The organism is Arthrobacter jiangjiafuii, assembly GCF_018622995.1.
Taxonomy (GTDB): Bacteria; Actinomycetota; Actinomycetes; order Actinomycetales; family Micrococcaceae; genus Arthrobacter_B; species Arthrobacter_B jiangjiafuii.
Genome location: NZ_CP076022.1, coordinates 2,441,703 through 2,499,373, shown reverse-complemented (window position 1 = coordinate 2,499,373; position 57,671 = coordinate 2,441,703). Strand labels below are relative to the sequence as shown.

The 57,671-nt window shown below is 65.0% G+C and carries 44 protein-coding genes, 5 tRNA genes and 3 rRNA genes (1 of these 52 only partly in view); 26 read left to right on the top strand and 26 right to left on the bottom strand.

Annotation, left to right across the window (positions count from 1 at the left end; all coding sequences use genetic code 11):
• Both KKR91_RS11710 and KKR91_RS11705 read left to right on the top strand, forming a co-directional pair.
• Positions 1 to 944 carry the 3' portion of a M20/M25/M40 family metallo-hydrolase gene (locus tag KKR91_RS11710; protein WP_210231604.1) on the top strand. It extends 442 nt beyond the left edge of the window, so only the last 944 of its 1,386 coding nucleotides appear in the window; its start codon lies beyond the left edge, outside the window; its stop codon occupies positions 942 to 944.
• A complete protein-coding gene (locus KKR91_RS11705; protein ID WP_237687361.1) occupies positions 941 to 2,431 on the top strand; it encodes an MFS transporter in 1,491 nt (496 codons plus the stop codon). The genes KKR91_RS11710 and KKR91_RS11705 overlap by 4 nt, the downstream gene beginning before the upstream one ends.
• Positions 2,432 to 2,455: 24 nt before the next feature.
• Here the strand turns inward: KKR91_RS11705 and KKR91_RS11700 are convergent, their stop codons facing one another.
• From KKR91_RS11700 to KKR91_RS11675, 6 genes are all read right to left on the bottom strand, one after another.
• A complete protein-coding gene (locus tag KKR91_RS11700; RefSeq protein ID WP_210231605.1) occupies positions 2,456 to 3,364 on the bottom strand; it encodes an oxidoreductase in 909 nt (302 codons plus the stop codon).
• A 31-nt stretch (positions 3,365 to 3,395) separates the two neighbouring features.
• Positions 3,396 to 3,863 (bottom strand): MarR family winged helix-turn-helix transcriptional regulator, encoded by a 468-nt coding sequence (locus tag KKR91_RS11695; protein ID WP_210231606.1) that lies wholly within the window; start codon positions 3,861 to 3,863, stop codon positions 3,396 to 3,398.
• Between the two features lie 9 nt (positions 3,864 to 3,872).
• On the bottom strand, positions 3,873 to 4,982 hold the full coding sequence (locus tag KKR91_RS11690) for an LLM class flavin-dependent oxidoreductase (protein ID WP_210231635.1): 1,110 nt from the start codon (positions 4,980 to 4,982) through the stop codon (positions 3,873 to 3,875).
• Between the two features lie 66 nt (positions 4,983 to 5,048).
• Positions 5,049 to 8,213 (bottom strand): efflux RND transporter permease subunit, encoded by a 3,165-nt coding sequence (locus tag KKR91_RS11685; protein ID WP_210231607.1) that lies wholly within the window; start codon positions 8,211 to 8,213, stop codon positions 5,049 to 5,051.
• Positions 8,214 to 8,355: 142 nt separating this feature from the next.
• Positions 8,356 to 9,849: a malate:quinone oxidoreductase gene (locus KKR91_RS11680; protein WP_210231608.1), complete on the bottom strand. Its 1,494-nt coding sequence runs from the start codon at positions 9,847 to 9,849 to the stop codon at positions 8,356 to 8,358.
• 97 nt (positions 9,850 to 9,946) lie between these two features.
• On the bottom strand, positions 9,947 to 11,620 hold the full coding sequence (locus tag KKR91_RS11675; protein ID WP_237687360.1) for an ABC transporter substrate-binding protein: 1,674 nt from the start codon (positions 11,618 to 11,620) through the stop codon (positions 9,947 to 9,949).
• A gap of 174 nt (positions 11,621 to 11,794) precedes the next feature.
• On the opposite strand from KKR91_RS11675, the gene KKR91_RS11670 reads away from it, so the two are divergent.
• Positions 11,795 to 13,546, top strand: coding sequence for a dipeptide ABC transporter ATP-binding protein (locus KKR91_RS11670; RefSeq protein ID WP_210231610.1), 1,752 nt, complete (start codon positions 11,795 to 11,797; stop codon positions 13,544 to 13,546).
• Between the two features lie 133 nt (positions 13,547 to 13,679).
• Here the strand turns inward: KKR91_RS11670 and KKR91_RS11665 are convergent, their stop codons facing one another.
• The 6 genes from KKR91_RS11665 to bcp form a co-directional block, all read right to left on the bottom strand.
• Positions 13,680 to 14,624, bottom strand: a complete 945-nt coding sequence (locus KKR91_RS11665) for an ABC transporter permease (RefSeq protein WP_210231611.1) — start codon at positions 14,622 to 14,624, stop codon at positions 13,680 to 13,682.
• Positions 14,621 to 15,625, bottom strand: a complete 1,005-nt coding sequence (locus tag KKR91_RS11660) for an ABC transporter permease (protein ID WP_210231612.1) — start codon at positions 15,623 to 15,625, stop codon at positions 14,621 to 14,623. The genes KKR91_RS11665 and KKR91_RS11660 overlap by 4 nt, the downstream gene beginning before the upstream one ends.
• 97 nt (positions 15,626 to 15,722) lie before the next feature.
• Positions 15,723 to 17,420, bottom strand: coding sequence for an ABC transporter substrate-binding protein (locus tag KKR91_RS11655; protein ID WP_420481393.1), 1,698 nt, complete (start codon positions 17,418 to 17,420; stop codon positions 15,723 to 15,725).
• Positions 17,421 to 17,668: 248 nt separating this feature from the next.
• On the bottom strand, positions 17,669 to 18,367 hold the full coding sequence (locus tag KKR91_RS11650; protein WP_210231613.1) for a fasciclin domain-containing protein: 699 nt from the start codon (positions 18,365 to 18,367) through the stop codon (positions 17,669 to 17,671).
• A gap of 269 nt (positions 18,368 to 18,636) precedes the next feature.
• Positions 18,637 to 18,718 (bottom strand) — tRNA-Leu (locus tag KKR91_RS11645).
• Between the two features lie 66 nt (positions 18,719 to 18,784).
• Positions 18,785 to 19,252 (bottom strand): thioredoxin-dependent thiol peroxidase, encoded by a 468-nt coding sequence (bcp, locus tag KKR91_RS11640; RefSeq protein WP_210231614.1) that lies wholly within the window; start codon positions 19,250 to 19,252, stop codon positions 18,785 to 18,787.
• A gap of 146 nt (positions 19,253 to 19,398) precedes the next feature.
• Between bcp and KKR91_RS11635 the strand changes: the two genes are divergently transcribed.
• Positions 19,399 to 19,944 (top strand): MarR family winged helix-turn-helix transcriptional regulator, encoded by a 546-nt coding sequence (locus tag KKR91_RS11635; protein ID WP_237688539.1) that lies wholly within the window; start codon positions 19,399 to 19,401, stop codon positions 19,942 to 19,944.
• Positions 19,945 to 20,132: 188 nt separating this feature from the next.
• Here the strand turns inward: KKR91_RS11635 and KKR91_RS11630 are convergent.
• The 3 genes from KKR91_RS11630 to KKR91_RS11620 form a co-directional block, all read right to left on the bottom strand.
• A tRNA-Lys gene (locus KKR91_RS11630) sits at positions 20,133 to 20,205 on the bottom strand.
• A gap of 283 nt (positions 20,206 to 20,488) precedes the next feature.
• A tRNA-Lys gene (locus KKR91_RS11625) sits at positions 20,489 to 20,561 on the bottom strand.
• Between the two features lie 137 nt (positions 20,562 to 20,698).
• The gene (locus tag KKR91_RS11620; RefSeq protein WP_210231615.1) at positions 20,699 to 21,049 is read right to left on the bottom strand and encodes a hypothetical protein; all 351 of its coding nucleotides are present in this window, start codon (positions 21,047 to 21,049) and stop codon (positions 20,699 to 20,701) included.
• A gap of 151 nt (positions 21,050 to 21,200) precedes the next feature.
• Here KKR91_RS11620 and KKR91_RS11615 point away from each other — a divergent pair, with 151 nt between their 5' ends.
• Positions 21,201 to 22,157 (top strand): 2-hydroxyacid dehydrogenase, encoded by a 957-nt coding sequence (locus tag KKR91_RS11615; protein WP_237687359.1) that lies wholly within the window; start codon positions 21,201 to 21,203, stop codon positions 22,155 to 22,157.
• Positions 22,158 to 22,209: 52 nt separating this feature from the next.
• Here KKR91_RS11615 and KKR91_RS11610 read toward each other — a convergent pair whose 3' ends face one another.
• A complete protein-coding gene (locus KKR91_RS11610; protein WP_210231616.1) occupies positions 22,210 to 22,644 on the bottom strand; it encodes a hypothetical protein in 435 nt (144 codons plus the stop codon).
• A gap of 161 nt (positions 22,645 to 22,805) precedes the next feature.
• Between KKR91_RS11610 and ilvD the strand changes: the two genes are divergently transcribed.
• The 5 genes from ilvD (at position 22,806) to serA (ending at position 30,241) form a co-directional block, all read left to right on the top strand.
• Positions 22,806 to 24,509: a dihydroxy-acid dehydratase gene (gene ilvD, locus KKR91_RS11605; protein ID WP_210231617.1), complete on the top strand. Its 1,704-nt coding sequence runs from the start codon at positions 22,806 to 22,808 to the stop codon at positions 24,507 to 24,509.
• A gap of 432 nt (positions 24,510 to 24,941) precedes the next feature.
• Entirely contained in the window at positions 24,942 to 26,849 is a 1,908-nt protein-coding gene (locus tag KKR91_RS11600) for an acetolactate synthase large subunit (RefSeq protein ID WP_210231618.1), read from the top strand.
• Between the two features lie 2 nt (positions 26,850 to 26,851).
• On the top strand, positions 26,852 to 27,364 hold the full coding sequence (ilvN, locus tag KKR91_RS11595; protein ID WP_210231619.1) for an acetolactate synthase small subunit: 513 nt from the start codon (positions 26,852 to 26,854) through the stop codon (positions 27,362 to 27,364).
• Between the two features lie 53 nt (positions 27,365 to 27,417).
• On the top strand, positions 27,418 to 28,443 hold the full coding sequence (gene ilvC / locus KKR91_RS11590; RefSeq protein ID WP_210231620.1) for a ketol-acid reductoisomerase: 1,026 nt from the start codon (positions 27,418 to 27,420) through the stop codon (positions 28,441 to 28,443).
• 202 nt (positions 28,444 to 28,645) lie between these two features.
• Complete coding sequence (gene serA, locus KKR91_RS11585) at positions 28,646 to 30,241, top strand: phosphoglycerate dehydrogenase (protein ID WP_210231621.1); 1,596 nt, start codon at positions 28,646 to 28,648, stop codon at positions 30,239 to 30,241.
• A 646-nt stretch (positions 30,242 to 30,887) separates the two neighbouring features.
• Here the strand turns inward: serA and KKR91_RS17050 are convergent.
• The gene (locus KKR91_RS17050; RefSeq protein ID WP_337925336.1) at positions 30,888 to 31,013 is read right to left on the bottom strand and encodes a hypothetical protein; all 126 of its coding nucleotides are present in this window, start codon (positions 31,011 to 31,013) and stop codon (positions 30,888 to 30,890) included.
• 116 nt (positions 31,014 to 31,129) lie between these two features.
• Between KKR91_RS17050 and metG the strand changes: the two genes are divergently transcribed.
• Entirely contained in the window at positions 31,130 to 32,689 is a 1,560-nt protein-coding gene (gene metG / locus KKR91_RS11580) for a methionine--tRNA ligase (RefSeq protein WP_210231622.1), read from the top strand.
• Positions 32,690 to 32,778: 89 nt separating this feature from the next.
• On the opposite strand, the gene KKR91_RS11575 is transcribed toward metG, so the two are convergent.
• The 6 genes from KKR91_RS11575 to KKR91_RS11550 all read right to left on the bottom strand — a co-directional run bounded on the left by KKR91_RS11575 (position 32,779) and on the right by KKR91_RS11550 (position 39,125).
• Entirely contained in the window at positions 32,779 to 33,300 is a 522-nt protein-coding gene (locus KKR91_RS11575; RefSeq protein WP_210231623.1) for a hypothetical protein, read from the bottom strand.
• 110 nt (positions 33,301 to 33,410) lie between these two features.
• Positions 33,411 to 35,921, bottom strand: coding sequence for an ABC transporter permease (locus tag KKR91_RS11570; protein WP_210231624.1), 2,511 nt, complete (start codon positions 35,919 to 35,921; stop codon positions 33,411 to 33,413).
• 2 nt (positions 35,922 to 35,923) lie between these two features.
• On the bottom strand, positions 35,924 to 36,688 hold the full coding sequence (locus KKR91_RS11565; protein WP_210231625.1) for an ABC transporter ATP-binding protein: 765 nt from the start codon (positions 36,686 to 36,688) through the stop codon (positions 35,924 to 35,926).
• A gap of 98 nt (positions 36,689 to 36,786) precedes the next feature.
• A complete protein-coding gene (locus KKR91_RS11560; protein WP_210231626.1) occupies positions 36,787 to 37,101 on the bottom strand; it encodes an MmcQ/YjbR family DNA-binding protein in 315 nt (104 codons plus the stop codon).
• A gap of 30 nt (positions 37,102 to 37,131) precedes the next feature.
• A complete protein-coding gene (locus KKR91_RS11555) occupies positions 37,132 to 37,866 on the bottom strand; it encodes a response regulator (protein ID WP_210231627.1) in 735 nt (244 codons plus the stop codon).
• A 2-nt stretch (positions 37,867 to 37,868) separates the two neighbouring features.
• On the bottom strand, positions 37,869 to 39,125 hold the full coding sequence (locus KKR91_RS11550; protein WP_210231628.1) for a sensor histidine kinase: 1,257 nt from the start codon (positions 39,123 to 39,125) through the stop codon (positions 37,869 to 37,871).
• A gap of 131 nt (positions 39,126 to 39,256) precedes the next feature.
• On the opposite strand from KKR91_RS11550, the gene KKR91_RS11545 reads away from it, so the two are divergent.
• The 6 genes from KKR91_RS11545 (at position 39,257) to rrf (ending at position 48,419) form a co-directional block, all read left to right on the top strand.
• Positions 39,257 to 40,318, top strand: a complete 1,062-nt coding sequence (locus KKR91_RS11545) for a 3-isopropylmalate dehydrogenase (protein ID WP_210231629.1) — start codon at positions 39,257 to 39,259, stop codon at positions 40,316 to 40,318.
• 62 nt (positions 40,319 to 40,380) lie between these two features.
• Positions 40,381 to 41,487, top strand: coding sequence for a branched-chain amino acid aminotransferase (locus KKR91_RS11540; protein ID WP_210231630.1), 1,107 nt, complete (start codon positions 40,381 to 40,383; stop codon positions 41,485 to 41,487).
• A 19-nt stretch (positions 41,488 to 41,506) separates the two neighbouring features.
• Entirely contained in the window at positions 41,507 to 42,310 is an 804-nt protein-coding gene (locus tag KKR91_RS11535) for an MBL fold metallo-hydrolase (protein ID WP_210231631.1), read from the top strand.
• A 534-nt stretch (positions 42,311 to 42,844) separates the two neighbouring features.
• Positions 42,845 to 44,372 (top strand): 16S ribosomal RNA (locus KKR91_RS11530).
• Positions 44,373 to 44,867: 495 nt separating this feature from the next.
• A 23S ribosomal RNA gene (locus tag KKR91_RS11525) occupies positions 44,868 to 48,033 on the top strand.
• A gap of 269 nt (positions 48,034 to 48,302) precedes the next feature.
• Positions 48,303 to 48,419: ribosomal RNA gene (rrf, locus tag KKR91_RS11520) — 5S ribosomal RNA — on the top strand.
• Together the 16S, 23S and 5S rRNA genes form the textbook arrangement of a ribosomal RNA operon.
• Positions 48,420 to 48,489: 70 nt before the next feature.
• Here the strand turns inward: rrf and KKR91_RS11515 are convergent.
• The gene (locus KKR91_RS11515; protein ID WP_210229680.1) at positions 48,490 to 48,885 is read right to left on the bottom strand and encodes a hypothetical protein; all 396 of its coding nucleotides are present in this window, start codon (positions 48,883 to 48,885) and stop codon (positions 48,490 to 48,492) included.
• 71 nt (positions 48,886 to 48,956) lie between these two features.
• Between KKR91_RS11515 and KKR91_RS11510 the strand changes: the two genes are divergently transcribed.
• The 7 genes from KKR91_RS11510 to KKR91_RS11480 all read left to right on the top strand — a co-directional run bounded on the left by KKR91_RS11510 (position 48,957) and on the right by KKR91_RS11480 (position 54,203).
• Positions 48,957 to 49,730: a fumarylacetoacetate hydrolase family protein gene (locus tag KKR91_RS11510; protein WP_210229678.1), complete on the top strand. Its 774-nt coding sequence runs from the start codon at positions 48,957 to 48,959 to the stop codon at positions 49,728 to 49,730.
• Between the two features lie 2 nt (positions 49,731 to 49,732).
• Entirely contained in the window at positions 49,733 to 50,350 is a 618-nt protein-coding gene (locus tag KKR91_RS11505; protein ID WP_210229676.1) for a hypothetical protein, read from the top strand.
• A 42-nt stretch (positions 50,351 to 50,392) separates the two neighbouring features.
• Entirely contained in the window at positions 50,393 to 51,907 is a 1,515-nt protein-coding gene (gene gltX, locus KKR91_RS11500; RefSeq protein WP_210229675.1) for a glutamate--tRNA ligase, read from the top strand.
• Between the two features lie 4 nt (positions 51,908 to 51,911).
• Positions 51,912 to 52,652 carry an HAD family hydrolase gene (locus tag KKR91_RS11495; RefSeq protein WP_210229674.1) on the top strand — a complete coding sequence of 247 codons (741 nt, stop codon included), beginning with the start codon at positions 51,912 to 51,914 and terminating at the stop codon, positions 52,650 to 52,652.
• Between the two features lie 121 nt (positions 52,653 to 52,773).
• Positions 52,774 to 52,845: transfer RNA gene (locus KKR91_RS11490), tRNA-Gln, on the top strand.
• A 127-nt stretch (positions 52,846 to 52,972) separates the two neighbouring features.
• Positions 52,973 to 53,048 (top strand) — tRNA-Glu (locus KKR91_RS11485).
• Between the two features lie 138 nt (positions 53,049 to 53,186).
• A complete protein-coding gene (locus KKR91_RS11480; protein ID WP_210229673.1) occupies positions 53,187 to 54,203 on the top strand; it encodes a thiamine-phosphate kinase in 1,017 nt (338 codons plus the stop codon).
• A 34-nt stretch (positions 54,204 to 54,237) separates the two neighbouring features.
• Here the strand turns inward: KKR91_RS11480 and KKR91_RS11475 are convergent, their stop codons facing one another.
• A complete protein-coding gene (locus KKR91_RS11475; RefSeq protein WP_210229672.1) occupies positions 54,238 to 54,660 on the bottom strand; it encodes a potassium channel family protein in 423 nt (140 codons plus the stop codon).
• Between the two features lie 29 nt (positions 54,661 to 54,689).
• Positions 54,690 to 55,427 (bottom strand): IclR family transcriptional regulator, encoded by a 738-nt coding sequence (locus KKR91_RS11470; protein ID WP_210229671.1) that lies wholly within the window; start codon positions 55,425 to 55,427, stop codon positions 54,690 to 54,692.
• Between the two features lie 140 nt (positions 55,428 to 55,567).
• Here KKR91_RS11470 and leuC point away from each other — a divergent pair, with 140 nt between their 5' ends.
• Both leuC and leuD read left to right on the top strand, forming a co-directional pair.
• Positions 55,568 to 57,043, top strand: a complete 1,476-nt coding sequence (gene leuC, locus KKR91_RS11465; RefSeq protein ID WP_210229670.1) for a 3-isopropylmalate dehydratase large subunit — start codon at positions 55,568 to 55,570, stop codon at positions 57,041 to 57,043.
• 11 nt (positions 57,044 to 57,054) lie between these two features.
• A complete protein-coding gene (gene leuD, locus KKR91_RS11460) occupies positions 57,055 to 57,654 on the top strand; it encodes a 3-isopropylmalate dehydratase small subunit (protein ID WP_210229668.1) in 600 nt (199 codons plus the stop codon).
• Positions 57,655 to 57,671: the final 17 nt, after the last annotated feature.

Below are 57,671 nucleotides of genomic sequence, written 5' to 3'. Positions count from 1 at the left end.
TTGTGCCGGCCCGCGATGTCTACCTGTCCTTCGGTAACAACGAGGAAACCGCGGGGGACACCGCGCAGGCGGCCGCCGACCTGCTGGCCTCCCGCGGAATCCGCCCCTGGCTGGTGCTGGATGAAGGCGGAGCCGTGGCAGCGCAGGCCTTCCCCTTCGTGGACCGGCCGGTGGCAGTGGTTGGCGTGGCTGAAAAGGGCATCCTCGACGTGGAGCTCTCCACCGAGGACCCGGGCGGCCACGCCTCCACCCCGCACCGCCGCGGGGCCACTGCCCGCCTCGCCCGGGCCATCACCCGGCTGGACAACCATCCGCTGCCCGCCGTCCTGCCCGAACCAACGGTGGAGATGATCGGGCGGCTGGCCCCCTCCGCCCGGTTCCCGGCCCGGCTGGTCTTCGGCAACCTGCGGCTCTTCCGTGTTCCCCTTACCCGTGTGCTGGCCCGGATGGGCGGGGAGCCCGGCGCCCTGACCCGCACCACGGTGGCAGTGACCCAGCTGCAGGGCAGCAGGGCTTCCAATGTGCTGGCCTCCCGGGCCACCGCCACCGCGAACATCAGGGTGGCCGTAGGGGAGTCCGTGCAGGGAACCGTGGCCCGGCTCGACCGGATCATCGCCGATTCCTCCGTGACCCTGCGCGTACTCGAGGGCAACGAACCGTCCCCGGTCTCCGCCACAGACAACGTCCAGTTTGCCCTGCTGGAGCAAGCCATCACCGCACTCTTCCCCGACGCCGTGCCTGCCCCCTACATCATGCTCGCCGGCACCGACTCCCGCCGCTTCACCGGCATCTGCGACGCGGTATACCGTTTCGCACCGTTCCGGATGGACCGCCGGGACCGGGGCAGCATTCACGGGGACAACGAGTATCTGGGCGTGCAGGCCTTCGGCGAAGGCATCCTGTTCTATGCCTTTCTGCTGCGCAGCCTCAAGGCCGGACAGTGAAGCCGGGCGCCGACGTCGGCCGCCGCAGCCTGCGCACGCTGGGACCGGTTGTCCTGTTCCTGGCCCTGGTGGAAATCACCAGCGGCATCCTGCAGGGCTACTACACGCCGATCCTCTCGGACATTGCCCGCAACCTGGGCATCAACGACGGCGACGTCAACTGGTTCGAGGCCGCCCAGCTGATGCTCAGCGCGCTGGCCGTGCCCGTGCTGGCGAAGCTGGGTGACATCTACGGGCACAAACGGATCCTGCTGGTCTCCACCGTGCTGACCGCCGCCGCCTCCTGGGGCGTGGCCTTCGCCCCGGACTTCTGGACCTTCCTGGCCGCCTGGTCGCTGCAGGGCTTCTACGTGGTCTGGCTGCCGCTGGAGATCGCCCTGATCTTCGGCCGGGCTGCCGGACCGGGCCGGGCGGCGCTGACCCGCAAGGCGGCCGGACTGCTGGTGGGCGCCCTGCAGTTCGGGGTGATCGCCGGGGCGCTGGCGGCCGGGGTGCTGGTCGAGGTGTTTGCCGGCTCGCTGACGCTGACCCTGATGGTCCCGGCCGTGGCGGTAACCGCGTGCATCGCCGCGGTCCACTTCGGGGTTCCGGAAACCACCGAACGGGCCGGCGGCATCCTGGACGGCCGGGGCTTCCTGCTGCTGGCCATCGGCCTGTTGATGATCACCTCCGGCCTGAGTTTCCTGCGGATCAACGGGCCCGGCACCTGGTGGGTCTGGCTGGTCCTGGCTGCCGGGCTCGCGGCCTTCGTGCCGTTTGTCCGCTACGAGCTGGGCCTGAAGGACCCGCTGGTGGACTTTGCCATGCTGCGGGACAAGGCCATGTGGCCGGTCCAGCTCACCGCAGGCCTGTTCGGCATCTCCGTGCTCGGCGCGCAGGCACCCATGTCCACCTTCGCCCGCACCGACCGGGCGGTCCATGGCTACGGACTGGGGCTCGACGCCGGCAGCGTGTCCATCATCATCGGCTCCTACGTCCTGTCCGTTCTGATCGGAGCGCTGCTGTTTCCGGTGGTGTCCCGGTACGTGACGCCGCGGCTGACCCTGTGCGGCGCGGCAGCCCTGGTGGGGGTGGGCTACCTGCTGTTCCTGCCCTTCCACGACACACTGGCGCAGACCCTGGCCAACATGGTTGTCGCCGGGCTGGGCTCCGGTGCGCTGGTGGCGGCCCTGCCCTCCGCGGCCGCCGCCGCAGCGCCGCTGAACCGCACGGGCATGGCCACCGGACTGACCAACACCACCAAGACCATCGGCGGGTCCTTTGCCTCGGCGGTTTTCGGTATCGCCCTGATGAGCGCGGCAACGGATGCCCTGGCCGACGGCGCGCAGGGGGCCGGAACCGCTGCACCCCTCACCGGCTACCTGACCGTCTGGACCGTGTGTTCGGTGACCGGGTTCATTGCCGCCGGGCTGCTGCTGCTGGTGCCGCGCCTGGCGTTCGCCGATGTTCCGCTGACCGCCTCGGACACCGACACGCGCACCTCCTAGCGCAGCCCGCTGCCGCCCGCGGCGCTACAACCCGGGGAAGACGACGCCGGTAAGTTCGGTGCTGATGTCCCAGAGCCGGGCCGCCGCGCCGGTGTCCAAGGCCTGCGGTGCGGGTGTCACCCGAACGGGACGCCCGCGCAGCTGTCCCGGGCCGCCCGGCCCGTAAAACTCCCCGCCGCGGACCTCCGGTCCGGTTGCAGCGTAGAGCGTCGGCAGCGCCCCGGCCGCTCCGCTCTGTCCGAGGAGCCGGAAGAAGGCGCCGAGCACGTCCAGGGTGGCAGGATGATGCATGCCGGAGGTGAGGTTGGTGGCGGCGAAGCCGGGGTGGGCGGCAACTGCCAGGATGGACTCGCCGCTGGCCTCGAGGCGGCGGGTGAACTCCGCGGTGAACAGCAGGTTCGCCAGCTTGCTCTGGTTATAGCGGGACCACGGCCGGTAGCTGTGTTCGGCGGCCAGGTCATCGAAGTCGATGCGCCCGGCGCGGTGGGCCAGGCTGGAGACCGTCACCACGCGTGCCGCAGGGGCTAGGCGCAGAGCCGGCAGCAGAAGCCCGGTCAGCGCGAAATGCCCCAGGTGGTTCACGCCGAACTGCAGCTCGAATCCGTCGGCGGTCAGCCGGTGCGGCGTGGCCATCACTCCGGCGTTGTTGATCAGCAGGTCCACCGGGGAGTCCTGCTGCCCGGCGAACGCGCGGACCGAGGCCAGGGACGCAAGATCCAGATGCCGCAGCCGCACGCCGTCGTTCCCGGTCTCCGCCCGGATCCGGGACTGCGCCGCGGCGCCGCGCTCCAGGTCCCGGCAGGCCAGGTCCACGCGGGCTCCGCGGGCCGCCAGCACCAGGGCGGTCTGCAGGCCCAGGCCACTGTTGGCGCCGGTGACGACGGCGGTTTTGCCGGAGAGGTCCGGAATGCTGTCGGTGCTGAACTGCTCCAAGGTGGCTCCCGCCGCGTTGTGGTGCGTGCCGCTAGCCGCCGTTGGCCGCCAGGGTATCGAGCACCTTGTCGGTCAGTGACTTGAGCTGCCGGAGCTCCTCTTCGGTCAGCGCCGGCGTGAGCAGTTCGTAGATGCCGCGCACATGGGCCCGGCCGAGCCGGCGCTGGACCTCCCGTCCCGTGTCGGTCAGCGCGAGCTCGACGCCGCGCTGGTCGTTTTGGGCCGGACGGCGCTGGAGCAGCCCCTTGGCTTCCATCCGTTCAACCATGCGGCTGAGGCTGGGCTGGCTGATCAGCAGGTGCTCGTTGAGCTCATTGAGGCGGGTCCAGCCGGTGGGGCAGCGGGTGAGGTTGAACAGGACGTCGTACTCCCGCATCGAGAGTTCCTTGAACGCAGGGTCCTTCTGCAGCCGCCGCATCACTCCCACCTGGGTCCGGAAAAGAGACTCCCAGGTCTCTGCTGCCTGCTTGACGGGAACGCTGCTGGTATCCGGGGACATGCCTCTAGCCTACTGAAGAGACGGAGCGTCGGAGGTACGTGACGCCGCGCTACGGGCAGCTACCCGCGCGGAATGCGTAGGGCCAACGGGTACGTCTGCGGGGCGGCGGGAATCAAACTCGCGCCGCAGCTCCGGCAGGACATACTCGCCGAACAGGTCCAGCTGCTCCAGCACGGTCTTCAGCGGCAGGCCGGCGTGGTCGATCAGGAACAGCTGGCGCTGGTAGTCGCCGAAGTACTCCTGGAAGGAAAGCGTCTTCTCGATGACCTCCTGCGGACTGCCCACGGTCAGCGGGGTCTGCGCGGTGAAGTCCTCCATGGAGGGACCGTGGCCGTAGACCGGGGCGTTGTCGAAGTACGGACGGAACTCATTCACCGCGTCCTGCGAGTTCTTCCGCATGAAGAACTGCCCGCCCAGCCCCACAATCGCCTGGTCGGCGCGGCCGTGGCCGTAGTGCTCGTAGCGCTCGCGGTACAGGCTGATGAGCTGCATATAGTGCTCCTTCGGCCAGAAGATGTTGTTGGCGAAGAAGCCGTCACCGAAGTAGGCGGCAATCTCTGCCACCTGCGGCGTGCGGATGGAGCCGTGCCAGACAAAGGGCGCGACGCCGTCGAGCGGCCGCGGCGTGGCGGTGAAGTTATGCAGCGGGGTGCGGAACTTTCCCTCCCAGTTCACCGACTCCTTATCCCAGAGCTGGCGCAGCAGGTTGTAGTTCTCCACGGTCAGTTCCACGGAGTCCTGCTGGTTCTTGCCGAACCAGGGGTAGACCGGGGCGGTGTTGCCGCGTCCAAGGACCAGGTCCACCCGGCCGTCCGAAAGATGCTGGAGCGTGGCGAAGTCCTCGGCGATCTTCACCGGATCATTGGTGGTGATCAGGGTGGTGGCGGTGGAGAGGATGATCCGCTCGGTCTGGGCCGCTATGTAGCCCAGCAGCGTGGTGGGGGAGGACGCGTAGAAGGGCGGGTTGTGGTGCTCGCCGGTGGCGTAGACATCCATTCCGATTTCCTCGACCTTTTTGGCGATCGCCACGGCGGCCTTGATCCGCTCACCCTCGGTGGGTATCCGCCCGGTGACGGGGTCGCGGGTGATGTCGCTGACGCTGAATACGCCGATCTGCATGGTCTTCTCCGATGTTCCTGCGGTGGCTGCCAAACACAAGTATATGCGTTTGCATGTACTGCTGTGTCAACGCGGGGCCGTGCCAGCGAATTCCCGCTGCCTGCGCGCGGCCCGCTTTTCCCGCGACCCCTCCACCAGCCGGTACAGCACCGGCACCAGGACCAGGGTCAGGACGGTGGAGGACACCAGTCCGCCGATCACCACGATCGCCAGCGGGCGGGAAATGAACCCGCCCTCGCCGGTCACGCCCAGCGCCATGGGGGTGAGGGCAAACACGGTGGCCAGGGCGGTCATCAGGATCGGGCGCAGGCGCTGGCGGGCCCCCTTCATGATGGCGTCGGCCACGTCCAGCCCGGGCTGCCCGTCCCGCGGGCGGCGGTACTGGTTGATCAGGTCCACCAGCACAATCGCGTTGGTCACCACGATGCCGACCAGCATCAGCATGCCCACCAGCGAGGGCACGCCCAGCGGGACCCCGGTGACCAGCAGCAGCAGGATCGCTCCGGTGGCGGCGAACGGCACCGATACCAGCAGGATCAGCGGCTGTACCAGGGATTTGAACGTGGCGACCATGATCACGTAGACGATCGCGATGGCCGCGAGCAGCGCCAGCCCGAGTTGGGTGAAGGACTCGTTCTGCTGGGTCGCTGCACCGGAGAGGGTGGCGGTCACGCTGGCCGGCAGGTCCAGTTCGGCCAGCTTCCCCTGCACCTCGGTGATGGTGGCGCCGAGGTTGTCTCCGGCCGGCGTAACGGAGACGACGGCGGTGCGCTCGCCGCCGGAGGCCGAGATGGTGGTGGGGACGTCGACTTCCTCGACGGTGGCCAGCGAGCTCAGCGGCACCGGGCCGGACCCGGCCGGCACGGAAACGGCACTGAGCTGTTCCACGCTGGTGATCGGCGTCCCCTCGCCGATGAGGACCGGGAAATCGTCGGTGCCGATCCGCACGGTGCCGGCAGGCAGCGGACTGATCGTGGAGGCGACCAACCCGGCGATCTGCTGTTCGTTCAGTCCCGCGGCCACCGCCTTGGCCCGGTCGATCGAGACCTGGACCACCGGCTGCGAGGAAGAGAGGTTGCTGCTGACCTCGCCGGCGCCGGGAAGGGTGGACATCGCCTGAACCACCAGGTCGGCGGCCGGCTGCAGATCCGCCGGGTCACCGGCGGAGAGACTGACGTCCACGGTGTTGGAGGTTCCGAACCCGCCGCCGGTGCTGCCCAGGGTGAGGTTCCCGGCGTCGTCGTCCAGCCCGTCCAGGGCACCGCGCACCGTCTCCCGCAACGCCACCTGGTCCACGCCGGATTCGGTGATCACGGTGAAGTTCGCCACCGCTGAGCCGCCCGAGGTGAAGGCGGCCAAACCGGAGGTGGAAGTGCCCATGGTCACCTGGACATCCCTGATGCCCTCGGTGCCGCTGAGCGCGTCCTCAACCTCCTCCGCGGCCGCGGACGTGGCCTGAAGTGATGTCCCGGGCGGCAGCTCCTGCCGCACGGTGAAGGTGTTCTGCCCGGTGTCGCCCAGCAGGTTGGTCTGCAGCAGCGGGGTCAGCGCCGCGGTGGCGGCCAGGATCACCACGCCGGCAGCCAGCGTGTACACGGGCTGGCGCTGGGTGGTGCGCAGCACCGGCAGATAGCCGCGCTGCAGCGGGGTCCGCAGTTCCCGGGCCTCGGCCTCGGCCCGGTAGGCGGCGGGATCTGCCACGGGCCGGCCGGATTTCAGGAACCAGTAGGCCAGGACCGGCACGATGGTCAGGGCCACCAGCAGGGAGGCCAGCAGGGCCAGCGAGGTGGTGATCGCGAACGGCCGGAACAGCTCGCCGGCCAGCCCGCCCACCAGAGCAATCGGCGCGAAGACCGCGACCGTGGTGAGGGTGGAGGCGGTGATGGCCCCGGCCACTTCGCGGACCGCGGTGAGGATGGCCGTCCGTTTGTCAGTGCCGTAGCCCAGGTGGCGTTTGATGTTCTCGATCACCACAATCGAGTCATCCACCACCCGCCCGATCGCGATGGTCAACGCGCCCAGGGTCAGGATGTTCAGCGAATAGCCCAGGGCCAGCAGCCCGATGAACGTCACCAGCAGGGACAGCGGAATGGACACGGCAGTGACCAGGGTGGAGCGGATGGAGAGCAGGAATACCAGGATCACCAGGACGGCGAAGCCCAGCCCGAGAATGCCCTCGGTGGTCAGGTTGGAAATGGACTCTTCAATGAACGGTGCCTGGTCGAAGATGACAGTGAACCGGGCACCGCCGCCCAGCTCCGACTCCAGCGTCGGCAGCAGGTCCACCACCTCGTGCGAGATGCCCACGGTGTCACCGGCCGGGGTCTTGGTCACCGATACCGCGAGGGTCGGATCGCCGTTGGTGCGGGTGATGGAGGTGGCCTCGTCCTCGGCAATCTCCACGGAGGCGACGTCGCCGATCGTGACCGGGCCGGTGCCTTCGGCGCCGGGCGTGGGCGCGGACGCTGCGGGCGTGCCGGGCGCGGGCGCGGACGATTCAACCGGGAGCGCGGCGATCTTGTCCAGGCTGTCCAGCGGGCTGCCGACCTGGATCGACAGGGTCCGGGTGTCTTCCTCCACGGTGCCGGCCGGAACCAGCGCGCCGCTGTTCTCCAGCGCCGCGGAAATCGCCGACGGCGCCACGCCCAGGGAAGCCAGCGCGGCGGCGTCGGGCAGGATCTCCACGCTCCGGGTGGCACCACCGGTCACCTCCGCCGTGCGGACACCCTCGATTTTCTGCAGCCGCGGAACGGTCAGCCGCTGCAGGTTGGCATTGAGCTGGGCGAGCGGCTCATCCGAGGACACCGCCAGATAGACAATCGGAAAGTCGCTGATGCTGCCGGCCAGCGATTGCGGATTGGTGTCCTCGGGCAGCAGCTGCCGGGCGTTGGAGATGGCCCGGTCCACCTGCCCCCGGGCGCGGTCCAGATCCGTCCCGTAGGCAAAGGTGAGGCTGATCGTGGAGATGGACGAGCGGGAAGTGGCGGAGGAGGACTCCAGTCCCTCGACGGCGGTCAGGGCGCCCTCAAGCGGTTCGCTGACCTGCTTGTCGACCACTTCCGGGGAGGCTCCGGGCAGCGCGGTGATCACCGTGATCTGCGGAAACTCCAGGGACGGGATCAGCTCCTGCCGCAGCGACGTCATGGAGATGACGCCGAACACCATGGTGAAGACGGTGATCAGGGCAATGAGCGCCCTGTTCGAGAGGGACAGCTTGGCCAACCGGTCCATGAGCCTGCCTTAGTAGCGCCGAACTAACGTTGAGCAAAAACGTACCGGAGATCCGGAACCTTTCGGCACAGATTGTTCGAAGGACCGGGCCAACCGGATGGGTTGGCCCGGTCCTTGGCTTGGAACGGGGGTGGCGCGGCGGTTAAGCCAGGCCGAGGACGCGGTCGGTGTCCTTGGTGATTTCGTCCAGGAGGGACTCGTTCTCGTTGAGCTTGACCCCATAGCCCGGGATCATGTCCTTGATCTTGGCCTCCCAGCCGCCGAATTCTGCGGGGAAGCAGCGCTTGAGCAGGTTGATCATGATCGGCGGCGCGGTGGAGGCTCCGGGGGAGGCGCCCAACAGCGCTCCGATGGAACCGTCGGCCGCTGTGATGAGCTCGGTGCCGAACTGCAGTACCCCGCCCTTCTTCGGGTCCTTCTTGATGACCTGGACCCGCTGGCCGGCGGTAATCAGTTCCCAGCCCTCGGTGACGGCGCGGGGAACGAATTCCTGCAGTGCCGCCGTCTTGCCCTCGCGGGTTTTCAGGACTTCGGTCACCAGGTACTTCACCAGCGACATGTTGTCCTTGCCCACCGCGAGCATTGGCAGGAGATTGTCCGGGCGCACCGATCCGGGCAGGTCCAGGAAGGAACCGCCCTTGAGGAACTTGGGGGAGAAGCCGCCGTACGGGCCGAACAGCAGGGAGCGCTGCCCGTTGACGAAGCGGGTGTCCAGGTGCGGGACGGACATGGGCGGGGCGCCTACTGAGGCCTGGCCGTAGACCTTCGCGTTATGCCGGGAGATGATCGTCTCGTCGGTGGACCGGAGGAACTGGCCGGAGACGGGGAAGCCGCCAAAGCCCTTGCCTTCGGGAATGCCGGAGGCCTGCAGCAGGTGCAGGGCGCCGCCACCGCCGCCAATGAAGACAAAGCGGGCGGAGACGGTGCGGGAGGCGCCGGTGGCGCGGTTCTTGACCTTGACGTCCCAGCCGCCGGAGGGGGAGCGGGTGACGTCGGTGACGTCGTGGCCGAAGTTCATGTCCACGCCGTTGTTGCCCATGTAACCGGTCAGTTCACGGGTCAGGGCGCCGAAGTCGACGTCGGTACCGCCTGTCACGCGTGAAGCCGCCACACGCTGGGAAGGGTCGCGGCCCTCCATGGTCAGCGGAGCCCATTCCGCGAGCTTGGAGTGGTCCTCGGAGAACTCCATGGTCTTGAACAGCGGCTGCGCGCTCAGCGAGTCATAGCGGCGGCGCAGGTATTCCGAATGCGCGTCGCCCCAGACGAAGCTCATGTGGGGCAGCGGGTTGATGAAGCTGTTCGAGATGTGGCCCGAGGACACCATGTGGGACCAGAACTGGCGGGACACCTGGAACTGTTCGTTGATGCCCACCGCCTTGGCCGGATCCACGGAACCGTCAGCGGCTGCGGGGCTGTAGTTCAGCTCGCAAAGCGCCGCGTGGCCGGTGCCGGCGTTGTTCCAAGGGTCTGAGCTCTCGAGCCCGGCGCGGTCGAGGCGCTCGAACAGGGAAATGTCCCAATCAGGGGCCAGTTGCTTCAGGAACGACCCAAGGGTCGCACTCATGATGCCGCCGCCGATCAGCACTACATCGGTCTTTGTTGCGGAATGATCCGCCGGGCTATTAGTCAACTTCATATCTCCAGTCGCGAGGCGCTAGCCCTAGAAGCGTATCGCTCCAAGCGCCCTTCCTAAAATCACCTGCAGCAGGTGAATGCCCTGGGAAAGGCAGGCCTTATTGCTCCCGCAGCTGTATCCGGTTGAAGACTTCATGCAGCATGGGCGAGGTCGGATACGCCGCAACGCGGGGAGAGAACGCCAGCGCCGAGATCGGGAACGCCAGCGGCACGGCCGGCACCCGGGTGGAAATGCGGTCGCTGATCGCGGTGTAGGCCTCGGTCTGCTCCGGTCCGGCCGCCAGGGTCCGGGCGCGGTCGATCTTGCTCAGCAGCTGCGCGTCGTCGTTGGCAAACTCCTCGGTGTAGCTGCCGAAGAGGGTGCCCACAAAGTTGTCCGGGTCGTTGTAGGTGCCGCTGAGTCCGAGCAGGTGCAGGGCCCGGTCGCCGCTGCCCTGCACACCGTGCAGGTAGTCGTCGGACCAGTCCACCGGCACGGGCTTGATGTTCAGGCCGGCAGCGGTGAGCTGGCGGCTGAGCTCGGCATAGACGCGTTCGGGGGTCGGCAGGTAGGCCCGGGTCACGTGCCGCGGATAGTGGAAGGGAAGCGGGGCGCCGTCGTAGCCGGCTTCCTTGAACAGTTCCTTTGCTTTTTCCGGATCGTAACCGTAGTTGGTGACGCTGCCGGAGCTGACCCCGAGCTTTTCCGGCACAAACTGGTTGGCCGGCTTGGTGCCGTTGAGGAACAGCCCCTCCAGCAGTGCGCTCTTGTCGATGGCGTGGGCGATGCCCTGGCGCATGAGCAGGTTGTCCATGCCCGGGAAGGCCTGGTTGATACCCAGGTACAGCACGGAATACGGATCGCGCTGCATGATCTGCATCCCGGCGCGGGCCAGGTCACCGACGTCGGCCACGGTGACCAGGTCATAACCGTCCACCTGTCCGCTCTTAAGGGCGCGCAGCCGGCTCTCCGGGCTGGACATGCTTTTAAAGACCAGGGTGGAAATCTGCCCGCGGTCGCCCCAATAATCCGGGTAGGCGGCCAGGCGGACCTCGTCGCCTTCCCAGGATTCAAACCTGAACGGGCCGGTACCCACCGGCCGGAGGGCATACTTGGAGATTTGCTGCCCGTCGTGCTCAACGCCGAGGGCATTGGCGTCGGAATCCTTCAGGGCCTTGGGAGAGGAGATGGCGAACTCGGGCGACGCGAGCGCGGGGATGAGCCCGGTGAGGCGGGTGGCCAGTTCGATCCGGACCGTGTATTCGTCAACGGCGGTGCTGGATTTATAGACCGCGAGGTCCGGGCTGTCCGAGTATGCGTTGAAGACGGCCTTGTACGCCAGGTTGTCCGAGCCGCGGGCAGAGACCGGGAGGTTGTACCAGCGGTCGAAGTTGGCGCAGACGGCAGCCGCGTTGAGTGGCTGGCCGTCGTGGAAGGTCACGCCCTTGCGCAGCGTGAACGTGTAGGTCCGGCCGTCCTCGGACTGGGTCCAGCTTTCGGCCAGCAGGGGAGTGGGGGCGGAGGTCAGCGGGTCGGCCCCCACCAGGCCTTCCATGATCTGCCGCGTGATCCGGTGCGTTTCGGTGTCCGTGGCCAGCGCCGGGTCCAGGCCGGAGGGCGGGGCAGCGGTGGCAAAGGTGAAGGTGGCGTGCGGCGGGCGGGCCGTGCCGGAGGCCGTCGCCGATGCGGTGGCCTTGCCGTCGGGGGTGGCCGTGCATCCGGCGAGGGCCAGGGCGCCGAGCAGGGCACCGGCCCTGAGGATGGAGCGGCGGCCAATGCCGGAATCTGTCACAGCTGTTGTTCTCCTCCGGGACGCTCCCATCCCTGCTCTGCCTAACAATGCATCTGTTGACGTACTGGACGCGTCCAGACATTTTGCGTGGATTTCCAGTCTAAATGATTAAAAAGCGGTAAAGCCCGGTGAGACTTGGCTCACTGCGGCGCTGCAGTAGGGCAGGATAGGGAAATGACTGAAATTATGGCTGATTCACCCCAGCTCGAGGTGACCGATCTCGCGGTCAATTTCCGCACCACAGACGGAGAAGTCCAGGCGGTGAAGAGTGCTTCCTTCACTCTGGGCCAGGGAAAGACCCTGGCAATTGTCGGCGAATCGGGTTCGGGCAAATCCACTACTGCCATGGCAGTGATTGGACTGCTGCCGGGCAACGGCAAGGTGGCCGCCGGCAGCATCCGCTTCGACGGCACCGAACTGGTGGGCCTGCCAGAGTCCAAGCTGCGGGCTATCCGCGGCCGGTCCATCGGGCTCGTGCCGCAGGATCCGATGTCCAACCTGAACCCGGTGACCAAAATCGGCACCCAGGTCGCGGAGACCCTGCTGGTTCACGGCATGGCGACGTCCAAGGACGTGGACCGCAAGGTCATCGAGGTCCTGACCGCTGCCGGGCTGCCCGACGCCGCCGAACGCGCCAAGCAGTACCCGCACGAGTTCTCCGGCGGCATGCGCCAGCGCGCGCTGATCGCCATCGGCCTGGCCTGCCGGCCGCGGCTGCTGATCGCCGACGAACCGACCTCGGCCCTGGACGTCACGGTGCAGCGCACCATCCTGGACCAGATCGGCAAGATGACCGAGGAGCTGGGCACCTCGGTGCTGCTCATTACGCATGACCTGGGACTGGCGGCCGAGCGCGCCTCCGAGCTGGTGGTGATGCACCGCGGCATCGTGGTGGAGACCGGCCCGGCCCGCCAGCTGCTGGAGGATCCGCAGCATCCCTACACCCAGTCCCTGGTCCAGGCCGCGCCCAGCGTGGCCGCCGTGCGCCTGAGCCCGGGTGCCTTTACGGTTCCGGCCGCGCAGCGGCTGAAGCTGGCCGAACAGGCCTACGCCGATCATGCCCGCCCGGCTGACGCGAACGACGACGCCGTCATCGCCCCGGAGAGCTCCGAGACCGCGGCGCCGGACAATATCGTTGAAATCCGGGACCTGACCAAGGTGTACAAGATCCGCGGCCGGTCCGAGGACTTTTACGCGGCCCGGAACGTCACCCTGGACATTCCCCGCGGGCGGACCGTGGCCATTGTCGGCGAGTCCGGCTCCGGCAAGACCACCACGGCGCGGATGCTGTTGAAGCTGGTTGAGCCCACCAGCGGAACCATGACGTTTGACGGGATCGACGTCGGCGGTCTGGAAAAGGGAAAGCTGCGCGACTTCCGGCAGCGGGTGCAGCCGATTTTCCAGGATCCGTATTCCTCCCTGGATCCCATGTTCACCATTGAGCGGATCCTCGACGAGCCGTTGAAGACGTACAAGCGCGGAACCAAGGCCGAGCGGGCGGCGCGCGTGCGGGAGCTGATGGACCAGGTGGCGCTGCCGCAGTCCATGCTCGGACGCTACCCCGCGGAGCTGTCCGGCGGGCAGCGCCAGCGTGTGGCAATTGCCCGGGCGCTGGCCCTAAAGCCTGAACTGATTGTCTGCGACGAGCCGGTGTCCGCGCTGGATGTGCTGGTCCAGGCCCAGATCCTGAAGCTGCTCGGAGACCTGCAGGCGGAGCTGGGGCTGAGCTACCTGTTTATTTCCCACGACCTGGCCGTGGTGCGGCTGATCTCGGACTACGTCTGTGTGATGAAGGACGGCGAGCTGGTGGAAGCGGCGTCCTCGGAGGAAGTCTTCTCCAACCCGCGCCATCCGTACACCCGGCGGCTGCTGGCCTCGATTCCGGGCAACGAGCTCAACATCGACGAGGGCGAGCTGGCCTCCTAGCTTCACCAAACGAACCGCAGAGCCAAACGAACCGCACAGCCAAAAGAGGTGCACAGCCAAAAGAGGTGCCGCCCCGCAGGGCGGCACCTCTTTGTTGGTGTTGCTGTGTTTGTTTTAGTTGTTGCTGCGCGGGCTACTTCTTCCGGGTCTTGGGATCCAGCGCCTCGCGCAGCGACTCGCCCAGGAGCGTGAAGCCAAGCGCCGTCACGGCAATGCAGATGCCCGGCAGGAATGCCAGCTGCGGTGCCACGGCCAGCTCGTTTTGTGCGTAGGTGAGCATCCGGCCCCACTCGGCCGTCTGCGGCTTGCCGCCGCCAAGGCCCAGGAAGGACAGTGCCGCCGCATCAATCACCGCGGTTGCCAGCGTCAGGGTTCCCTGCACGATCACCGGGCCCATGCTGTTGGGCAGCAGATGGCTCATGGTGATGGTGCGCCGGCTCAGGCCCAGCGACTGCGCCGAGAGGATGTAATCGGCACTCCGCTGGGAGATCATCGAGGAGCGCAGCAGCCGGGCGAAGATCGGTACCTGGGACACGCCGATGGCGATCATGATCGCGTAGGTGTTCTGCCCCAGGATCGCCGCGATGCTCACGGCCAGCAGCAGGTTCGGGACGGAGAGCAGGATGTCCACGAAACGCATGATGACGTTGTCCACCCAGCCTCCCAGCCCGCCGGCGATCACGCCGAGCAGCATGCCTCCGGCCAGGCCGAGGGCGGTGGAGACGATGCCGATGATCAGGGAGGCGCGGGCGCCCCAGATCAGTTTGGACAGGACATCCCCGCCGAAGCGGTCAAGGCCCAGCGGATAATCCGCGATGTCTCCCGGCCCGGGAATGCTGGTCGGCGTGATTGCCGTCCGCCCGGGCAGATCGTCGCCGCCAAAGGGGGCGAGCAGGGGAGCCAGCAGGGCAACCAGGATGAAGAGCCCAACAATCACGGCCCCGGCGATGGCTGCCGGGTTGCGGCGCAGCCTGGCAAAGGCGGACTGCCACATCCCGCTGCCGCGGGTGTCGGCGGCGGCTGCCGGTTCGTCGGGGCGGATGGCGCCGCCCGGCGCCGGTGGGAGAACCGTACTCATTGCACCCTCACCCTCGGGTCGATGAAGCCATAGGAAATATCAACAATCAGGTTGATCAGTGAATAGGCTATGGCGATGAAAATGATGAAGCCCTGCAGGACCGGATAGTCCAGATTGAAGATGGCGTCCCGCAGGAACCTGCCGACACCGCTGAAGGCGAAGACCGTCTCGGTGAGCACGGCGCCCGAAATCAGCAGGCCGGTCTGCAGGCCGATGGTCGTGGTCACGGGCAGCATGGCGTTGCGCAGGACGAACCGGCCGCGGATGGTCTTTTCCATCAGGCCCTTGGCCCGGGCCGTCCGGACATAGTCCGCTCCCTGGACTTCCAGGACGGAGGCGCGGGTAATGCGCACGATGATGGCCAGGGGAATGGTGCCCAGCGCGATGCCCGGAAGGATCAGGTGCATGACGGCGTCCCAGGACGCGTCCCATTCCCGGGTTAATAAGCCGTCCAGGACGTAGAAGTCGGTGACGTGCGTGGCATCGATCCGGGGATCCTGCCGGCCGTCCGGGGGAAAGACCGGGAGCTGGATGGCCAGCAGCCACTTGAGGATGAAGGCCAGGAAAAACACGGGCACGGTGATTCCCACGAGTGAGAGGACCACCGAGGAATGGTCCCAGAAGCGCCCGTAGTGGGTGGCTGCCAGGTAGCCCAGCGGGATGCCGATGCCGATGGCGAAGATCAGGGCCACCACGGCAAGTTCCAGGGTCGCGGGGAACCGGGTGGCGAATTCCTCCAGGACGGGTCGTCCGGTCACTGTCGAAACGCCGAAGTCGCCCTGCAGGAGCTTGCCGACGTAGGTGAAGTACTGCTCAAGCACAGGCCGGTCAAAACCATAGGCGGCATTGATCCGGGCAATGGCTTCGGGGGTCGCCTTGTCTCCGAGGAGGGCGGTGGCGGGCCCGCCGGGGAGGTTGCGCACCCAGACGAACAACAGGATGGACAAGCCGATAAGCGTGGGAATCAGCATGAGAAGGCGTTTGCCGATGACTTGCAGCACAGATGTCCTTTCTCAGCAGAGAAGCCTCGGCTGGAGGAGGAAGGCGGGGAACAGAAAGCGGGCCGGGACTCCAAAGGAACCCCGGCCCGCGGTGCTGCTACTTGGTGAGTTTGATCTGGTTGAACACTTCGTCGTTGACCGGGCTCGCGGGGTAGGACTCCACGCGCTCGGCGAAGGCGAGCGAAGGTGCAGGGTGGGCCAGCGGTACGGCCGGGACAAACTGGGCGATGTCCTCGTTGATCTGCTCGTACAGCGGGGTCTGCTCCTCCAGGCTGCTCACCTGGCGGGCCTTTTCGAGGGCGGCAAAGATATCCGGATTGTTGAAGCCGAACTCGGGCTTCTCTCCGCCGAAGAACACGCCGACAAAGTTGTCGGTGTCGTTGTAGTCGCCGGTCCAGCCCAGGAGGTGGATGCCGTGGTCATCCGAGGCCTGAACGCGGTCCAGGTAGTCCGGGGACCACTTGTTCGGCTGCGGATTCACGGTGATGCCGACCTCTTCAAGCTGGGCGGTGATGTTGGTGTACACCTGCTCCGGGGTGGGCATGTACGGACGGGAGACGCCGGTCGGGTAATTGAAGTCGACAGCGAAGCCGTCCGGGTAGCCGGCCTCGGCCAGCAGTGCCTTGGCCTTTTCCGGATCGTATGCGTAATCGGTGACGTCGTCGTTGTAGCCGTTGACGACGTCGGGGATGAACTGGGATGCAACCTTGGTGCCTTCGGGCAGGGTCTGGTCAACCAGGGCCTGCTTGTCGATCGCGTGGGCGATGGCCTGGCGGACGAGCGGGTTTGCCAGTTCCTCCACCTTCTGGTTCATGCCCAGGTAAAGGATGGTGAACGGCTCGCGGGCGATCACGTTGTAGCCGGCGTCAGCCAGGGACTTCGTGTCGGCCGGTGCCACCAGGTCATAGCCGTCGATGGTTCCGGCTTCCAGGGACTGGCGCCGGGAGTTGGGATCGTCAATCACGCGGAAAATGATGTCCGTGACCTGGCCCTGCTCGCCCCAGTACTCGTCATAGGCGGAGAGGGTGATCTGGTTGCCGACTTCCCAGGCGTCAAACTTGAACGGGCCGGTGCCGGTGGGGTGGCCCATGGCGTATTCGCTCAGGGTCGGAGCCTCGGCAGTGCCGGAAGCCGCGTTGGCGTTGTGCGTTTCCATCGCCGTGGGGCTCTGCATGGAGAAGGCCGGCAGCGAGAGGGCAGCGATGAATCCGGCGAACGGCTTGGCCAGGGTCACCACGGCCTCGTTGTCGGCGGTCGCTTCACAGGACTTGTAAGTGGCGGTCTCCGGGGTATCGGCGAAGCCCTTGAACAGCTTGCCGTAGTAGTAGGCCAGGCTTTCAGCCTGCTGGATGCCGGTGAAGTTGTACCAGCGGTCGAAGTTCGCGCAGACGGCCTCGCCGTCGAAGGCGGTGCCGTCGTGGAAGGTCACTCCTTCTTCAAGCGCGAAGGTGTACGTCAGGGCATCCTCGGAGGTTTCCCAGGACTTGGCCAGCAGAGGCTGCGGGTCGGCGGTGCCGGGCTTGACGCCCACCAGGCCTTCGAAGATCTGGCGGCTGACGCGGAAGGACTCGCCGTCGGAGGCGAAAGCCGGGTCGAGTGACTTCGGGTCGGAAGAGGCCGCGAAGACAAACGTTCCGTCTACCTCGGAGGCGGTGCCGCCGTCGTCGGTGCCTTCCTCGCGCTCGCTCTGGGCGCAGCCGGAGAGGATCAGCGCACTGAGCGCTATTCCTGCAGTGATTGCGGCGGCGCGCCGCTTGGGGCGGGCACCGTTCATGGGTCGGCCAGCAAATGACATGGTTCTAACTCCTCTGGGGCGAGTGATACCCGTGCAAACGGCGGGTGCCGTGCGGTGCGTGTCATCCAACGTGTGTCGTGCGACACAAACATATGGACAGAGCCTAATGGGTGAGGAGGAATCTTCACGTATTTGCGCTCCCGGCGGTGCGGTCACAATTTGGTCACACAAAAGCGGACGCTCCCGCGTGGAGCGCCCGCTTTGGTGGAACCGGGTGTGCCGTGCACCTCCGGCGCTGGGACGGTGGATTACATGGGAGGCATCAGAACGGTATCCATCAGGTAAACCGTGGCGTTCTCGGTCATGACGCCGCCGCAGACAACCGCCGAATCGTTGACCATCATGGCGTCACCGGACCCGGTGACATCAACCTCGGCACCGTTCACGGTGGCGTACATGCCCGAGAGCTCGTCGGGTGTCATCTGGCCGGGCACTACGTGATAGGTGAGGATGCTGGAGAGCAGGTCCGGGTCGGTCTTGAGGGCTTCAAGGGTGGCCGGGTCCAGCTTGGCGAATGCATCATCGGTGGGCGCGAAGACGGTGAACTCCGAGCCGTTCAGGGTGTCCACAAGGTTCACCTCGGGGTTCAACTGGCCGGAGATCGCCGCGCTGAGCGTGGTGAGCATGGGGTTGTTCGACGCTGCGGTGGCAACCGGGTCCATCGCCATCCCTTCAACCGATCCGGCGCCTTCCGGGACCATTGCTGCATAGTCGGCGCAGCTGGCGCCCACCAGGTTTGCGGCGGGGTCGGCCGTGGATTCGCTGGCCGTGGCATCCGGGCTCATCGACTCGGAGGCCGAGGGGGACATGCTGGACTCGGAGGCCATGCCCGATTCGGAGCTTTCGGAGGAGGTGTCGGTGGAGTCGGTGCTGCAGGCTGCCAGGCCGAGCATGGAGACCGCTGCGATGCCGAGGATGGACATGTTCCGGCGGGTGGTGAGAGCCATGGTTTTCTCCTTCTGGTGGTTCCGTGTCAGGAACTCGGTTGGTCAGAACGCCTCTCGGTGCGAGGCTTCAGAAGGTCTTCGGCCCGGTTCCGCCACCGGATGGGTGGAGGGGTGGAGAAATTCTGGCGCAGGCCACAGCGCGGGGTGATTCGGTTGTGATCCGATTCCAGGCAAAAGAAAACACCCCGGTCCGAAGACCGGGGTGTTACCTATGTCGCGACTCATCCTGAATATCATCCATGGACGCCGTCTGTACTCATCACAAAAAGTGCGCGAGGAGGGACTTGAACCCACACGTCCGAAGACACTGGAACCTAAATCCAGCGCGTCTACCAATTCCGCCACTCGCGCTCAGGCATTCATGCTGTGCGCGGATCCGCGGCCAGGCATAAAACCAGCCTCCAGTGTACCCGAGGTTCAGGCCAGGTTCAGATCACGCTGCAGCTTGGCAACGTGGCCGGTTGCCCGGACGTTGTACTGGGCGAGGGAAACCATGCCCTCGGGGTCCACAACGACCGTGGAGCGGATGAGTCCCTCGTAGACCTTGCCGTAGTTTTTCTTTTCGCCCCAGGCGCCGTAGGCCTCGGCCACGGCATGGTCCGGGTCGGAGAGCAGCGGGAAGGTGAGGTGTTCGGCGGCGGCGAACTTCTCGAGCTTGCTGACGGGATCAGGGGAGATGCCGACGACGGCGTATCCGGCAGCCTGCAGGGTGTTCAGGTTGTCCCGGAAGTCGCACGCCTCGGTGGTGCAACCGGGAGTGGCAGCGGCGGGGTAGAAGTAGACAATCGTGCTTTTCCCGCGGAAGCCGGAAAGCGAAACAAGGGTAGAGTCCGTAGCTGGAAGCGTGAATTCCGGGGCCGGATCACCGGGGGACAGGCGGGGCATGAGGTCTCTCCTTGGTATCAATGCAGCATCTGGCGGCGTCACAGCGCGACAGCGCACAGACTTGGTGGCTATCCTAGTACGTGGTGGATTTGTAGGTTATCCGATCGGCCATCGAATCTTCACCCTGAAAGGAAGAGTTCTGTTTTATGCCCGATATGGAGCACTGGCCCACCGGTCGTCTGTTGTCGACGGCTGCACGCCTGGTTGAACACGCTTGGAACGAACGGCTTGTCCGGATTGGCGTGACACACGCGGGGGTGATCGCCCTCGGAGTGCTGGATTCCCAAGGACCGATGACGCAGGCGCATCTGGCGCAGATCGTCCGGGTCCAGGCGCAGACGATGGGCAAGACCCTCGCGCGACTTGAGTCTCACGGGCACGTCGTCCGGGTCCGTAACGACCTCGACCGACGCAGCCACATGGTTTCCATTACTCCGCTGGGTATTGAGGCCCTCCGCGAGGCGCAGGGGATTGAACGCACCCTGATCGACGGAGACGTGCTGATGTCCGAGGAGCTGCGCGGCCAGCTGCGCGGCCTCATCAGGGAACTTGGCAACCCCCGCTGGCAACTTGCGGTGGATGTGCCCGGCCTGCCGATTCCGGCCGTAGCGCCGGAAGAAATTGCCGCCGTTGCGGAGGCTCCGGGCGCAGAAGCCGCCAGTGAGTCTGCCCCCTCAACCGGAACTGCCTGACCCTAGGGGGACAGGTCGAAGGCACGTCCCCTGCGGGGGGGGCGTGCCTTTTTTATGGGGTTGGGTTTTGTGGGGTGGGGCCGGTCCGGCCTGGGTCAGGGCCTGGCCCAGGTACCATCCCTGACCAAGGGCATAAAAGAAGGGCGGCCCTGTCGGTTTTCACCGAGCGGGACCGCCCTTCCATTCTGTGCACCCCCCGGGACTTGAACCCGGAACCCTCTGATTAAGAGTCAGATGCTCTGCCAATTGAGCTAGAGGTGCATCTGATGCGGTGTCTTGGCGCCGGTGTAACCGGCGATTTGTCATCCGCAACGACAGACAACACTACCAGCCTTTTTGCCGCCCCGCGAACCGGTGGGCCCCCTACCGGGAAACTGGGATGCACCTCACATCCGGACCTCCGGCAGCTCCGCTGCGCCACTGGGGGGCGGGGCACGCCTGGCGGAGCGGTGCGCGCGGCAGTGGGTGCCGGTCGGGCCGTTCCAGGGCAAAAAAGAACCCCGCCTGACCGGATACTAATCCTGGTCGGACGGGGTAATTGTTGTGCACCCCCCGGGACTTGAACCCGGAACCCTCTGATTAAGAGTCAGATGCTCTGCCAATTGAGCTAGAGGTGCCTTTTGTTTTGTCGTGCAAATCGATGATTTCTGCTCGATTTGCTCTCCGCAACGACATGAAACATTACCAGTACTTCTTGGAAAAAGGAAAATCGGGGATCCCAGGGGTGTGCAGGCCGGCAGATAACCCGGTCTTCCTAGGAGCCCGGCGCCCGGCGTTCGTTCCGTTCCGGGCCGGGCCGGCTGCCGTTGCCTGGTGTGACCACTAGTTCCAGCGGGCTTCCATCCCAGTTCGAGCTGTTATCCACCACCCACGTCCTGGTGGGGAGTCCAGCTGATTCCTCCGCTTCGTTGGATTCCAGTGTTTCTGCGGGGCTGACCGCGTCCGCGGCGGCCACCACCGGAAGCGCACCGGTTACCGCCGCCTGGTCGGCCACTGCCCGTTCCACTGCGCGGTGCCGCAGGAGCCGCCGCAGCAGGGCGGCTGCTGCACCCAGGGCTGCCGCTGCACCCAGAGCGGCCGGGGAAGCCGGCGGAAAACGGTTCATGGACTGCCTTTCGAGCAGGCCGTGCACGCGGCACGGCATGTGCGGATGCACTCTCAGGAGAGGGGGCCCATATCGACGTTACGACTGGCGCCGCCACGGTGTCCAGAGGTGTGGGCTGGCTGCCTGCCGCCCGGGTACTAGGCTGTCTGCCATGACTGAGAATCTGCGCCTCGTCCGGACCCTGACGCTCCCCACCGAGGATCTCCTCGAAGCGGTGAGCCCGCTGCCGGAGGGCATCCGAGCCGGCGTGTGGGACCTGGTGGGGGAGCCGAAGGGGCTGGATTACGCAGAGATCGACGCCGTCGTCCTGCCCTATGCAACACGCGGGAGCTGGCAGCAGGGCCTGGAGCGGGTGCCGAACCTGGTGCTGCTCCAGGCCCAGTCCACCGGCTACGACGGACTGCCGGAGGTGGTGGGTTCCGGCGTCGCGATCGCCACCGCCGCGGGAGTCCACGTTGCCGGAACCGCCGAGCTCGCCGTGGCATTGATCCTTGCTTCACTGCGCGGTGTCGACGACGCCGTCCGCAATGCGGCCAACGGCGTCTGGGACAGCCGCCGTTACCCGGGACTGGCCGACCGGCGGGTCCTGCTGGTGGGCGTGGGCGGCATCGGCACCGCCATCGCCCAGCGGCTCGCGCCCTTCGAAGTGGAGCTGACCCGGGTGGGCAGCCGGGCCCGCACCGATGAAACCGGCCCGGTCCACGGCACCGATGAACTCGTGACGCTCGCCGCGGATGCCGAGGTGCTGGTCGTGATCACCCCGCTCAGCGAAGATACGCACCACCTCATTAACAGGGAAGTCCTGGCTGCCCTGCCGGACGGCGCACTGGTGGTGAACGTGGCGCGGGGCCCGGTCGTGGATACCGCTGCCCTGACCGACGAAGTTCTCTCCGGCCGGCTGCACGCGGCCTTGGACGTCGTCGACCCGGAGCCGCTGCCCGCCGGCCATCCGCTGTGGGGCGCCCCCAACGCGATCATTACCCCGCATGTGGGCGGCAACACCGAGGCTTTTGTGCCGCGCATCCACAAGCTGCTCAAGGAGCAGGTCGGCCGCCTCGCCCGCGGGGACGAACCGGTCAACCTGGTCCGCCGCGGTCCCTGGGCCTAAGCAAGCGGAGGTCGACGGCGGCGGAAGGCGCCGCCGTCGGCCCTCAGGGCCGTCAGGCCAGGGTCAGGAAGTGGTCAAGGAAGGACCCGAAGTCCTCCAGGTCGCCCGCCTGCTCAATGATCCGCTCATCGCCATCGGGCAGCGGCGCTGTGGCACCCACTTGGAAGCGGAAAATCCGTCCGGTATTGGTGCCCACCTCGAAGTCGCCGGCGTTTACCTCTTCAGTGTGCGAAAGGTTGGTGGAGTTCACCGCGGTGGGCGGCTCGAGTGCCGCCAGTGTTTCGGTATCAAAAGGTGCGAACACCAGCTCCGCGGGCCGCCAGCGGTAACCCACCACAAAGTACGCCGCCGCACCATCGCCGCCGGGCACGGCGCAGACCAGGTTGTAGTCGCCGTAATTGGGGATCTGCGATTCAAACACATGCCGAAGCACAGCCTTGAGATCCTCGCTGGAAGGCTGGCCGGGGAGTGCTGATGCCGAAGTCATATTCCCAGTCTATGAACACCCGCCCCCATCCGAGGAAGTCCGGCGCGGCAACGCCCTGGATGGACACACAGTTGTCATCCGCGCTTCACCCGCCGTAACAACAACCGCGTCCCGCCGTCATAAGCCCGGGCGGAGCCGGCAAAAGGTCCTAAGATCAAACCATGAGCATGGAGAACACCCCTGACATCAAGCCCCGAAGCCGAGTAGTCACCGACGGGATTCACGCTGCTCCCGCCCGCGGAATGTTCCGGGCGGTGGGAATGGGGGACGACGACTTCGCCAAGCCCCAGATCGGCGTGGCCAGTTCCTGGAACGAAATCACCCCCTGCAACCTCTCCCTGAACCGGTTGGCCCAGGGCGCCAAGGAAGGGGTCCACGCCGGCGGCGGGTTCCCCATGCAGTTCGGCACCATCTCCGTTTCCGACGGCATCTCCATGGGCCATGAGGGCATGCACTTCTCCCTCGTCTCCCGCGAGGTCATTGCCGATTCAGTGGAAACCGTGATGATGGCAGAGCGCCTGGACGGCTCCATCCTGCTGGCCGGCTGCGACAAATCCCTGCCCGGCATGCTGATGGCCGCGGCACGTCTGGACCTCGCCAGCGTCTTCCTGTACGCCGGCTCCATCATGCCCGGCTTCGCCAAGATGGAAGACGGCACCGAGCGCGAAGTCACGCTGATCGACGCCTTCGAAGCAGTCGGCGCCTGCGCCGCGGGAAAGATGAGCCTCAAGGACCTGGACACCATTGAGCGGGCCATCTGCCCGGGCGAAGGCGCCTGCGGCGGCATGTACACCGCCAACACCATGGCCTGCATCGGCGAGGCCCTGGGCATGTCCCTTCCCGGCTCCGCCGCGCCGCCCTCGGCCGACCGGCGCCGCGACGAATTCGCCCGGAAGTCCGGCGAAGCCGTGGTCAACCTGCTCCGCCTGGGCATCACCGCCCGCGACATCATGACCAAGAAGGCCTTCGAAAACGCCATTGCCGTCACCATGGCCTTCGGCGGCTCCACCAACGCCGTCCTGCACCTGCTGGCCATCGCCCGCGAGGCACACGTGGACCTGACGCTGGAGGACTTCAACCGCATCGGCGACAAGATCCCGCACCTGGGCGACCTGAAGCCGTTCGGCCGCTATGTCATGCACGACGTCGACAAGATCGGCGGCGTGCCAGTCATCATGAAGGCGCTGCTCGACGCCGGCCTGATTCACGGCGACTGCCTCACCGTCACCGGCAAGACCGTGGCCGAGAACCTGGCCAAGATCGACCCGCCGGACCCCGACGGCAAGGTGCTGCGCGCCATGAACAACCCCATCCACAAGACCGGCGGCATCACCATCCTGCACGGTTCCATGGCGCCGGAAGGTGCAGTGGTGAAGAGCGCAGGTTTCGACGCCGATGTCTTTGAGGGGACGGCCCGCGTATTCGAACGCGAGCAGGGCGCACTGGATGCCCTCGACGCCGGGGAAATCCACGCCGGCGACGTCGTCGTCATCCGCTACGAAGGGCCCAAGGGCGGCCCCGGCATGCGCGAAATGCTCGCAATCACCGGTGCCATCAAGGGAGCAGGCCTGGGCAAGGATGTCCTGCTGCTCACCGACGGCCGGTTCTCCGGCGGCACTACCGGCCTGTGCATCGGGCACGTGGCGCCGGAAGCGGTCGACGGCGGTCCGATCGCCTTCGTGAACGACGGCGACCGGATCCGCGTGGATATTGCCGCCCGCAGCTTCGACCTGCTGGTGGAGCCGGCCGAGCTGGAAGCCCGCAAGGAAGGCTGGAAGCCGCTGCCGGGCAAGTTCACCACCGGTGTCCTGGGCAAGTACACCAAACTGGTGAACTCCGCTTCGACGGGCGCCTACTGCGGCTGAAAACCCTCCCCGAGCAGCAGGCGCCGGAGCGCCTGCTGCTCGGGGCCCCTTAGGGTTTTCAACCTTATTGAGCCCTGCCGCCAAGTGTGGGCAGGGCGCCGATCAGGGAATGGTGGGCCGCCGGATGTAGCCGGGGGAGTCCAGAGGGTGGGACCCGATTGTCCAGATAGTGAGACGCTCGTCTCGCAGGATTGACACCCCGGCAGGGGGCGGGAAGGATGAACGGTATGCAGATCGTATCCGTCGTCCTTACCAAGCGCGTGGCCTAACCGCCGAGCTTGCAAGAACGTCACGCGCGAACCCCTACGGAGCCAACCGGCACGAGGGGTTTTTTTATTGGCTTCAGACAAAGCACAAAGCCGAACCCGGGCTGACCGCCCGGACGGCCGCCGCATCAGATCACATGAATGAGTATCCGTAAGGAAGTCTTTGATGAGTAAGGGATCGCCAATCAGCCCGTCGCTGATGGCTAACAAGGCCAGCGTTGCCGCCAAGGCAGCCGCAGCCAAGACGCGTGATGTTGCCTCCTCTTTGTCCGCCCCGTCCGAAGCCGTCGACAACCGGGTCCAGGGCCCCAATAACGTTGTTCCTCCCACCGAGATGACCGGTTCCAAGGCCATCGTCCGGGCCCTCGAGGAACTGGGCGTGGAAGACATTTTCGGCCTTCCGGGCGGTGCGATCCTGCCCACCTACGATCCGCTGATGGATTCCACCAAGATCCGGCACATCCTGGTCCGCCATGAGCAGGGCTCCGGCCACGCCGCCGAAGGCTACGCCATGGTCACCGGCAAGGCCGGCGTCTGCATTGCCACCTCCGGGCCCGGCGCCACGAACCTGGTCACAGCGATCGCCGATGCACACATGGATTCCGTGCCGATGGTCGCCATCACCGGACAGGTCTCCAGCGCCTTTATCGGCACGGACGCCTTCCAGGAAGCCGACATCGTGGGCATCACCATGCCCATCACCAAGCACTCCTACCTGGTCACCAACGCCGATGACATTCCCCGGGTGCTGGCCGAAGCCTTCCACATCGCCACCACCGGACGCCCCGGCCCGGTGCTGGTAGACATCTCCAAGGACGCCCAGCAGGCCAAGACCCACTTCTCCTGGCCGCCCAAGATCGACCTGCCCGGCTACCGCACCGTGGTTCGCGGCCACTCCAAGCAGGTCCGCGAAGCAGCCCGCCTGATCGCAGCCTCGCAGCGTCCGGTCTTCTATGTCGGCGGCGGAGTGCTGAAGGGAAACGCCTCGGCCGAACTGCTGGAACTGGCCGAACTGGTCGGAGCGCCGGTGGTCACCACCCTGCAGGCGCGCGGCGTCTTCCCCGACTCGCACCCGCAGCACGCCGGCATGCCCGGCATGCACGGCTCGGTTTCGGCCGTCACCGCGCTGCAGCAGTCAGACCTGCTCATCACCCTCGGCGCCCGCTTCGATGACCGCGTCACCGGCGTGCTGTCCTCCTTCGCACCCGGCGCCAAGGTCATCCACGCCGACATTGACCCCGCCGAAATCTCCAAGAACCGTCCGGCCGATGTGCCGATCGTGGGATCGGTCAAGGAGATCCTGCCCGAGCTCACCGACGCGGTCCGCGCGCAGTTCGACGTCGAACGCCCCGACATCGCCCCCTGGTGGGCCGTCATCGACCGGCTGCGCGAGACGTACCCGATCGGCTACAGCACCCCCGAGGACGGGCAGATCGCCCCGCAGAAGGTGATCGAGCGCATCGGCGCGCTCACCGGGCCCGACGGCGTGTACGTGGCAGGCGTGGGCCAGCACCAGATGTGGGCAGCGCAGTTCATCAAGTACGAGCGTCCCCGCGCCTGGCTGAACTCCGGCGGCCTGGGCACCATGGGCTACTCCGTGCCTGCGGCCATGGGCGCCAAGGTCGGCAACCCCGACCGCGTGGTCTGGGCGATCGACGGCGACGGCTGCTTCCAGATGACGAACCAGGAACTGGCCACCTGCGTGATCAACAAGATCCCGATCAAGGTCGCCATCATCAACAACTCCTCCCTGGGCATGGTGCGGCAGTGGCAGACACTCTTCTACGAGTCCCGCTACTCCAACACCGACCTGAACACCGGCCATGACACCGTCCGCGTCCCGGACTTCGTCAAGCTCGCCGACGCCTACGGCTGCGCCGGACTGCGCTGCGAACGCGACGAGGACATCGACGAGACCATCCGCCAGGCGCTGGCCATCAACGACCGGCCCGTCGTCATCGACTTCGTGGTCAGCCGGGATTCCATGGTGTGGCCGATGGTGCCCTCCGGCGTCTCCAATGACCTGATCCAGATTGCCCGCAATATGACCCCCAAATGGGAAGAGGAGGACTAGACATGGAACGCCACACTCTTTCCGTGCTGGTTGAAGACGTACCCGGTGTCCTGACCCGGGTTGCGTCCCTGTTTGCCCGCCGGGCATTCAACATCAATTCTTTGGCCGTCGGTCCCTCGGAGGTGCCGGGCCTGTCCCGCATCACCGTGGTGGTCGAGGCCGAGGGTGACCTCCTGGAACAGGTCACCAAGCAACTGAACAAGCTCATCAACGTCATCAAGATTGTTGAGCTGATTCCAGAGTCTTCCGTGCAACGCGACCACATCTTGGTCAAGGTTCGCGCGGATGCCGCAACCCGGCTGCAGGTAACCCAGGCAGCCGAGCTGTTCCGCTCTTCAGTGGTCGACGTGTCCACAGACTCGCTGATCGTTGAGGCCACAGGCACCGCCGATAAGCTCCGCGCGCTCCTCGCAGTGCTGGAGCCCTTTGGCATCCGCGAAATAGTTCAATCCGGAACGCTGGCCATCGGCCGCGGGGCCAAATCCATGGGCGACCGCGCCCTGCGCAGCGCCTGAGAACCGCGTTCCGTACCAACCTTCATCCAAGAAACTTCAGTAGGAGATACACAATGACTGACATGTATTACGACGACGACGCCGACCTGTCCATCATCCAGGGACGCACCGTCGCGGTCATCGGCTACGGAAGCCAGGGCCACGCCCACGCCCTCAGCCTGCGCGATTCCGGCGTCGACGTCCGCGTTGGCCTCAAGGAAGGCTCGAAGTCCCGCGCCAAGGCCGAAGCCGAAGGCCTGCGCGTCCTGAACGTCGCCGAGGCCGTCGCCGAAGCCGATCTCATCATGGTGCTGACCCCGGACCAGGTCCAGCGCTTCGTCTACGCCGAGGAAATCGCTCCGAACCTGCAGGCCGGCGACGCCCTGTTCTTCGGCCACGGCTTCAACATCCGCTACGGCTACATCCAGCCGCCGGCCGACGTCGACGTCGCCCTGGTTGCCCCCAAGGGGCCGGGCCACATCGTCCGCCGCGAATTCGAAGCAGGCCGCGGTGTTCCCGACCTGATCGCCGTGGAGCAGAACCCGTCCGGCAAGGCCAAGGAACTGGCACTGTCCTACGCCAAGGCCATCGGCGGAACCCGCGCCGGCGTCATCGAGACCACCTTCACCGAAGAGACCGAAACCGACCTCTTCGGCGAGCAGGCAGTCCTCTGCGGCGGTGCCTCACAGCTGATCCAGTACGGCTTCGAGACCCTGACCGAAGCCGGCTACAAGCCGGAGGTTGCGTACTTCGAGGTGCTGCACGAGCTCAAGCTGATCGTGGACCTGATGGTCGAGGGCGGCATCGCCAAGCAGCGCTGGAGCGTCTCCGACACTGCCGAATACGGCGACTACGTCTCCGGCCCGCGCGTACTCACGCCCGAGGTGAAGGACAACATGAAGGCCGTCCTGACGGACATCCAGAACGGCGCCTTCGCCAAGCGCTTCATCGACGACCAGGATGCCGGGGCGCCGGAATTCAAGGAACTGCGCAAGAAGGGCGAAGACCACCCGATCGAGGCCACGGGCCGCGAACTGCGTAAGCTCTTCTCCTGGATCAAGTCCGACGACGACTACACAGAGGGCTCCGTCTCCCGCTAGGGGGACGACCGGTGCTGCCGGTCACATGAGTTGGTAATACTAGACACGGATTGAGCGTGCCCAGTGTCGAAACGATAAGCTCGAATGAGCAAGCCGTTTCGGTAAAGAGGCCGGGCCCGGTGCAACGGGTCCGGCCTCTTTGCGCAGAAAAACGCTTCACCAAGATCCCCACCAGAAACCACCACAGCTAAAGAGGTCACCGGTGACAGCCACCAAGCCAGTCGTACTGATTGCGGAAGAACTATCCCCGGCTACGGTCGAGGCACTCGGCCCCGATTTCGAAATCCGGTCCACCAACGGAGCGGACCGGGCCCAGCTCCTCGCCGCCATCGCCGACGTGGACGCCATCCTGGTGCGCTCCGCCACACAGGTCGACGCCGAGGCAATCGCCGCAGCGAAGAAGCTCAAGGTCATTGCCCGGGCCGGCGTGGGCCTGGACAACGTGGACATCAAGGCCGCCACCCAGGCCGGTGTCATGGTGGTGAACGCCCCCACCTCCAACATCATCTCCGCCGCGGAACTGACCGTGGGCCACATCCTCTCACTGGCCCGGCACATCCCGCAGGCCAGCGCCGCGCTCAAGGGCGGCGAGTGGAAGCGCTCGAAGTACTCCGGCATTGAACTGTTCGAAAAGAAGATTGGCATCATCGGCCTGGGCCGCATCGGCGCCCTGGTCGCTGCCCGCCTGCAGGGCTTCGGCACAGAGATCCTCGCCTACGACCCGTACATCACCTCGGCCCGCGCGGCCCAGCTGAATGTGAAGCTGGTGACCCTGGACGAGCTGCTGGAGCAGGCAGACTTCGTCACCATCCACATGCCCAAGACCCCGGAAACCCTGGGCATGCTCGGCGCCGACGCGTTCGAGAAGATGAAGGACACCGCGTACGTGGTGAACGTGGCCCGTGGCGGTCTCGTGGACGAAGACGCGCTGTACACGGCACTGACCGAGGGCAAGATCGCCGGCGCCGGGGTGGACGTCTTCGTCAAGGAACCCTCCACCGACCTGCCGTTCCAGGCCCTGGACAACGTCATCGTCACCCCGCACCTGGGTGCCTCCACCGCCGAGGCGCAGGAAAAGGCCGGCGTCTCGGTGGCCAAGTCCGTTCGCCTGGCCCTGGCCGGTGAGCTGGTGCCCGACGCCGTGAACGTCGCCGGCGGCATCATCGCCGAGGACGTGCGCCCCGGCATCCCGCTGATCGAAAAGCTCGGCCGGATCTTCACCGCACTGGCGCACGACTCGGTCACCGCCATCGACATCGAAGTGGCCGGCGAAATCGCCGCCCTGGACGTCAAGGCCCTGGAGCTGGCAGCGCTGAAGGGCATCTTCACCGACATCGTCTCCGAGCAGGTCTCCTATGTGAACGCCCCGGTCCTGGCAGAGCAGCGCGGCATCGAGGTGCGCCTGCTCAAAACCGCCGAGGTGGTCGACTACCGCAACGTGCTGACCATCCGCGGTGCGCTGTCGGACGGGACCCAGCTGGAGGTCGCCGGCACGCTGACCGGACCAAAGCAGATCGAAAAGCTCGTGGGCGTGAACGGCTACGAGGTGGAAATCCCGATCAGCGAACACCTGCTGGTCCTGATCTACACCGACCGCCCCGGCGTCATCGGCGCCCTGGGCCGGATCCTGGGCGAAAAGGAAATCAACATCGCCGGCATGCAGGTGGCCCGCAATTCCGAGGGCGGCCAGGCACTGTCGCTGCTGACGGTCGATTCCTCCGTCCCGCAGGACGTACTGGAAACCCTGCGGACGGAAATCAGTGCCACAGTCGTCCGTGAGGTCGACCTGCAGAGCTAACCGCTGCTTCCGCATCAGGGGACCGGTCCGCTTCGGCGGGCCGGTCCCTTCCTTTTTGGCGTGCAGCCTCAGGCGGAGCCGGCAACAACGCCGCTGGAACAGTCCTGGATCACGGCCGCCCTGCTGCTGGCGGGCGTTTTCAGCTATTGGATGATGAGGCTGCGAATGCGCTGGTGAACGGGCTGGTCCTGGGCCTGACGGCGGTGCTGACCGTGGCGCGGGGATAACCGCCATAGGTGCACACTCGGCGCCGAAAGTGCACATAACGCGGGAAAGGACCCGCCCCCGGACCGCGAGAGTACACGTATGGCGACTATCAGCGGCCCGCACCCGCCATACCTGCGCTCTCGATGCTGCCGGCGCCCGGATACCCGCCGTAGCTGCACTCTCGGCCATCCGTGGCGCGGGGCTAACCGCCATAGGTGCACACTCGGCGCCGAGAGTGCACCTAACGCGGGAAAGGACCCGTCCCCGGACCGCGAGAGTACACGTATGGCGACTATCAGCGGCCCGCACCCGCCATACCTGCGCTCTCGATGCTGCCGGCGCCCGGATACCCGCCGTAGCTGCACTCTCGGCGCCGAGGGTGCACATAACGCGGGGATCGGTCCGTCCCCGGACCGCGAGAGTACACCTGTGGCGACCTTCAGTGGGCCGCAATTACTCCGGCGGCCTGCACGTCCACGAGGACATCGTTCCCGCCCACCACCGGCTCCGGCACGTCCGCTTCCTGCAGCGGACCCTTGTAGGTGGAGAATCGGAAGGCCATCATTTGGCAACACCGCGCCGCAGCGGAAGCGCAGTCAATCAGGGTGCGCCCTGTTGCCCTCGGCGCTGCCGGAACCGTCCGAAGCGACAAGCCCTGCCAAAACAGGGTAATTTTCTTATGTGACTTCTTCCGATTCCAAGACTCCGTTCTACATCACCACGGCCATCTCCTATCCCAACGGCGTGCCCCATATCGGCCACGCGTACGAGGCCATCGCCACTGATGCCATGGCACGCTTCAAGCGCCTGGACGGGTACGACGTCTTCTTCATGACGGGTACCGACGAGCACGGCCTGAAGATGCAGCAGTCCGCGGACAAGGAAGGCATCACTGCCAAGGAACTCGCGGACCGGAACTCTGCTGCCTTCCAACAGATGAGCCGGGACCTGAACATCTCCCACGACCGGTTCATCCGCACCACGGACAAGGACCACTACGCCGCCGCGCAGGCCATCTGGAAGCGGATGGAGGAGAAGGGTGACATCTACCTCTCCAAGTACGCCGGCTGGTACTCCGTCCGTGACGAGGCCTACTACTCCGAAGAAGAAACCGAGCTGCGTGAAGACGGCATCCGGTACTCCAAGGAGACGGAGACGGAACTGACCTGGACCGAAGAGGAAAGCTACTTCTTCCGCCTCTCCGCCTACCAGGACAAGCTGCTGGCCCTGTACGAGGCCCAGCCCGCCTTCGCCGCGCCGCAGTCCAAATTCAACGAGGTCATCAGCTTCGTCAAGGGCGGCCTGGAAGACCTCTCCATCTCCCGCACCACCTTCGACTGGGGTGTTCCGGTTCCGGGCAACTCCGAGCACGTTATGTACGTGTGGGTGGACGCGCTGACCAACTACCTCACCGGCGTCGGCTTCCCCGACACCGAGTCGGAGGCTTTCAAGAAGTACTGGCCGGCGGACGTGCATGTCATCGGCAAGGACATCTCGCGCTTCCACGCCATCTTCTGGCCCGCGTTCCTGATGTCCGCTGACCTTGAGCTGCCCAAGCGCGTCATGATCCACGGCTTCCTGCACAACAAGGGCGTCAAGATGTCCAAGTCGCTGGGCAACGTGGTGGCGCCCAAGGAATGGGCCGAGCAGTACGGGCTGGACTCGGTGCGGTTCTTCCTGCTGCGCGAGGTGCCTTTCGGCGGGGACGGTTCCTACAGCCACGAAGCAGTAGTGGGCCGGATGAACTCCGACCTGGCCAACAACCTGGGGAACCTGGCCCAGCGCTCGCTGTCCATGGTGGCGAAGAACTGCGGCGCCGCGGTGCCGCAGCCGGGGGAGTTCACCGCTGAGGACAAGGCGATCCTGGCCGCTGCCGGCGAGCTGCTGGAGATTTCCCGCAAGGCCTACGACGTCCAGGACTTCCACGGTGCGCTCGAAGCAACGTGGAAGGTCCTCGGGGATACGAACGCCTACTTCGCCGAGCAGGCACCCTGGGTGCTGCGGAAGACCGACGTCGAGCGCATGAACACGGTCCTGTACGTGACGCTGGAGGTGCTGCGGATCGTGGCCATCCTCATCCAGCCGGTCATGCCGGACAGCGCGGGCAAGCTGTTGACGGTGCTCGGCCAGGACGACGACGCCGCGCGGCAGTTCAGTGCGATCGCGACGCCGCTGGTGCCGGGCACGCCGCTGCCGGCTCCCGCTCCGATCTTCCCGAAGTACGAAGAGCCCGCGGAATAGCTACTGCCCGCTGGAACGACGAAAGCGCCCCTCTGAAGTTTCAGAGGGGCGCTTTTTGCGTACCGGAGCGTGCTGCGGCCGGGGGTTCCTTAGACCGAGATGCCGGTCAGGAAGCGTGCCGGCGCGGTCTCGGTCATCACCCGGGCCACGGTGTCCTGCTGCCGCCCGGCCATTTCCAGCATGTCCTTCAACCGGGGAACGTTGAACCGGTGGTCGTGGGCGGCAAGCGCCAGCAGGGTCCGCCACAGGCACTCCTTGGCCCGGACGATCGCCTGCAGGGATTCCAGCTCAAACTGCCCTGAGGTGCCGCCTCCGGTGCTCATCGGATTGATCGGACCCAGCCGCCCCGCAGCGGCACCCACCATGGACACTGCCTTCTTGAACTTGCTCCGCCGGTAGCCCAGCACCAGGATCAGCTGCTGCAGCTCGTCGCGTTCGTCCGAGATTTCCTTCTCCAGATCAGCGAAGGTCTGCTCATACTCGGAGCCTTCCCACGTGCGCCGGGCCGCACCGAAGAGACGCACTCCGGATTCGGCAGCCAGCAAATGGTCGTCCAGATACGCGGACAGTGACGCGTGCTCGGGTTTCCAGGCGGTTCCGGCGTCGGACATGGTTTGCTCCTTTAATCGGTACTGTCAGTCTGCTGAGTATCCTGTCAGATCCGCGCGGAGGCCGCGAGTTCCCTCAGCCGCTGATCGGCCCGGGAACCCGCGGCTGCCGGTTAGTCCGCCGCCAGCCCGGCCACCGGTGATAGCCGCGCGGCACGGCGGGCCGGCAGCACCGAAGCTGCCAGTCCGGCCAGGACGGCGACAGCGAGGACCGCGGCCAGCTGCAGCCAGGGAACAGCCACGGCTACGTCGGCAAAGGAACCGAGGGCGGACTTCGCGCCGAGCCAGCCGTAGCCGGCGCCGAGGACACAGCCCAGCAGGGCCGCAACACCGGCGATCAGCAGCGCCTCCAGGGCCAGCATGCCGCGCAGCTGCCCGCGTGTCAGCCCGAGAGCCCGCAGCAGGGACGATTCCCGGGTGCGTTCCAGCACCGACAGGGAGAGCGTATTGGCCACACCCACCAGGGCGATCATCACCGCCACCGCGAGCAGCCCGGTCACCACCATGAGCAGGACATCGATGACCTGTTCAAAGGCCATCCGTTCGATCACGGTGCCGGAGACCATGTATTCCTCCACGCCCAGCGCTTCGGCGAGTTCGGACTGCAGATCCTGCAGTTCGCCGTTGCTCAGTCCTTCCTGCACGGAGATCCATATCTGGGGCTGGAGATAGGCATCGCCGGCTGCCGGGACCCCGCCCAGGGCTGCGGCAGTTTCGGTACTGATCAGCGGCCGCATCTGGCCGCTGCCGCTGGCCACCACGTCCAGCTCAACGGTGGAAGCCGCGCCCTGGACGGTGACCGTGGAGGCGGTGGTGTTCTGCGGCATGAGGATCGTGCCCGGCGACAGCTTCAGGCTCTGGTCCTGCAGGACGGCTGCGGCGTCCGCGGGGTCCAGGGCGTATACGGCCTCCGCTGTGCCGTACATCTGCGTGGTTCCCACCACGGGCAGCAGGAAGGCTTCGGCTACGCCGTCCACGCCCCGCGCCGTCTGTGCGTCAGCGGCAGTCAGCGGCGTATCGCCCAGCACACCGCCGCGCACACTCACCTCCACGGGGAACTCCGCGGCCAGGACGCTGTCCAGCGAGGTCCGGGCGGTGGCAGCCCCTGTCATCATCATGGCCACGAGGGTCACGCCGATCAGCAGGGCCGAAGATGTTGCAGAAGTGCGCTGCGGGTTGCGCACCGCGTTGACGGCGGCGAGCTTGCCCGGTACGCCCAGCGGTGCAGCCAGGACGCCGACCGTGCGGACCAGGGACGGGACAAACAATGTGGCGCACATCAGGATGCCGACAAAGCTGAGCATGCCCCCGGGTACGGCAAAGAGCAGGTCGGAGATGACGGCGCCGTAACCGAGCAGCGCCCCGCCGCCCGCCAGCAACAGCAGCCCGATACCCAGCCGGACCCGGCCGCGCCGGGTGCCGGCACGGACGTCGTCGGCAGGGCGGAGGGCAGCCAGCGGAGCGACGGCGGTGGCAGAGCGCGCCGGAACCAGCGCCGACAGCAGTGTCAGCAGGACACCGATCACCAGGCCGGTGATGATGGCGGACGGGGCGACAGCCAGCGTGGCAAAACCGCTTTCCGGAATGCCCTTGAGATAGGCCACGATGGCCGCCACCAGGCCGATGGCTGCAGCCACCCCGGCGATCGAGGCGACAATCCCCACGAGGAGGGCTTCGGTAATGACGGAGCGCCGGATCTGCGAGCGGCTGGCTCCAATGCAGCGCAGCAGTGCCAGCTCCCGGGTCCGCTGGGCCACCAGCACCGAGAAGGTATTGGAGACCACGAGGGCGCAGACCAGGAGGGCCACGGCGGCGAAGGCCAAAAGGACCAGGGTCAGGGCGTCTTCGCCGCCGGTGAAACCTGCAACAACTTCATCCGTTTGCTCTGCCGAGGTGCGGACGGCGATGCCGTCCAGGCCGGCAGCAGTGAGGTCCTGCTCCAGCTCTGCGCGGACGCCGGAGGCAGATGAGCCGTCGGCAAGCGCCAGCTGGATGCTCGCGAAACCCCGGTCCGGGTCCGCGAACAGTGCTGCGGTTGCGGCCGAGGAGTAGAGCTGGGGCGTTCCCATCTGGGTGGGATCATTCGAGGCCGAGACGACGGCGCTGACCACCAGGTCAACGGTCCGGGAATCGGACGCTTCGTCGCCCGGCTGCACCGGGAGGATGGCGCCGATAGACAGACCGTGCCGGTCGGCGGTGGTCTGGTCCACCGCCACCTGGGTGTCGTTGGAGGGCAGCGTTCCCAGCGCCACGTCCACCGGCAGCAGTGCCGCCTCGTCAGGGGTGTTCGTCAGCATGGCGTACACCTTCTTCTTGCCGTCGTTGAAGGCGACAAAGGCCTGCTCCACCGGGTACACGGCGTCGACTCCTGCCGTGTTCCGCGCAGCGGCGGCGGCGTCGTCGCGCAGGACCACGCCGTCGTCGGTGAAGTATGGGGCCTCGCTGGTGAGGATCAGGTCGGCGTTGCGGAACCCTTCACCCACGCTTTCGGCCAGGGAAGCCTTCGAGGAGGAATTGATGACCAGGGTGGCGGTGAGGAATCCGACGGCGATCATCACGGCCAGGGAGACGGCGATGAAGCGGCGGGCATTCAGGCGCACCTGCGCCAGGGCTACCTGCAGCATGCTCAGGCTCCCAGTTTGGTCAGGGCGGCGAGCACGGTGTCCGGCGTCGGGTTGGCCAGTTCGCCCACCAGGGCGCCGTCGTTCATCAGGACAACGCGGTCTGCGTAGGAAGCGGCCACCGGGTCGTGGGTGACCATGATGATGCTCTGGCCCATTTCGCGGGTGGAGCGGCGCAGCAGGGAGAGCACTTCGGCGCCGGACTTCGAATCGAGGTTGCCGGTGGGTTCGTCGCCGAAGACCACGTGCGGGCGGGTGAGCAGGGCGCGGGCGACGGCGACGCGCTGCTGCTGGCCGCCGGAGAGCTCGTGGGGGCGGTGCTTGAGGCGGCCGGTGAGGCCCAAGATCTGCGTGATGGTGGACAGCCACTCGGCGTCCACCTTGCCGTTGGCCAGGGCAACGGGCAGCGTGATGTTCTGTTCAGCGGTGAGGGTGGGCACCAGGTTGAAGGACTGGAAGACGAAGCCCACGCTGTCCCGGCGCAGGCGGGTGAGCTCGGCGTCCTTCAGCGCGGTGATCTCGGTGTCGCCGATCCAGATGCGGCCCGAGTCAGCGGTGTCCAGGCCTGCCAGGCAATGCATGAGGGTGGACTTGCCGGACCCGGAGGGGCCCATGATGGCGGTGAAGGTGCCGGTCTCGAAGGTGACGTCGACGTTGGACAGGGCGTGGACGGCGGTGTCTCCGGAACCGTATGTCTTGTTCAGGGACCGGGCGGCCGCGGCAGCAGTGGTGCCGCCGGGCACGGGGGAGCGCTCAATAAGGGTTGTCATACCCCCTACGCTATTGGCCGGCCCGGAACCGCACATCGGATCAGGGGTGGGGAAACCCGGCGGCCGCTCTCATACCGTGGGCTGAGCCTTCCGTGCGCCTAACCCGCAGGCGGGAGCGGCCCGGCCAGCCGGTAGGACTCCAAAAGCAGCTCCTCGAGCTCGGCGGAGTCCACCCGGTCCAGCCGCACCAGGACCAGCTGCGGGGAGCGGTCGTGGTGCGGGGTCCAGTAATACGTGTCAGGGTCGGTGCCTGCGAGGGCCTCCCGTTCCGTGGTCTTCACGGTGAGGATGCCGTCCTCCCACATGCGCGCCATCAGGGCGCGGGCGAACCAGGCCGGCTGTTGCCAGCTCAGCCGTTCGGTCACCCCGGGCAGCGCCAGGCAAAAGGAACGGACGTCCGCTTCGCTGGACATGCGCACCTCCCGGGCTGGGCACTTCGGTGATTATGGAGCGACGATACCGGTCTCGTAGGCGATGACGACAGCCTGCACCCGGTCCCTGGCGCCGAGCTTGGCCAGGATATGGCCCACATGCGTCTTGACTGTGGCGTCGGAGAGGAACAAATGCGCGGCGATTTCAGGATTCGACAGGCCCTGCGCAATCAGCCCGAACACCTCGCGCTCGCGGGGGGTGAGGCGCTCGACGTCGGCGGCGTGCCGGCTGACCTCTGCGGTGGGCTCGCGCAGCAGGGGAGCCACATGGTCCAGCAGGCGGCGGGTGGTCGACGGTGCGATCACCGCATCACCGCGGTACACCGTCCGGATGGCCTCCAGCAGCTCCTCGGGGGGCGCGTCCTTGAGCAGGAAACCGCTGGCACCGGCCCGGATCGCCGACAGGGCGTACTCGTCCAGGTCGAAGGTGGTCAGGACCACCACTTTCAGGTCGACGTCGGTGGAACCCTTGGGCTGGGCAGCGGCGCGTTCCAGGAGCCGGGAGGTCGCTTCAATGCCGTCCATGCCGGGCATGCGGACGTCCATGAGGACGACGTCGGCGCGGACGGCTGCCAGTGCCTGCAGCGCCTCGCGGCCGTTGCCTGCCTCGGCCACCACCGTGAGGTCCGGCTGGGAATTGATCAGCATCTTGAAGCCGCCGCGGACCAGCTGCTGGTCATCGACCAGGGCCACCCGGATCGGGGCGGGTGTTTCGTCAGCGGGGTGGGGGGACAGGGTGCCGGTCATGCTCAGGCCTCCGTGTAGGGAATGAATGCCGTGACGCGGAATCCTCCGCCGGTCGCGGGTGCTGCATGCAGTGTTCCATCGTAGAGGGCAACCCGTTCGGCCATGCCGTTGATGCCCTGCCCCTGACCAGCGCCCGGGCCGGAGGCTGGGGCCGGGGCCTGCCGGGGAGGCCGGCCAGGATGCGGGGGAGCGGACTGCGGGACGTCCGCGCCTGCGCCCCGCCCGTCGTCGTGCACATTGATCTCAAGCCCGCGGGGCACCCACTGCAGGTCCACGCCCGCCTGCGCGCCCGGACCGGCGTGCTTGAGGACATTGGTCAGGGACTCCTGGATTACCCGGTAGGCGGTCAGCTCCGCGCCCGGGGGAAGCTGGCGCCGCATCGTTCCGGTCTCGGCCACCACCACCTCCAAACCGGCACGCTTGACCGCGTCCACCAGCGCACCGACGTCGGCCAGCGACGGCAGCGGACGGGTGGAGGCCAGCTCGTCGCCGCGGAGCACCCCGAGCAGCCGGCGCATTTCCCGCAGCGAGCCGCGGCCGGTTTCCGCGATGGTGGCCAGGGTCTTGGCGGCAATCTCCGGATCCTGTGCGCTCGCATACCGGGCGCCGTCGGCCTGGGTAATGATGACGGAGAGCGAGTGGGCCACGATGTCGTGCATTTCGCGGGCAATGTGAGTGCGCTCGTCTGCGGCCGCGAGATCGCGTTCCTGCTGGCGTTCCACCTCGAGCCGGCGGGCATGGTCCCGCAAGGCCTCCATCGCCAGACGGCGGGTGCGCGCCAGATCGCCGAAGGTCCAGGCCACCAGGACCACGGCTTCAAACGCCATGACGCTGAACGCATACACCACCACCTCGCTGGTGGAGGAAATATAGGGAAACCCGAAGTACCGCAGGATAAACAGGACGCAGCCGATGGCGGCCAGCATCAGACCGCCGAGGCTGGCCCATCGCGGCGCGTAGGCCGCCAACGCGTAGACGGTCAGGAGGGGCACGAAGTCGGCCGGTACAGGCATGTCGCTGAACAACACCTGGACCAGGCAGAAAGACGCGGTGATGCTGCCCGACAACACCGGCCGTGCCCGGCGCCAGGCGAGCGGGACAATAATTCCCAGCGAGAGGACAAAGTCCAGGGCAGGGTGCGGGCCTCCCAGGATCAGGGCGGGGAAGGCAAGGAAAAGGACACCACTGAGCATCAGGGTGAGATCAACCTTGAACGGGTTTGCCTGCGTCCAGGCATGGATTCGGCGGTGCACGAGCATGGACAACAACTTTAGGGCCTGCCGGCGGGCCAGCGCCTCATGCCACGGGTGGAGCCTCGGCCCTTCGTTTCATGAATCCACTATGTGAGACGGTTTGCCCGGATGGTGGACGTTCTTCCTAGACTGGCGGAATGAGCGAACAGCCCTCCACCGTTTCCCTGGCCGTCATTCCCGGCGACGGCATCGGCCCCGAAGTCACAGCCGAAGCCGTCAAGGTGCTGCAGGCGGTCACCGCCGGCGGTCCCGTCCGGTTCGATCTGACCGAATACCGGCTTGGTGCCGAGCACTGGCTCGCCACCGGAGAAACGCTGCCGGAGGAGACCCTGGAAGCACTCAAGGGCCACGATGCGATCCTGTTCGGCGCGGTGGGCGCTGCACCGGGGGACAAGAGCATGCCCTCGGGCCTCATTGAGCGGGAACTGCTGCTGAAGCTGCGGTTCAGCTTCGACCACTTCGTCAACCTCCGTCCGTCACGGCTCTACCCCGGCGTGGCCAGCCCGCTGGCCAACCCCGGAACCATCGATTTCATCGTGGTCCGCGAAGGCACCGAAGGTCCGTACACCGGCAACGGCGGCGTGCTCCGCGCGGGCACCCCGCAGGAAATCGCCACCGAGGTGTCCCTGAACACCGCCCACGGCGTCGAGCGCGTGGTCCGTGACGCCTTCCGCCGGGCCAACGACCGCCCGCGCAAAAAACTCACGCTGGTCCATAAGCACAACGTGCTGGTCAACGCCGGCCAACTGTGGAAGCGCACCGTGGAGGCCGTCGCAGCCGAGTTCCCCGAGGTCACCCACGACTACCTGCACGTGGACGCGGCAACCATCTTTATGGTGACGGACCCCGCACGCTTTGACGTGATTGTCACAGACAACCTGTTCGGCGACATCATCACCGACCTGGCTGCCGCGGTCACCGGCGGCATCGGCCTGGCCGCCTCCGGCAACCTGAACATGGACGGCACGTTCCCATCGATGTTCGAGCCGGTCCACGGGTCCGCCCCCGATATTGCAGGCCAGCAGAAGGCCGATCCCTCCGCCGCCATCCTCTCGGCGGCGCTCATGCTGCGCCATCTGGGGTTGGAGAAGGAGGCGGCCCGCGTCGAGCAGGCGGTGGAGGCCGACGTCGCCGCCCGCACCGGAGAGCCGCGGACGACGGCGGCCATCGGCAATGCGATAACCGCAGCCGTGTCATAAGCTCGGGACGTACCTGTAACCATTTTCGTCGGGCGGCCGCGCCGCCCACCGTGGAGGAAAAAATGCCTGTCAGCGCTCTGGAATTCACCCAGGAGCTATCCGCCCATCCGAAGCCGGCCGAAGAGCGGGCAGCCATTCTGGCCAACCCCGGATTCGGAGACTACTTCACGGACCACACCGCCGTCATCGACTACAAAACCGATGAAACCGGTACCGGCACCTGGCAAAACGCCCGGATCGAACCGTACGGTCCGATCCAGATGGATCCCGCGGCTGCAGTGCTGCACTACGGCCAGGAGATCTTCGAGGGCCTGAAGGCCTACCGCCACGCCGACGGCTCGGTCTGGACATTCCGCCCGGAAGCCAACGCCGCCCGCATGAATCTCTCCGCCCGCCGTTTGGCACTGCCGGAACTGCCCGAGGAACTCTTCCTGGAATCCCTGCGCCGGCTGGTCTCCGTGGATGCGGACTGGATCCCCGAAGGCGACGGCGCCGCCCTGTACCTGCGCCCGTTCATGATCGCCACCGAGGCGTTCCTGGGTGTGCGTCCCTCACGTGAGGTGTCCTACCGGGTTATTGCTTCGCCTGCCGGCAACTACTTCGGCGGCGAACTGAAGCCCGTATCCATCTGGCTCTCCACCAAGTACGCCCGCGCCGGCATCGGCGGCACCGGCGAAGCCAAGTGCGGCGGCAATTACGCCGCTTCCCTGATCGCCCAGATGGAAGGCGAAGCACACGGCTGCAAGCAGGTGCTGTTCCTGGATGCGGCCAATGACAACGCCGTGGAAGAACTCGGCGGCATGAACGTGTTCTTCGTCTTCAAGGACGGCTCACTGGTGACGCCGGCGCTGTCAGGCACCATCCTCCACGGCATCACCCGCTCCTCCGTGATCCAGCTGGGCCGCGACCGCGGCCTGAACGTCCAGGAACGCAAGATCACCCTGGACGAATGGCGCGACGGCGTAGCATCCGGAGACATCACCGAGGTCTTCGCCTGCGGCACGGCCGCCGTCATCACGCCGGTCGGGGAGCTGAAGTCCGAAACCGAGACCATTGGTTCGGCCGACGCCGTTGCCGGCCCGGTCACCCTGTCCATCCGCGAGCAGCTGCTCGGTGTCCAGACCGGCGCGGTCGAGGACACCCACGGCTGGCTCACCCGCCTGGCCTAGCCACAACGAAACGACGCCGATGCCCGCTCCCGCCCTGATCCGCAGCAGCCCGCTGACCCGCTTCGCCCTGGCACCGAACCCCGGTCCCATGAGCCTGAACGGAACCAACAGCTATGTCATTGCCGCGAACGGATCAGGGCGGGTGGCGGTGGTGGACCCCGGCCCCCTGGATGAAGGGCACCTGGCACTGCTGGCATCTGCGGGAGTGGTGGAGCTGGTGCTTATTACGCACCGGCATTCGGACCACACCGAAGCCAGCCGCCGCTTTGCCGAGCTGACCGGTGCCCCGGTCCGGGCGATGGACCCGGCCTTCTGCGTCGGTGGCGACCCGCTTATCGACGGCGAGGAACTGGTGGCCGGGGGAGTGGATATCCGCGTGGTCGCCACTCCCGGCCACACCTCGGACTCGGTCTGCTTCCACCTCCCGGGTGACGGCCCCTCGGGCTCGGTCCTGACGGGCGACACCATTCTGGGCAGGGGAACCACCGTGCTGGATTTCCCCGACGGAACCCTGGGCCAGTACTTCTCCAGCCTGGAACGGCTCTCCGAGCTGGGGCCGGCAACCGTCCTTCCCGGACATGGACCGGTGTTGTCTGATCTGAGCTCGGTAGTCCTGACCTACCGCGACCACCGCGAGGAACGCCTGGAACAGATCCGGGCCGCGCTGGCCGAAGCTGGTGCCGACGCCGGTGTCTCGACCGTGGCCGACCTTGTTTATGCGGAGGTGCCTGCGAACGTCCGTGGTGCAGCGGAGTTATCGGTCGCCGCGCAGTTGCACTACCTGCGGACGCAGGATCAGCTGCGGATTCAGGAACAAGGCTGACGGCAGGCCCCGCACTGCGGTCCGAGGGCGGGTTTTAGTAAAGTGCAGGAGGTCACACTCCGAGGGTTTGCACCGGCCGCAGGGGCTGTGTAAAGTTATGTGAGTTGCTCCGGTGAGCGCCTGAGAGACACTGCGAAGTGGATCTGCAAGTGAGACTCCCGGAACGAGCAGCAAAACCCAACACACGGTAACGGACAAGATCCGGATGCTTTGTGGCGGGTTCAGCCGGACAAAATGAAGTAACTTCGGGAATATCCCGAATTGCCAAATACGGTCCGGATGGAATAGAATAAAGAAACACTGCAGCGAAGAGAAAAGAAAAACAAGTAATTGTTTTCTCCGAGTATTTCGTATGCATCTGTTGTTTGAGAACTCAATAGTGTGCCAAGTTTATTGATACCAATTTATTTTAATTGGTTGAACTGGTTCTTCCGCCCACCCCGTGGGTGGGAAGGACTTTTTTAGCTGGTTTCGAATTTAGTGCAGGACCGTGCAGCCAATTTTCCTTGGCTCCGGTGCTGTGTCTGTAACACATTTACGGAGAGTTTGATCCTGGCTCAGGATGAACGCTGGCGGCGTGCTTAACACATGCAAGTCGAACGATGACTTTTGTGCTTGCACAAAATGATTAGTGGCGAACGGGTGAGTAACACGTGAGTAACCTGCCCTTAACTTCGGGATAAGCCTGGGAAACCGGGTCTAATACCGGATACAACGGACCACCGCATGGCGGTCCGTGGAAAGCTTTATGCGGTTTTGGATGGACTCGCGGCCTATCAGCTAGTTGGTTGGGGTAATGGCCCACCAAGGCGACGACGGGTAGCCGGCCTGAGAGGGTGACCGGCCACACTGGGACTGAGACACGGCCCAGACTCCTACGGGAGGCAGCAGTGGGGAATATTGCACAATGGGCGAAAGCCTGATGCAGCGACGCCGCGTGAGGGACGAAGGCCTTCGGGTTGTAAACCTCTTTCAGTAGGGAAGAAGCGAAAGTGACGGTACCTGCAGAAGAAGCGCCGGCTAACTACGTGCCAGCAGCCGCGGTAATACGTAGGGCGCAAGCGTTATCCGGAATTATTGGGCGTAAAGAGCTCGTAGGCGGTTTGTCGCGTCTGCTGTGAAAGCCCGGGGCTCAACCCCGGGTCTGCAGTGGGTACGGGCAGACTAGAGTGATGTAGGGGAGACTGGAATTCCTGGTGTAGCGGTGAAATGCGCAGATATCAGGAGGAACACCGATGGCGAAGGCAGGTCTCTGGGCATTAACTGACGCTGAGGAGCGAAAGCATGGGGAGCGAACAGGATTAGATACCCTGGTAGTCCATGCCGTAAACGTTGGGCACTAGGTGTGGGGGACATTCCACGTTTTCCGCGCCGTAGCTAACGCATTAAGTGCCCCGCCTGGGGAGTACGGCCGCAAGGCTAAAACTCAAAGGAATTGACGGGGGCCCGCACAAGCGGCGGAGCATGCGGATTAATTCGATGCAACGCGAAGAACCTTACCAAGACTTGACATGAACCGGAAAGGCCTGGAAACAGGTCCCCCACTTGTGGCCGGTTTACAGGTGGTGCATGGTTGTCGTCAGCTCGTGTCGTGAGATGTTGGGTTAAGTCCCGCAACGAGCGCAACCCTCGTTCTATGTTGCCAGCGCGTTATGGCGGGGACTCATAGGAGACTGCCGGGGTCAACTCGGAGGAAGGTGGGGACGACGTCAAATCATCATGCCCCTTATGTCTTGGGCTTCACGCATGCTACAATGGCCGGTACAAAGGGTTGCGATACTGTGAGGTGGAGCTAATCCCAAAAAGCCGGTCTCAGTTCGGATTGAGGTCTGCAACTCGACCTCATGAAGTTGGAGTCGCTAGTAATCGCAGATCAGCAACGCTGCGGTGAATACGTTCCCGGGCCTTGTACACACCGCCCGTCAAGTCACGAAAGTTGGTAACACCCGAAGCCGGTGGCCTAACCCCTTGTGGGAGGGAGCCGTCGAAGGTGGGACCGGCGATTGGGACTAAGTCGTAACAAGGTAGCCGTACCGGAAGGTGCGGCTGGATCACCTCCTTTCTAAGGAGCACCTCAAGGTCTGCGTCCTTCCACAGTGTTGGATGTGGTTCTTGCAGGAGATGCCCATATCGGAGACATATGTTCTCCGGTGGGTGCTCAAGGGTGGAATATCAATAAGCAGGTGCCCGGCGTTGAGCCTGGCAGCATCAGTACGTTTCATCCTTCGGGGTGGGACTGGAAAACGCTGCCGGTGTCTCGAGTACCGGGTTTTTCCGTTTGGCACACTGTTGGGTCCTGAGACAACAGGACCGAAGAATTCAAGCCTTTACAGGTCTGGAGGGACACGGTTTCGTGTTGTTTCTGATTGTTCCTGCGCAGGTCCAATGCTTCCACGGTGAATACGTGGTGGTGGCGGGGTGTGACGGGGTTGTTGTTTGAGAACTACATAGTGGACGCGAGCATCTTAAATTATTAAGTGCAATTTCAGATAAACCTGGTGACCGGTTTTACCGGTTTCCATGGTTTTCTCGATAGCGATAATATATTGATCTTTGTGGTCAAGTTTTTAAGGGCACACGGTGGATGCCTTGGCATCAGGAGCCGAAGAAGGACGTAGGAATCTGCGATAAGCCTGGGGGAGTTGATAACCGAGCGTTGATCCCAGGATGTCCGAATGGGGAAACCCCGCCCGGCGCGCGAGTGACCGGGTGACCCGCATCTGAACACATAGGGTGCGTGGAGGGAACGTGGGGAAGTGAAACATCTCAGTACCCACAGGAAGAGAAAACAACAGTGATTCCGTTAGTAGTGGCGAGCGAACGCGGAAGAGGCTAAACCAGTGGTGTGTGATAGCCGGCGGGCGTTGCATCACTGGGGTTGCGGGACTTTCCGTACCGATTCTGCCGGATTGGTGAAGTGAGTGCAGATGCATAGGTGAACTGGTTTGAAAGCCAGGCCGTAGAGGGTGTTAGCCCCGTAACCGGAATGTATGCTGCCGCTTGGAGAGGATCCCAAGTAGCACGGGGCCCGAGAAATCCCGTGCGAATCTGCCAGGACCACCTGGTAAGCCTAAATACTCCCTGATGACCGATAGCGGACAAGTACCGTGAGGGAAAGGTGAAAAGTACCCCGGGAGGGGAGTGAAACAGTACCTGAAACCGTGTGCCTACAATCCGTTGGAGCAGGGCAGTGCCACTTGTGGTGCTGTGCTTGTGACAGCGTGCCTTTTGAAGAATGAGCCTGCGAGTTAGTGTTACGTCGCGAGGTTAACCCGTGAGGGGAAGCCGTAGCGAAAGCGAGTCTGAATAGGGCGATGCAGTGGCGTGATCTAGACCCGAAGCGGAGTGATCTACCCATGGCCAGGTTGAAGCGCGTGTAAGAGCGCGTGGAGGACCGAACCCACTTCAGTTGAAAATGGAGGGGATGAGCTGTGGGTAGGGGTGAAAGGCCAATCAAACTCCGTGATAGCTGGTTCTCCCCGAAATGCATTTAGGTGCAGCGTTGCGTGTTTCTTACCGGAGGTAGAGCTACTGGATGGCTAATGGGCCCTACAAGGTTACTGACGTCAGCCAAACTCCGAATGCCGGTAAGTCAGAGCGCAGCAGTGAGACTGTGGGGGATAAGCTTCATAGTCGAGAGGGAAACAGCCCAGACCACCAACTAAGGCCCCTAAGCGTGTGCTAAGTGGGAAAGGATGTGGAGTTGCGAAGACAACCAGGAGGTTGGCTTAGAAGCAGCCATCCTTGAAAGAGTGCGTAATAGCTCACTGGTCAAGTGATTCCGCGCCGACAATGTAGCGGGGCTCAAGTACACCGCCGAAGTTGTGGCATTCAAATATTAGCCAAGCGGATGGTTTATCCATTTTCGTTCAAGCGTTTGGATGGGTAGGGGAGCGTCGTGTGGGCAGTGAAGTCGCGGTGTAAACCAGCGGTGGAGCCTACACGAGTGAGAATGCAGGCATGAGTAGCGAAAGACGGGTGAGAAACCCGTCCGCCGAATGATCAAGGGTTCCAGGGTCAAGCTAATCTGCCCTGGGTAAGTCGGGACCTAAGGCGAGGCCGACAGGCGTAGTCGATGGACAACGGGTTGATATTCCCGTACCGGCGAAAAACCGCCAATACCAAGCGGGGGATACTAACCGCCCAATACCTGACCGGCCGCCCTTGTGGCGACCCGGTTTTTGGTGGAGCGCGGGACCTGATCCTGGGAGGTAAGCGTATTAACAGGTGTGACGCAGGAAGGTAGCCGGGCCGGGCGATGGTTGTCCTGGTCTAAGGATGTAGGGTCAGCGATAGGTAAATCCGTTGCTGTGTCTTTGATGACGATACCTGAGATCTGATGGGACCCACTTTGGTGGGAATCCGGTGATCCTATGCTGCCTAGAAAAGCATCGGCGCGAGGTTTTAGCCGCCCGTACCCCAAACCGACACAGGTGATCAGGTAGAGAATACTAAGGCGATCGAGAGAATTATGGTTAAGGAACTCGGCAAAATGCCCCCGTAACTTCGGGAGAAGGGGGGCCCCAACCTTGAAGGACACAAGCTGTCCGGAGGGGATCAGGGCCGCAGAGACCAGGGGGAAGCGACTGTTTACTAAAAACACAGGTCCGTGCGAAGTCGCAAGACGATGTATACGGACTGACTCCTGCCCGGTGCTGGAAGGTTAAGAGGACCGGTTAGCCCTTACGGGCGAAGCTGGGAATTTAAGCCCCAGTAAACGGCGGTGGTAACTATAACCATCCTAAGGTAGCGAAATTCCTTGTCGGGTAAGTTCCGACCTGCACGAATGGAGTAACGACTTCCCCGCTGTCTCAACCATAAACTCGGCGAAATTGCAGTACGAGTAAAGATGCTCGTTACGCGCAGCAGGACGGAAAGACCCCGAGACCTTTACTATAGTTTGGTATTGATATTCGGTGTGGCTTGTGTAGGATAGGTGGGAGACTGTGAGACCCGGACGCCAGTTCGGGTGGAGTCATCGTTGAAATACCACTCTGGTCATACTGGATATCTAACTTCGGCCCGTAATCCGGGTCAGGGACAGTGCCTGATGGGTAGTTTAACTGGGGCGGTTGCCTCCTAAAGAGTAACGGAGGCGCCCAAAGGTTCCCTCAGCCTGGTTGGCAATCAGGTGGCGAGTGTAAGTGCACAAGGGAGCTTGACTGTGAGAGAGACATCTCAAGCAGGGACGAAAGTCGGGACTAGTGATCCGGCGGTACATTGTGGAATGGCCGTCGCTCAACGGATAAAAGGTACCTCGGGGATAACAGGCTGATCTTGCCCAAGAGTCCATATCGACGGCATGGTTTGGCACCTCGATGTCGGCTCGTCGCATCCTGGGGCTGGAGTAGGTCCCAAGGGTTGGGCTGTTCGCCCATTAAAGCGGTACGCGAGCTGGGTTTAGAACGTCGTGAGACAGTTCGGTCCCTATCCGCTGCGCGCGCAGGAAATTTGAGAAGGGCTGTCCTTAGTACGAGAGGACCGGGACGGACGAACCTCTGGTGTGTCAGTTGTACTGCCAAGTGCACCGCTGATTAGCTACGTTCGGATGGGATAACCGCTGAAAGCATCTAAGCGGGAAGCCCGCTTCGAGATGAGATTTCCATACACCTTGTGTGTGAGAGGCCCCCAGCCAGACCACTGGGTTGATAGGCCGGATGTGGAAGCGGGGACTAAAGACCCGTGAAGCTGACCGGTACTAATAGGCCGATAACTTACACCACAACCTCACCTGGACGGACACGACTTCAAACGGTCCGTCAAAGTATAAAGGGTGTTGTTAGATCATGTGCTGCTTGCGTCCACTATGTGGTTCCCGGATAACAAACCCGTGTGGTTTGTCACCGTGGAACCGGCACCAACGTACCCTTGCGGGTGTGTTTGTGCCGTATAATTACAGTTATATATTGCATCGAAACACTACGCGTGTTTTTGTTGTGACCATTGATTTCCCCTCACCCAGGTTTGTTATGGGTGGTGTGGGTGGAAGGGTTACGGCGGTCATAGCGTGGGGGAAACGCCCGGTCCCATTCCGAACCCGGAAGCTAAGACCCACAGCGCCGATGGTACTGCATCCGGGAGGATGTGGGAGAGTAGGTCACCGCCGGACAATATTTACGGTTGAAATACACCGGTTGTTCAGAGAGTAAGGCCCCGCATTCGTGCGGGGCCTTACTTGTTTAACCAGCAGCTCCATTGCCATCTGTACTGCTGTCGTCTGTACTGTTGCGTCGCCGGAGCCACACGGCTGCCGTGATCACGACGGGCAGCTGAGTAGCCCCGTACAAGACGTGGAATCCATAGTGGAACGGCGTCTGTGCCGGGTCGAAGGGCAGGGCCGGCAGCGGCAGCACGGTGAGGACAGCACCTATGAGATTCAATACTCCCAAGACAAGCAGCCCCCACGCTGCAACGGGCCGCCAGGCGGTGAGCCATAAGGCAACGAGTGCTGCAGTGAGCAGCAGCGGGAGGAAGGACTCCGGGCTCAGGAGGGTCTGGCCCGGAAGATCCGCCACATTGTGGATGAACAGACCCGCCCACCCCAGAACGGCAAACAAGGGGACCAAAATCACCATTTGCGGTATCTCCTTCCTCTCTTCGGAACTACTGCACCAGAGCAAAGCTTTCGTCTACTAGGCTTGTGGGCATGCGTATTGCTCGATTTGTACAAGACAGTGACCCAGCGTTCGGCGTCGTCGACGGCGATGAAGGGCATGAAGAAATTGCCGTCATCAAGGGCGATCCCTTCTTCTCCGGCGTTCAGCTCACCGGGGAGCGGCACAAGCTGGAGGACGTCCGTCTCCTGGCTCCGATCATCCCGCGCAGCAAGGTTGTGGGAATCGGCCGCAACTATGCCGACCACGCCAGCGAAATGGGCAACGAGGTACCGCCGGCACCCCTGATGTTCCTCAAGCCCAACACCTCGGTGATTGGCCCGAACGACCCCGTGGTGCTGCCCTCCTTCTCGGATGAAGTCTCCTATGAAGCAGAACTGGCAGTCGTCATCGGGCGTATCTGCAAGGATGTGCCGCTGGAACGGGTGGACGAAGTGATCTTTGGCTACACCTGCGCCAACGACCTCACCGCCCGCGATGCACAGCGCTCCGACGACCAGTGGGCCCGCGCCAAGGGCTTCGACACCTCCTGCCCGCTGGGGCCCTGGATCGAAACCGAGCTCGACACCGATGACCTGGCCATCCGCGGCTACCTTAACGGGCAGCTGGTCCAGGACGGCAATACCAGCGACATGATCTGGAGCGTCAAGGAACTGGTGGCCTACGTATCCCAGGCCTTCACCCTGCTGCCCGGCGACGTCATCCTCACCGGTACCCCGGCAGGCGTCGGCCTGATCTCCGACGGTGAGCGGTACGAAGTGGACATCGAGGGCATCGGCCGGCTGCTGAATACCGCCCGTAGCTGACCATGAGCACTTCCGGCGCCGGACCGGGGCGCAACCGCGCCCCGGTCCGGCGCTTTTTGCCGCCCGGAGTGGTGTGGGCCGCTGCCCTGCTGGCAGCGCCGTTCCTGAACGCCGACGGCGCCGCCGCCCTGGCCTGGGGTGCCGGGGCCGCTGTGCTGGTCAGCCTGTTCCCGTGGGCGCTGGTGCGGTTCCTGAACCTGCGCGGAGACCTGCGCCAAGGCCTCAGCCGGCTGGGTGCACCGCCGGTCATCCTTGGTGCCGCCGGAGCCTGCTACATGGTGTTGCTGATCATCCGATGGACCGAGGGCCCGCGCGCGCTGGCCGCCGTCCTGTTCTCCATGATCGCCGCGTATGCCATCACCGCCCTGGTGTCCCGGGTGATGCCGCTGGAATGGAAGGAGGTCACCTACGCGGCGGCCGCCGTCGTCCTCCCTGTTCTTCTCCTGGCGCTGTTTCCTGGCACCGCAGGGCTGTCCGCAGCCGCGGTCGCTGCAGGCCTGTGCGCGGCAGCACTCTTGTACGGCCGCCGGACAACTGCCGGCCGGACGGCCGCCGCCGCAGCAGTGGGACTGGCCGCCGGCGGGGGAGTCTTCCTCTGGCTGCTGGCGTACAGCCTCTAAACGTCCGGTCCCGCGGCACAAGAGACTAAACTGAAGAACATCATGACTAATCAGCCTTCACTTGCCGAACTGCCCACCGTCGATGACACCACGCCCGTGCGCGTGCGGTTCTGTCCGTCACCCACAGGGACCCCGCACGTGGGCCTGATCCGGACCGCATTGTTCAACTGGGCCTATGCCAAGCACACCGGCGGAACCATGGTGTTCCGCATCGAGGACACCGATACCGCCCGTGACAGCGAAGAGAGCTTCCTCCAGCTCCTGGACGCCCTCGACTGGCTGGGCATCACCTGGGATGAAGGCGTCAATGTGGGCGGGCCGCACGAGCCCTACCGCCAGTCCCAGCGCGGCGGGATCTACCAAGACGTCATCGCCAAGCTCAAGGATGCCGGGCACCTGTACGAGTCCTACTCCACCCCCGAGGAGATCGAGGCCCGGCACCGTGCCGCGGGCCGCGACATCAAACTCGGCTATGACAACTACGACCGAGAGCTGACCCCGGAGCAGATCGAGGCCTTCAAGGCCGAGGGTAGGCAGCCGGTGCTGCGCGTGCGCATGCCGGATGAGGACATCACCTTCAACGACCTGGTCCGCGGCGAAATCACCTTCAAGGCCGGCACCGTTCCCGACTTCGTGGTGGTCCGCGCCAACGGCGCCCCGCTCTACACGCTCGTGAACCCCGTTGATGATGCGCTCATGGGGATCACCCATGTGCTGCGCGGCGAGGACCTGCTCTCCTCCACCCCGCGCCAGATCGCGCTCTACCGCGCCCTGATCGACGTCGGAGTGGCCCAGTACATGCCGCTCTTCGGCCACCTGCCCTACGTCATGGGCGGCGGCAACAAGAAGCTCTCCAAGCGTGATCCGGAGTCGAGCCTCTTCCTGCACCGCGAACGCGGCTTCATCCCCGAAGGCCTGCTCAACTACCTTTCCCTGCTCGGCTGGTCGCTCTCCGCCGACGAGGACATCTTCACCGTCGATCAGCTGGTGGAGAAGTTCGACATCCATGATGTGCTGGCCAACCCGGCGCGCTTTGACCTGAAGAAGGCCGAGGCCATCAACGGCACCCACGTCCGCATGCTGGAGGCCGGAGACTTCCGCAACCGGCTGGTTCCCTACCTGCAGCAGGCCGGCCTGGTGGGGGAGACCCTCACCGCCCGCGAAGAGCAGATCCTCACCGAGGCTGCCCTGCTGATCCAGGAACGTATCACCCTGCTGGGCGAGGCCCCCGAGATGCTGGGCTTCCTGTTCAAGGCCGACGACGCCGTTGACGTAGCCGACGACGCCCGCAAGGGACTGCCCGCCAACCTCACCGAGGTGCTCGACGCAGCCCTGGCCGCACTGGAACCGGTAACGGACTGGACTGCCGAGAATATCCAGGCCGCCCTGCGCACCGCGCTGGTCGAGGAGATGGGCATCAAGCCGCGACTGGCATTCGGCCCGGTCCGCACCGCCGTTTCCGGCCGGCGAATCTCACCGCCGCTGTTTGAGTCCATGGTGATCCTGGGCAAGGAATCCTCGCTCGCACGGATCCGCGCCTTCCGCACCGCGGGCTAACTGCATGACACCGCAGCCGCAGGTCCACGGGGTGCTCTTCGACATCGATGAGACCCTCGTGGACCTGCAGGCCGCCATGGGCACCACACTTCGGACTCTGGCCGAGCAGGACCTGCCCCACTTCACCGAGACGGACTGGGCTGTGTACCAGGCCCTCTTCGCCGCGGACCCGCAGGGCTTTTACGACCAGTATCTGGCCGGCGAGCTGTCCTTCGCCGAACAACGCATCCGGCGCCTGCAGCACGCCCAGGTCAGCAGCGGCCTGCCAGAGCTTGACGACGACGCCGCGGAAGCGTGGAACGCCACCTACGAGTCAGTGTTGCCCCGGCACTTCCAAGCGTTCGACGACGTGGTCCCGCTGCTGGATGAGCTCGATGCCCGCGGCATTCCCTACGGGGCGGTGAGCAACAACGTGCACGACTACCAGCGGGCGAAGCTGGACGCCGCCGGTCTGCAGCGGATCGGGGTGCTCGTCGGCATCGACACTGTTGGAGTCGCCAAACCGGATCCGGCGATCTTCCTGGAGGGTGCACGCCTGCTCGGCACCGAGCCGGCGCAAACGTTCTACGTCGGGGACAACAGGCGGGTGGACGCCGAAGGCGCTGCTGACGCCGGCCTGCGGGGAGTCTGGCTGGACCGGCCGGGCAACCCCTCGCCCGTGCGCAGCGAAGCAGACGCCCGTCCGCTGCAGGGGATCTCCCGGATTGGCTCCCTGATGGAAGTGATCGGCCTAGTGGGGGCATGAACCGGCCGGTGTGCGGCTGCTGGGAGCGGTTTTGTACTTCCCCGGAAGGCGTGTATAGTTGTATCTCGTGCTGAGGGGTTGCAGCGGAGAGAAAATCCTCCAAAACAACCGAAAAGCGCAGTGGGATATGGTGTAATTGGCAACACATCGGTTTCTGGTACCGACATTCTAGGTTCGAGTCCTGGTATCCCAGCGGTTCTCATTTGATAAGTAATTATCGATTTGAAGATCAATGACAAGTGTGAAAAGCTTGTCGGGCTCAATTTTATAGTTGAGCAAATGGAAGCAAGACGCCTTAACGGGCAGAATGCTTGTGCTTTGGCCCCATCGTATAGCGGCCTAGTACGCTGCCCTCTCACGGCGGTAACGCGGGTTCGAATCCCGCTGGGGTCACCATCCAAACCAGCTCCGGAGTTTCTCCGGGGCTGGTTTTTTTGTACCCGTTTTCGGCCCGGTCCTTTCCCGTGACGCCCGTGATAAATTCCAGCAGGGACCGGTAGCGTTCCGATTCAGCTAAACCGAAGGAAACCCCCAGTGCCTACGGAAGCGCCAACAGTGGCGGACCTTGATGAAAAATCCCTCCTCGCGCGGATCTTCCCGCGGTTGGGCACACCCATCGCCCTGCTGGGGCCTGGGGACGATGCAGCTGTGATCGCCGCCGAAGACGGGCGGACCGTGATCTCCATCGACACCCTGGTCCAGGATGCCGATTTCCGACTGCTCTGGCCTTCCGGCTACCGCACCAGCGGTTTTGACGTCGGCTGGAAATGTGCGGCGCAGAACCTCTCCGACATTAATGCCATGGGCGCGGTGCCCACCTCCCTGGTGGTCAGCCTGACCCTTCCGGGCAGTACCGAGGTTGCCTGGGTGGAGGACCTCGCCGACGGACTCGCGGCGGCCATCCACGTCCTCGGCGCAACCGAGTGCTCCGTCGTCGGCGGGGACCTCGGCCGAGGCCGGGAAATCGTGGTCACCGCAGCCGTCACCGGCTCCCTGCAGGGACGGACTCCGGTGCTGCGCTCAGGCGCCCGGCCGGGCGACATTGTTGCCGTGGACGGAAGCCTGGGTCGGGCGGCAGGTGGCCTGGCTGTACTGGAAAGCCACGAGGATTATGCAGCCCTGATCGCCGACCCCACCGCTGAAAACCTTGCCTTGCTGGAACTGGCAACCAGCCAGTGCCGGCCCCGCCCACCCCTGGCCAGCGGCCCGCGTGCGGCGGAATCAGGTGCCACGGCCATGCTGGACATCTCGGACGGGCTGGTCCGCGATGCCGGGCGCATAGCCTCAGCCTCAGGGGTGGCCATCGAGTTGAACGCCGCAGCTGTTGCCCGGCACGCCGAGCCATTGCGGGCCGCCGCGTCGAGGTTGGGTGCCGACCCCCTGGACTGGGTCCTGGGCGGGGGAGAGGACCACGGGCTGCTGGCCTGCTTCCCGGCCGATTCCGAGCTCCCGGCGGGCTTTGAGCTGATCGGTGAAGTGCGAGACGGCGCTGGCGTCACCGTGGGCGGGCAGTCGCCGCAAACCATCGGCTGGGACCATTTCGGCGGGTAGCCAGGTGTGTCCGGTAGCCGGTTGCGCCAGGACGTTACCGCAGGATGTGCCGGCGGCGGACCCGCTCCGCCAGCGTGAGCAGCTCATCCCGCGACAGGTCCGGCAGCTGCTCCAGCTCGCGGATGAATTCGTCCAGGCTGGCGTTGGCCCGGGCCTTCAGGATCTCGCTGTAGTAGCCGACAATCACGCCCGTGGATAATGCCACCACAAGGATGCCGTAGAGCGAGACGAACACGGTCACCAGCCGGCCGAGCATGGTCACCGGCACCATGTCGCCATAGCCGATGGTGGTGAAGGATTCGAAGAGGAACCACAGGGCGTCACCGTAGTTGTGGATCTCCGGCTCCACCCGGGGGAGCACCAGCATGGCTCCGGCGAGTGCCAGCAGGAACCCGGTGAACACCCGTTCGGCGCCCGTGGCGCGGATGACGTTCCACAGCAAGCGCAGCCGTTTCATGGTTACCCCTCGAGTCGAAGGATTCCAGACTATGGCTGGTCGGTGTTTTTGCGCAGGGCCTCGGTAAGGGAGGCGGCCGCCCGGGTCACCACTTCGGCATGAATGCGGCCGGGCTGGCGCGTGAGGCGTTCGATCGGCCCGGAAATGGACACGGCGGCAATGACCCTTCCGGAGGGGCCGCGGACAGGGGCGGACACCGAGGCGACCCCCGGCTCGCGTTCGCCCAGGCTCTGCGCCCAGCCGCGCCGCCGCACGCCGGCGAGCACTGTGGGAGTGAAGCGGGCGTTGTGCAGGCCTTCGAGCAGGCGGTCATGATCCTCCCACGCCAATAGGCACTGGGCGGCGGATCCGGCCTTCATGGACAGCGACGTGCCCACCGGAATGGTGTCCCGCAGTCCGATCGGCCGTTCGGCCGAGGCGACACAGACCCGCCATTCCCCCTGCCGGCGGAACACCTGGGAGCTTTCACCGGTGGCGTCGCGCAGCGCCAGCAGCACCGGCCCGGAGGCGGCGATCAGGCGGTCCTCACCCGCGGCGGAGGCCAGCTCGACCAGCCGGCCGCCCAGCACAAAGCGTCCCTGGATGTCCCGGCCTACCAGCCGGTGGTGCGCCAGGGCGACGGCGAGGCGGTGCACGGTCGGCCTGGCCAGCCCGGTGGCGGTGACCAGCTGCGCCAGGGTGGTGGGGCCGGCCTCCAGCGCATCAAGTACGAGGGCTGCTTTGTCGATGACGCCCACGCCGCTGGCGGGGTTTCCGGTAATGTCCATGTGCTGATACTGCCGTCTCAGTATTTGAGATGCAAGTTGAAAAACTGGCGCGCCCACGGCCGGGACTGGTTCTCTTAAAACATCGACTCCGCGCGGCCGCTGTTCCGGCTCGCGGGAGGCACTTCACAAGGAGCATCGGCATGGGTGAGCACGCAGCAGGCAGGACGCTTGCAGAAAAAGTGTGGGACGAGCACGTGGTCGTCAAGGGCGAGGACGGTGCCCCCGACCTTCTCTACATCGATCTCCACCTCGTTCATGAGGTCACCTCACCGCAGGCCTTCGAAGGCCTGCGGCTGGCCGGCCGGAAGCTGCGGCGCCCGGACCTGACCATCGCCACCGAGGACCACAACACCCCCACGCTGGCGATCGACAAGCCGATCGCCGATCCGGTCAGCCGCACCCAGATCGAAACGCTGCGCGCCAACTGTGCCGAGTTCGGCGTCCGCCTCCATCCCCTCGGCGATGCCGAGCAGGGAATTGTCCATGTGGTGGGTCCGCAGCTGGGCCTGACCCAACCCGGCCAGACCGTGGTCTGCGGCGACTCCCACACCTCCACCCACGGAGCATTCGGCGCCCTGGCGATGGGCATCGGCACCTCCGAGGTGGAACATGTCATGGCCACCCAGACCCTGTCGCTGAAGCCCTTCAAGACCATGGCCGTGAACGTCGAGGGAACCCTGCGCCCCGGCGTCACCTCCAAGGACATCATCCTGGCCGTGATCGCCAAGATCGGCACCGGCGGCGGCCAGGGCTACGTGCTGGAATACCGTGGGTCAGCCATCCGGTCCCTGTCGATGGAGGCCCGGATGACCATCTGCAACATGTCCATCGAGGCCGGAGCCCGCGCGGGCATGGTGGCACCGGATGACACCACCTTCGCCTACCTGCAGCACAAGCCGCACGCGCCGCAGGGCGCTGACTGGGATGCCGCCGTCGCGCACTGGCGTTCCCTGGTGACCGACGACGACGCCGCCTTCGATGCCGAAGTGTTCCTGGACGCCGACACCCTCGAACCGTTTGTCACCTGGGGCACCAACCCCGGCCAGGGAGTCTCGCTCTCGGAGTCCGTTCCCTCTCCGGATGACTTCGCCGACGAAAACGCGAAGGCCGCAGCCGAACGGGCGCTCACCTATATGGACCTGGCGGCCGGCACGCCCATGAAGGACATCCGCGTGGACACCGTGTTCCTGGGCTCCTGTACCAACAGCCGGATCGAGGACCTGCGCATCGCCGCCGACATCATCCGTGGCCGGCAGAAGGATCCCGCCATCCGGATGATGGTGGTTCCCGGCTCGGCCCGTGTCCGCCTGGAAGCCGAGGCCGAAGGGCTGGACCGGGTCTTCAAGGACTTCGGCGCCGAGTGGCGCTTCGCCGGCTGCTCCATGTGCCTGGGCATGAACCCGGACCAGCTGGAACCGGGGGAGCGCTGCGCCTCCACCTCCAACCGCAACTTCGAAGGCCGGCAGGGCAAGGGCGGACGCACGCACCTGGTCTCACCGGTGGTGGCAGCGGCCACCGCGGTCCGCGGCACCCTGAGTTCGCCGTCGGACCTCGACCCCCTGCCCGGGGCGGCGGCAGCCGTTCCCGCAGCCCAGCCCGTCCAGCCTGCAGCGTAAGGAAGCCCGCCATGGAAAAAATCACCACCCACACCGGCATCGGCGTTCCGCTGCGGCAGTCCGATGTGGACACCGACCAGATCATCCCTGCGGTGTACCTCAAGCGCATCACCCGGACCGGCTTCGAGGATGCCCTCTTTGCCGGCTGGCGCAAGGACGAGAACTTCATCCTGAACCGCGAACCCTACAAATCGGGATCAGTCCTCGTTGCCGGGCCGGATTTCGGTACCGGTTCCTCGCGCGAACATGCCGTCTGGGCGCTGAAGGACTACGGCTTCCGGGCCGTGCTGTCCTCCCGCTTTGCCGACATTTTCCGGGGCAACTCCGGCAAGCAGGGCCTCGTTGCGGCGCAGCTGGCCCAGGACGACATCGAGCTCATCTGGAAAGTGCTGGAAAACTCCCCGGGCACTGAAGTCAGCGTGGACCTGGCCGCCCGCACCGTGGTCTGCGGATCGGTGACGGCGCCCTTCCAAATCGATGAATACACCCGGTGGCGGCTGCTTGAAGGATTGGATGATATTTCGCTCACCCTGCGCCACGAGTCGGATATCACAATGTTCGAGGCACACCGCCCATCCTTCAAACCGACAACGTTGCCGGCCCTGCGCTAGCGCCCCTGCAGGACGCC

Excerpts from the sequence above, each read along its gene's own strand:
- KKR91_RS11695 (WP_210231606.1), bottom strand. The coding sequence starts at position 3,863 with ATGTCCCCGGATACCAGCAGCGTTCCCGTCAAGCAGGCAGCAGAGACC.
- KKR91_RS11690 (WP_210231635.1), bottom strand. The coding sequence starts at position 4,982 with ATGCAGATCGGCGTATTCAGCGTCAGCGACATCACCCGCGACCCCGTC.
- KKR91_RS11685 (WP_210231607.1), bottom strand. The coding sequence starts at position 8,213 with ATGGACCGGTTGGCCAAGCTGTCCCTCTCGAACAGGGCGCTCATTGCC.
- KKR91_RS11680 (WP_210231608.1), bottom strand. The coding sequence starts at position 9,849 with ATGAAGTTGACTAATAGCCCGGCGGATCATTCCGCAACAAAGACCGAT.
- KKR91_RS11670 (WP_210231610.1), top strand. The coding sequence starts at position 11,795 with ATGACTGAAATTATGGCTGATTCACCCCAGCTCGAGGTGACCGATCTC.
- KKR91_RS11665 (WP_210231611.1), bottom strand. The coding sequence starts at position 14,624 with ATGAGTACGGTTCTCCCACCGGCGCCGGGCGGCGCCATCCGCCCCGAC.
- KKR91_RS11655 (WP_420481393.1), bottom strand. The coding sequence starts at position 17,420 with ATGTCATTTGCTGGCCGACCCATGAACGGTGCCCGCCCCAAGCGGCGC.
- KKR91_RS11650 (WP_210231613.1), bottom strand. The coding sequence starts at position 18,367 with ATGGCTCTCACCACCCGCCGGAACATGTCCATCCTCGGCATCGCAGCG.
- bcp (WP_210231614.1), bottom strand. The coding sequence starts at position 19,252 with ATGCCCCGCCTGTCCCCCGGTGATCCGGCCCCGGAATTCACGCTTCCA.
- KKR91_RS11635 (WP_237688539.1), top strand. The coding sequence starts at position 19,399 with ATGCCCGATATGGAGCACTGGCCCACCGGTCGTCTGTTGTCGACGGCT.
- KKR91_RS11620 (WP_210231615.1), bottom strand. The coding sequence starts at position 21,049 with ATGAACCGTTTTCCGCCGGCTTCCCCGGCCGCTCTGGGTGCAGCGGCA.
- KKR91_RS11615 (WP_237687359.1), top strand. The coding sequence starts at position 21,201 with ATGACTGAGAATCTGCGCCTCGTCCGGACCCTGACGCTCCCCACCGAG.
- KKR91_RS11610 (WP_210231616.1), bottom strand. The coding sequence starts at position 22,644 with ATGACTTCGGCATCAGCACTCCCCGGCCAGCCTTCCAGCGAGGATCTC.
- ilvD (WP_210231617.1), top strand. The coding sequence starts at position 22,806 with ATGAGCATGGAGAACACCCCTGACATCAAGCCCCGAAGCCGAGTAGTC.
- KKR91_RS11600 (WP_210231618.1), top strand. The coding sequence starts at position 24,942 with ATGAGTAAGGGATCGCCAATCAGCCCGTCGCTGATGGCTAACAAGGCC.
- ilvN (WP_210231619.1), top strand. The coding sequence starts at position 26,852 with ATGGAACGCCACACTCTTTCCGTGCTGGTTGAAGACGTACCCGGTGTC.
- ilvC (WP_210231620.1), top strand. The coding sequence starts at position 27,418 with ATGACTGACATGTATTACGACGACGACGCCGACCTGTCCATCATCCAG.
- KKR91_RS17050 (WP_337925336.1), bottom strand. The coding sequence starts at position 31,013 with ATGATGGCCTTCCGATTCTCCACCTACAAGGGTCCGCTGCAGGAAGCG.
- KKR91_RS11575 (WP_210231623.1), bottom strand. The coding sequence starts at position 33,300 with ATGTCCGACGCCGGAACCGCCTGGAAACCCGAGCACGCGTCACTGTCC.
- KKR91_RS11570 (WP_210231624.1), bottom strand. The coding sequence starts at position 35,921 with ATGCTGCAGGTAGCCCTGGCGCAGGTGCGCCTGAATGCCCGCCGCTTC.
- KKR91_RS11565 (WP_210231625.1), bottom strand. The coding sequence starts at position 36,688 with ATGACAACCCTTATTGAGCGCTCCCCCGTGCCCGGCGGCACCACTGCT.
- KKR91_RS11560 (WP_210231626.1), bottom strand. The coding sequence starts at position 37,101 with ATGTCCAGCGAAGCGGACGTCCGTTCCTTTTGCCTGGCGCTGCCCGGG.
- KKR91_RS11555 (WP_210231627.1), bottom strand. The coding sequence starts at position 37,866 with ATGACCGGCACCCTGTCCCCCCACCCCGCTGACGAAACACCCGCCCCG.
- KKR91_RS11550 (WP_210231628.1), bottom strand. The coding sequence starts at position 39,125 with ATGCTCGTGCACCGCCGAATCCATGCCTGGACGCAGGCAAACCCGTTC.
- KKR91_RS11545 (WP_210231629.1), top strand. The coding sequence starts at position 39,257 with ATGAGCGAACAGCCCTCCACCGTTTCCCTGGCCGTCATTCCCGGCGAC.
- KKR91_RS11540 (WP_210231630.1), top strand. The coding sequence starts at position 40,381 with ATGCCTGTCAGCGCTCTGGAATTCACCCAGGAGCTATCCGCCCATCCG.
- KKR91_RS11535 (WP_210231631.1), top strand. The coding sequence starts at position 41,507 with ATGCCCGCTCCCGCCCTGATCCGCAGCAGCCCGCTGACCCGCTTCGCC.
- KKR91_RS11515 (WP_210229680.1), bottom strand. The coding sequence starts at position 48,885 with ATGGTGATTTTGGTCCCCTTGTTTGCCGTTCTGGGGTGGGCGGGTCTG.
- KKR91_RS11510 (WP_210229678.1), top strand. The coding sequence starts at position 48,957 with ATGCGTATTGCTCGATTTGTACAAGACAGTGACCCAGCGTTCGGCGTC.
- KKR91_RS11505 (WP_210229676.1), top strand. The coding sequence starts at position 49,733 with ATGAGCACTTCCGGCGCCGGACCGGGGCGCAACCGCGCCCCGGTCCGG.
- gltX (WP_210229675.1), top strand. The coding sequence starts at position 50,393 with ATGACTAATCAGCCTTCACTTGCCGAACTGCCCACCGTCGATGACACC.
- KKR91_RS11495 (WP_210229674.1), top strand. The coding sequence starts at position 51,912 with ATGACACCGCAGCCGCAGGTCCACGGGGTGCTCTTCGACATCGATGAG.
- KKR91_RS11475 (WP_210229672.1), bottom strand. The coding sequence starts at position 54,660 with ATGAAACGGCTGCGCTTGCTGTGGAACGTCATCCGCGCCACGGGCGCC.
- KKR91_RS11470 (WP_210229671.1), bottom strand. The coding sequence starts at position 55,427 with ATGGACATTACCGGAAACCCCGCCAGCGGCGTGGGCGTCATCGACAAA.
- leuC (WP_210229670.1), top strand. The coding sequence starts at position 55,568 with ATGGGTGAGCACGCAGCAGGCAGGACGCTTGCAGAAAAAGTGTGGGAC.
- leuD (WP_210229668.1), top strand. The coding sequence starts at position 57,055 with ATGGAAAAAATCACCACCCACACCGGCATCGGCGTTCCGCTGCGGCAG.